Here is a 57,671-nt window from a genome sequence, read left to right as displayed (position 1 = left end):
AGCGGCAGCGAAGCGATCAGGGCTCCCAGGCCCGGAGCACGGCGGGCGACCTCGCTGACGATCGCGATGATAATGCCCGACAGGGCAGCCTTGAGCAGGAAGTATCCCATCGCGCCTTCTCCTCAGCTGGCCGGTTCTGGCTTGGTAACGGTGCTATCATCGCCACGCTGTATCCTGTCGCGCAATCGGCCTACACCCCATCCATCCCGCGTCACCTTGAGGTAGATGGCGGGAAGCACCAGCATGTTGAGGACAGTCGAACTCGTCAGGCCGCACAGGATCACGATGGCCATAGGCGCCTGAATCTCGCTCCCCGGTTCGCCCATGGCGATGGCAAGCGGGACGAGCGCCAGCCCGGCGGAGATAGCCGTCATCAGTATCGGCACGAGCCTTTCCTCCGCGCCCCGCCGAACGGCCTCCGCCAGATCGCTGACGCCTTCGACCTCCTGAAGGTGCTTGATATGCGTCACCATCATCACGCCATTGCGCGTGGCGATACCGAACAGCGTGATGAAGCCGACGATTGTCGCCACGGACAGAACCCCGCCGGTCAGCCACAATCCGACAACGCCGCCTACCAGCGCTAAGGGGAGGTTGATCATCACCAGCGCCGCATCGTTGGAGGATCGGAACGCCTGGCGCAGCAGCAGGAACATGCCGACGAGCACGATCAGGCCAAGCGCCAGCAATGTTCGCGTGGCACTCGCAGCGCTCTCGAACTGCCCACCGAGTTCGATGTGCGAACCTTGCGGGAGATCGATACCTTCGAGCGCGCTTTCAACGTCTTCGACCACGGCTCCCAGATCGCGGCCGGAGACGTTGGCCATCACCAGCTGCATCCGCTCGACGCTCTCGCGCGTGATGGCGTTGGGCCCCTGATCGCGCACGACATCTGCCACCGCGGCAAGTGGCAGCAATTGTCCGTCGGGCGCGGCGAGCAGCATGTTCTCCATCTGTCCGGCATCGTTGTATTGCGCCGGATCGTAGCGCACCACGACATCGGTGATGACCGGGCGCTCGACAAGCTGGCCGACTTCGGCCCCGGCAATGGCGGCCTGTATCGCGCCCGTCACGTCTTCCACGGCAAGCCCGTAATTGGCCAGATCAGCGCGACGCAGGCGCACGCGGAGGTAAGGCACGCGGCTTTGGGTGTCCTTCTGCACGTCGACGGCGCCGGGAATGGAGGAAACTGCGCTTTCCACCTGCGTCGTGATCGTCTGCAGCGTGTCGGTATCGGGCGCGAAGACCTTGATCGCGATGTTGGCACGCGCGCCGGAGAGGATGTGATCGATCCGGTGACCGATGGGCTGGCCGAATATCGCCTGAACACCGGGCACCGCACCCACGGCCCCCCGTAGGGCGGAAACAAGCTCTTCGCGATCGCGGCCGTCCTCGGCAAGCGTCGCCTCGATCTCAGACGCGAAGACTTCCTGCGCGTGCGGATCGCCCGGCGCTCGGCCGGTCCGGCGCGCCGTGGTCAGCACTTCGGGCTGCGACAACAGCGCAGCCTCGACCTCACTTGCAGCCCGGTCGCTGTCTTCCAGACTGGTGCCGGGCAGCGTGGTGACGTTGACCGTCAGTGAGCCCTCGTTGAACTCGGGCAGGAAGGACCGGCCCGCCAAAGCGATGCCGATTCCGGCGGCACCGACCATCACCAGCGAGGCGATGGCAAGCACTTTCCAGCGGTCCAGCCAGCGCGACAGCACGCCATCATACCAGCTCTTCATGCGGATGACCCATTTCGGCTCGTTGCCGATATCTTCCGGCTTGCGGCTGAGCAGGTCGTAGCTGAGCGCCGGGGTCAGCGTGAGCGCCACGGCGAGACTGGCCAGCAGCGATACGCCATAGGCCAGCGCAAGAGGTTGCAGCAGCCTGCCTTCGATGCCCGTCAGGCCGAAGATCGGCAGGAAGACGAGAAGAATGATCAGCGTCGCGAAGATGATCGCGCCCTGCACCTCGCTGGTGGCGGCAGCGACTACCTTAATGTCGCTCTCCCGCTCTCCCTCCGGCTTCTCGCGCTCCAGTCGCAATCGCCGGACCACGTTCTCGACCACGATGATGGCATCGTCGACCAGCATGCCGAGCGCAATGGCAAGCCCGCCCAGCGTCATCGTGTTGATCGTGCCGCCGCCTGAATTGATGACGATGATCGCGCTCACCACCGAAACCGGGATCGCCGCGAGCGCCACCGCAGTCGCGCGCCAGCTGACAAGGAAGATGAAGACGATGATCGCCACGAGGACCAGTCCCTCGATCAGCGCGGTCGTCACGTTGTCTACCGAGCGCTGGATGAAGTCCGACTGGCGGAAGACCTGCGTCTCCAGCACCATGCCTTCAGGAAGGGTGCGCTGGATCTCGGCAAATACGGTATCGAGCCGGTCGGTCAGCTCGAGCGTATTGGCACCGGGCTGCTTCTGGATGGCAAGGATCACGGCAGGTTCGCCGTTGAATGCCCCGGTGCCGCGCTTTAGCCCTTCGCCGATGCGGATTTCGCCCACTTCGCGCGCCAGCACGGGAAGGCCACCTGTCTCACCGACCACGACATTGCCGAATTCTTCCGCGGTGGCAGCACGACCTACGCCTTCGATCAGCAATTCCTGGCCGTTCTCGACGACGACGCCCGCGCTCTGGTTGGCGCTGGCACTGCTCATCGCCTCCACCACCTGATTGAGGCCGATGCCCCGCGCCGACAGCCGCGCCGGATCGACCAGCAACTGCACCTGCCGCTCGTCTCCGCCGATGGTCATCACCTCGGCAATGCCGGGAACCGACATCACGCGGCGGCGCACGATCCAGTCGGCGGTGGATTTGAGTTCCATCGGGCTTGCCGTGTCGGACCGCATGGCCACGAACATGATCTCGCCCATCACGGAACTCGCCGGGGTCATGTGCGGCGGCGGAACATCGTCGGGCAGTTCATCGGTCGCAGTCTGGAGCCGTTCGGCGGTCACACGGCGCGCCTGCTCCGGCTCGGTGGACCAGTCGTATTCCATCGTCACGACCGCAAGGCCGGTCGCGCTGTTTGAACGGATACGCCGCAAGCCGGGTGCGCCGTTAAGCGCGGTTTCCAGAGGGATGGTGATGCGCTGCTCGACCTCGGTCGGCGTATAGCCGCCCGCATCGACCACCACGGTGACGGTCGGCGCGGTAAGGTCGGGCAGCACGTCGACCGGCGTGCGCATGGCGGTCCACGCGCCGAACGCCGTCAATAGCAGCGCGATGGCGTAGACCGCGACGCGGTTTTCGAGGCTCCAGCGGACGAGACGTTCAAGCATTGTCCGGCCCCTCAGTGTGCATGGCCGTGGCCGAATGCGCCGGGCGTTGCCGCCGCCGCACGCACGGCCGAGGCACCTTGCGATACCACGCGTTCGCCGGCCTCGATCTGGCCTTCCACGGCGACGCGGTCACCGCTGCGCGAGAGGACAGTCACCGCGCGGCGCTGGAAGGTCTCGCCACCCAGCATCACGTAGACGACGTCCTGCCCGCCTTCGTTCAGGATTGCGCCTGCCGGGATGGTCAACCGCTTGGTCGCGGTTCCGGTGCGCAGGCTGCCCTGCAACCGCTGCCCGGGACGAACCGCGCGGCTGTTCCATGCGAAGATGACGGGCAGTGTGCGGGTGGCTGGATCGATAGCCGCCCCGCGCTGGACCAGCGATACATCGCTGCGTCCGAGCGAGATGGTCTCGCCCGGCAGGGTGAGGTCGATGCCCTGCGGACTGCCAACCTGCGCGGCAAGGCTTTCGGGAACACGCGCCACCAGCCACAATGCAGCGGGATTGCCGATGCGCATAAGCTGTTCGCCGCCTTGCACACCCTTGCCCTGGACGAGCGAGCTTTCGAGGATCTCTCCGGAAATCGGCGCGACGACGGGCACACCGGATCCGCCCCCAGCAACGGCATTGCGCCGCTGCCGCGCCGAACGCAGCTGCGCTTCGGCGAGCCGCAGATCGGTCCGTGCTTCGTCGAGACGTCGGGATGGAACCGCTTCCGCCTCTACCAGGCTGTTCATTCGCGCAACCTCGCGCGCCGCGGCGTCGCGCGCGATGGACGCCTCGTTGACCGCAAACTCGAGCGTCGCGACATCTTCGCCCCCGCCAAGGGTCGAGGAAATGCTCGCCAGCGTCTGCCCGCGGCGGACAAAGCTGCCCGAAGAATAGACCCGCGGCGCGCGCACGATGCCATCGACAGGCGCGGAAACGATGGCTTCGGCCTGGGGCTGCATCTGCACGTCCACCGTCACCGGCACGGTTTCGGCAAGCTCCTCCATCGTCGCGGGTGCGGTCATGAAGGGAATGCGCCACTGCACTTCCTTGGTGAAGGCGATAGCGCCCTCGATCTCGGTTTCGGGTGGGGCCGCCTCTGCCCCTTCCTCGCTGGTGGCGTAGACGGTGACATCGCCAAGATCGTGTGAGGACACACCGCGCGGGTTGTCGAGCACGAGCCGCAGCCGTGCCGTGCCGCTCTTGGAAGCGGTCAGCAGCGGGCGGAAGATTCCTTTGACATCGCTAGGCCCGGCCTCCGCCGTATCGGTCGATCCGTCGGGCCATGTCAGTTCGGCAGTCAGGGTGCCGTCGGTCACCGGATCGTAGCTGTCGAGCCAGGTCAGGTGCGCGTCGAACCGGCGGTTCTTGCCCATGACCAAAGGCCTGTATTCGACGAACAATTCGGTCGTCTCGGTAAAGTCGGTGACCACGATCCCGCCGCCTCCGTGCCCATGCGCCTCTTCGGCGGGCGCATCGGCACCGTTGCCGCAGGCGACCAGCGACAAGGGAAGGAGGGCAGCGAGGCAAGCTGCGAGCAGGCGGGATCGGGTCATGGTCAGGATACTCGAAAGGTCAGGCTATCAATGTTCGTGCGGCACGGATTCGTCGTGCGGCTCTTCCTCGGCGACGGGTTCGGCCACCGGCTCAGGAGCATCGTTGTCGTCGTCCAGCACCGCCGTTTCGGTTTCAGCGGTGTCCTCGCTCGCGGTCTCGCCGCACGCGGTCAGGGCAAACATTGCCGGAACGGCGGCAAGCATCATCGTTTTTTTCATCAGTAAGTCCTTCCAATGGCTAGGTCGTATTCGACGGCCGCAAGGGCCGCATCGGTTGCGAGCGCGATCACCGACAGGTCGGCCTCGCGCGCGGCTTCATAGGCGTCGAGGAGTTCCACGACGCCGATCTCTCCCGCCTGGTAGGCGGTTTCGGCAATAGTCCCGAGGCGTCCGGCATCTTCGCGCGCACCGGCGGCAGTCACGGCCGCGTCGCGCGCGGCAGCAAGCCGCGCTGCCGCGGCATTCTGCTCCGCTTCAACCCGGCGGCGGGCAAGGAGAAGCTCGGATTCCAGCGCGGCGGCACGGGCCTCTTCACGCCGCACGGCAGCCGAGCCCGCGTTCCATAAGGGAACGGTGACGCCAACGGAAACGACGGGCCCATAGGCGGTGTCGATCCCATCATCCCGGCGCAGCACGCCAGCGCCCACGACAAGCTGCGGTAGCCGCGCCTGGTCGGCAGCGCGAACGCGGTATTCCGCCGCCTCGATCCGGCGCTCGTCGGCGATAAGATCGGCGCGCTCGCCGGGCTCCGCTGCGCTTGCAACACGCGTGATGGCCTCGCGTTCGACCTGCGGGTCTGCGATTCCGGTGAGCGATGCCAGCGCGGCGCAATCGGCAGCGACATCGCCGCGCGCCCGAGCCAGCTGCGCCTCGGCGGCCCGACGTTCGACCCGCACCCGGCGCACGTCGTAAACGGCGGTATCGCCTGCCTCGGCGCGCGCTGTGGAGACCCGCTCTGCCTCGGCCAATTCATCGGTATAGCGCTGCCAGACGTCGAGCTGGGCGCTCGCAGCGGCGCATTGCACATAGGCTTGGCGCACTTCGGCCACAAACACTTGGCGACGTCGCGCAATCTCGGCTTCCGTCGCGAGACCATCGGCGCGTGCAGCATCGCGGAGCGATCCGCGCCGCCCATTCAGGTCGATGGGCTGGACGATGCCCAGCTGGTATTCGTTCTCACCGCCTGCGCCCTCGCGCGACAGCTCGACAATCGGATTGTCACGCGGGCCGATGGCGTCGATCTCAGCCGCCGAAGCCGCGCGTTCGGCATCGTCACGAGCGGAAATGCCTTCGCGCGCTAGGGCACGCCCGATCGCCGCATCTTCGTCAACAACGTTCTGCGTTTGCGCCGCAACGGGCATGGCGCACAACAGAATAGCAATGGGAATGGATGCATCGTGCATCCGCAATTTGGGCATGGATTCCTCCGCGTGAACTGACAGCCGGGCAGCCGCCCGGCAGGAACGTCAGATCGCGCGGGGCGGTCGCAAGAGGGAATCCAGGCGTGAAAGCACCCTCAGGCGAAGTTCCGTCGGGCCTATTGCCGACCGTTCACCGATCACGGCTCTGACCGGCGAAATCTCCGGCAGTGGTATGTCTCCACCAACGGCGAAGGCCGGCTTGTGATCGTGCGTCAGATCGCCCGCCGCATCATCCTGTTCGGCATCAGCTTCGCCAGTCGCCGAATGTTCATGATCGTGATCGTCGTGGTGCGAGTGCACGGCACCAACCGAGCTCAGATTCTCATGCCCGCTCAAATGCGCACCCCAAGCCGCACGCGGCACGACTAGCGCGCTTACAAGCAGGACGAGGGTGAGAAGTCGGAACACACTGCTGCGATAACCGGCAGGAGCCCGCAACGCAATGCCGGTGATTTTCTTCGGTGCGCTGATCGTCCGCTTTTGGCGTCTCAACTGCAATCCGCGAATGACCGGGATTGAGGCGCATTGCAGACCGGCAGAAAGTGGGCCGGTTGCTGACAGTCCGGATCTGACAAGGAAATGAGCGAAGCGGACGTTCGGCTTTGGCGCCTAATTACGGACATCGAACCTTTTTCGATTTCCGCCTGAAAGCAGCCCTTCGAGGCGCCCGTTTACTTCGATCGGGTCATGCGGCCCTCAAAATGGGATGCCGTCCTTGGCAACGGTGAACCTCGATGGTGATGTGAGCATATTCTTCATGAATGGACAGGCGATCCGCATAGGCTTCGGACGACAAAGGCTCCGCTGCTACAAGAGCAGCGATGACACCGAACTGCCCGGGGCCCACGCGCCAGACGTGCAGGTCGGTGACGGACGCGTCTCCATCTTCGAGGGCTTCGCGAATTTCGTCGTATTGCTCGGGTGAAGCGGTGGCATCCACGAGGACCGCAGATGTGTCCCGCATAAGCGACCACGACCAACGCGCGATCACGATCGCACCAACGAGCCCCATAGCGGCGTCCATCCAGCGCCATCCAAGATACTGGCCCGCGAGCAGCGCGATGATGGCGAGCACTGAGGTCAAGGCATCGGCAAGAACATGCAGATAAGCCGACCGCAGATTGTTGTCCGAATGCGCATGCTCATGCCCGTGCGTATGGCCGTGGCCGTGGCCGTGGCCGTGCGCATGTTCATGATCGTGATGATGGTCCGCACCAAGAAGCCAAGCACTAGCCAGGTTCACCGCCAATCCCAGCACGGCGATCCAGATCGCTTCCGCATAGGCCACACCGACCGGAGCAATGAGACGCTGGAACGATTCCACCGCGATGCCGATAGCGAACATCGCCAGAACCAGCGCGCTTGCGAACCCGGCCAGATCGCCGACCTTCCCGGTGCCGAAGGTAAAACGCGGATTTCCGACATGGCGTTTGGCATACCAATAGGCGAATGCGGCGACACCAAGCGCGCCCGCATGCGTCGCCATATGAATTCCGTCCGCCAAAAGCGCCATCGATCCTGTCCAGAGTCCGGCAGCGATCTCAATGACCATCATGGCTGCCGTCAGGGCGACCACCCAATGCGTCCGCCGCGCGTGCTTATCATGCGAAGAGCCGAGAAAATTGTGGGAATGGGCTGAAGCGTGCTTATGGTCGTGATGCATAAGGCGATTTGTAGCGAAGAACGCCTTCTTCGCAACGTCCCATTATTCGTCGAGCATGCCCGAAACCCGTCATTCCGCTTCGCACCCACATTCCGCTTCGCACCCAGTAGTCGCCATCGGCAACAAGATCTGGCGACCTAAATTCGGCCGTTACAAGAAGACCTGAGGATCGGCAGAATACGGGCCGACTGCGGACTGGCGGGTATTGAGCATTGCGCGGGGAAAGCGGATATTCGTCCAGCTGGCTGCTGTGCCACAAAGATCCAATTTTGCATGGTGTGACAGACCCATCGAGTCCCGGAAAACAGTCGTCCGTTCATTGCGGCCGAAGACAAAAGCCACGCTGTCGCTTCGATGATCAAGAACACCCTCGATTTCGGCTCAAATCAATTCGGTCCCAACAGGCTCATTGACGCAGCTAACAATTCCGTCGATCCCTTTCCATAGTCGGTTGAAGGGGAGGCCGCGTGAGCGGTGCTGGCTATTGGAGATCGAGCGCGAAAGCCTGGATGCGGTCCTGCATCAGCTCTATCAGGACATCGACAAGCACGGGCGGCAGCACGGTGGCGGAACCCGTGGGGACAAGCTCGGTGGCACTGTCGAATTGCTAGGCGTCGCGCTGCGGATCACCAATCCACGAGCGAGGATCAGTCGATCTGAAAACCGGGGGAAGCCGTTCAGCGCGTTGGGGGAGCTGCTGTGGTATCTCTCTGGCTCCGACAAACTGGCTTTCATCAAGCCCTACGTCTCCGAATACGAAAACGACGCTGTCGATGGCGTCCTGGAAGGGGCCTACGGTCCGCGGCTCATGGCGATGCGCGGCGAGATCAACCAGTTCGACAGCATCGAACAACTTTTGCAGCGAAAACCCGGATCCAGACGCGCGGTCGTCCAGCTCTTCAACGCCGAGGATATCGTGACCGATCACAAGGAGATTCCCTGCACGACCACGTTGCAGTTCCACCTACGCGACGACCGGCTGCACCTGTCCGTCACGCTGAGATCGAACGACGCCTATTGGGGCCTGCCCCATGATGTGTTCTGCTTTACAATGATCCAGGAGATGATGGCGCGGCGGCTCGAGGCTGAACTCGGCGAATACTATCAATATGTCGGCAGTATGCATGTCTATGAGAAATATCTGCCGGACATGCGCGCCTATCTCGAAGAGGGGGTCCAGCAAGTCCATGCCATGCCCCCGATGCCCACCGGCAACCCCTTCGATCTGATTCCGCAACTGCTGGAGATCGAGGGCCGACTGCGCGAGGGGCAACGGGTCAAACCTGCCAGCGAAATGTCCGACCCTTACTGGGGTGACATCGTCCGCCTGCTGCAAGTATTCTGGTCGCGACGCCAATCCGGCAGCAAGGAGGAGCATGTTCGCCGGCTCGAAGAGATCCGCGGTGAACTGGCGTCGGCATCCTATAAGCCGTATGTCGATGGGAGAAAGGATCTACCGATCCGCGCCGCCGCCAAAAAGGCCGTCGGCGATTCAGAATCAGGAACCGCGGGCGATGTGGCCAAGTAGAGATGTGGAGCGCAAGCGTCTAGAAACGGAGCTGACGATCGCGAAGACCGCCCTTGGGCTGGCAGGCCTCGTGAATCAGGCGACGATCGAAACCCTCGCACTGCAGTTCGTCGCCAGCCAGCGTCGGGAAGACTACTACGAGCAAGTTCAGGCGAAGCCTGTCTCGGCCGCGCGAGCTGATCCCAACAGCTCGGCTTTTGACGCGGAACGCGCCGTCGCCCACCATATGCAGCAAGGCAACATCGACGAGGCTGGCTGGCTGATCTTTCTGATGACCCACTTCGCGCGCCCGGTCGGATCCAAGTGGCTGCGTCTCCAAGACGTCTATGGCAAGCTGGGGACCGGCACATGGAACTGGGCCAATGTCACGGCCAACCCCGCCGCGTTCTATGACTGGCTCGACGCCAACTGGCAGCAGATACGGGGTAAGTTCGGCAACCACCGGAAATACACGAGCCTACGACCGAATGCTCAGATCCCCATGCGCAAGACGGTTGCCGACTATCTTGCTTGGATTGGTCCAGCCGGACATGCGGGGTTCTTCGCGAACGCCGTCCACGCCGCTGGCAATGACCCGCACGTCATATTCGACCATCTATACAAAGAGATGAAGATCGGCACCTTCGCGCGGCTCGGCAAGTTCGACTATCTGTCGCTCGTGGGACGCTACGGTTTGGCCCCGATCGAAGCTGGGTCGGCCTATTTAAAGGGCGCTACGGGACCGGAGGCCGGCGCGCGGCTACTAGTGAATGGAGCCCGCAAGTCCGCGACGCCCCTCGGCTCGATACAGGGCAAGCTCGATGCCCTTGACCTTCGGCTTAAGGTCGGCATGGCGATTATGGAGGACGCACTTTGCAACTGGCAGAAGAGCCCCGCCAAGTTCGTCCATTATCTCGGCTGATCGAATAGCGCCGCGAGGTCGTCCCAGCGCCAGTGGCGCTTGAGGAAGTTCATCTGATCGGGACGGATCATCCGCCGGTGCTGCATCTGCCCGACGGTCAGACCTGGCGCGACGCCGGTCGACACGCTGAACCGAACGACCGCATCCTTCGCCGCGTATAACCTCTCGAACTCGTCCTCACGACGTTCGGGTATGATACAGCGCGACGCGAAGTCGTTGGCTTCGCGTTCGGTGTCATCCTGCGCCTCGGCGTCGATGTCGCTATCCACGAACGTCTGCGCGCGATGAAGGACGACGTGGCCGAGCTCATGGAACACGGTGAACCAGAAGCGATCGTCAGACAGGCCGCGAAAGCTCAGCAGGATCATCGCCTTGTCCGAGGCGACCATTCGGCTCGCGCCCGACGCGCGGCAGCCCTGCGGCGCGCGCTGCAGCACGACGGCGACGCCCACCTCGGCGCATAGCGACTTGAGCTTTGGCAGGAAGAGTTCGGGCCGGCGGATGAGCGACAATTTCCTGATCGCCTCCATCCTATCCAGCAGATTATCGACATGCAGCGGACGCGTCGAAACCATGTCTGCGCTCAATTCTCCCTCACGAAGCCACATCAGAACGGCGTGGTCATCCGAGCTGAATGCCTGAGACGTGCGAAACAGGGTTTCCGATCGGATCCGGCCGTAGCGCGTCTCCCACGCCGCGATCGTGCCGACGTTGAAGAACGCCAGGCGGCGGCGCACCTCGGACCTGCGGGTGTCTTCCGACATCCGCCCCCGCGGCTTCGCTCCCGGCACAGGAATCAGGAGCCAGTCGTCGGCGTCTGTCGCGAACGCGCGATCGACCGCCCGTTCCAGCGCGCCGTCGTAGTTCTCCTGCCGCTTGAGCCAAAACGTCGCAGTGCCGCCCAGCGATGCGGCTAGAGCGCTAGCGTCATCAGCTTGGATCGGTTGCGACCCGTCGAGCAACCCGCGGAGCGAGGCCATTCCACCTGAGAGACGAACGGCGACGTCTTCAGGACCGACACCGCGCCGCTGCATGAGGGCCCGTATCGAATCGCCGGGCTTCGAAAACCAGTCGGGTATGAACTCGTGCGCTTCCCTCAAGGCACCCTCGACACTTCCACCAGCTTCAACCTCATCACACTGTCCCACCGAATCCGGCCATCGTCAGCTCTCCTAAAGCGTGTTCCGACCACTACAAGGGCTGCGCGATAGTCTGCACTAAGGTCGACACGAAGGGAATCGTCGTCCAGCACAATGATCTCGCCGGCATGCAGGTCGATCAACTGCTCAGCGTGATCGAGCGCGTGCGCATCGGAAATGAAAGTGACGAGCGCCTGCGCCTCCACTCGACCATATTGCCGCTCCGCACGATCAAGGTCAGTGCAGATGTCGTGGAGCAGCTGGTCGTGGAACGAAACTGTGATCAAGAAGCGCACGCTCCGTTCGTCTTCGCGCCGCAGACGGGCATCGCTATGCCGCCGCCCCTCATTGCGGCAACGGCGACCCGTGGGGCTTGGCTTGCTGCTTCGCGCGGATCGTCTCGATGCGATCCCAATTTCGCTCAAGCTCCCGGTGGCCGGCGTCGTCCATGTTGATGCCCGATGCGCTGCACAACCCCGCCAAGGTCACCATCACGCCTCCGACTTCCTCATCAGGCCGCCCGACCGGCCTGCCGAACACGTATTCAACCAGCGCCAGCGCGTCATCACGCGAGCACCCATTAGCCTGCGCGAGCTCGAGCGCCTCTTCCAGGAAGCGATGGGTTCTCTCCGCCCGATTGGAACGGACTGCCGGCGGGAAGCAAGCGTCGAGCCACTGCTCCACCCGCCGCTGATAGGAACTCAACTCCGACGACATTCCTGCCGATCCCCCGGTGAGAAACCGAGGACTGGTCTCTCAATGCATTGATACGACCGGCCCCGGCGATGTCAAAGAGCAATGTCGGTCCGTTGCAGACTGGCGGTCGGCGACAATCATCATTCGTTTGAGTGGCGCCTCTGAGCGAAAGGCGGCTTTGTGGATAGGCTGTCGAACCCGCGGATGACCGAATTTAGGGCGCATAGCAGCCATAATGCCATGAAAGAGTTTAGAGGCCGCCACCGCTAGACCGTCGCGGCCTCTCCCCTTTTGTCTCGCGATCGCCTAGCTGACGTTCGAGGTTTGCCCGGCACTACGTAGCAACGCCTGCAACCGCTCATCCGCACGCTGGATCCCTTGATCTCTGTCCGAAGGCACTCGCCGTAAATGCACAATTTCATTAGCTTTTGCCCGGAAGCTCCCTTTTTGGCCAATCGGCGGAAGGACCAAAGCGCGACCATTCCCCGCACCAATATAAAGGCGGCAGCCTGAGATGATGTGAGTCGCGCCGTCGCGAGGCGCATAAAGTGTCAGTTCGACGAACCGATATTCGCCATTGATCCTTTCGAACCCAAGGTGAACGATATCTTCGTCGCTGTCTTTTGCAGCCATTGCCACCTGCAGTGGATTGTCCGGAGTGCGTCTATCTCCCGCGATCAGCGAAAGTCCTGGCTTCAGCGCTTTGCCTCGCAGCAGCATCTGATGAATGGCACCGAGATAGCGGGCCATGATCTGGTTTTCGGCTTCGACGTTCATCGTAATCTTCCTTGAATTTTCATCCCCCGATCCGGGGACATTTCCACCTCCAAAAAATTTTGTGTCTTCCAGACGATATCCCGCAGGACGGACTTCCCGCGGGATATCTGATCAGTTGTGCCCTCCGCTGCACCATCGGGTTTCAGAATAACTGGTGTCTGGTGCGACGGCCTGCGAACGAACGTCGTCACATGCTTTTTTTCAGAGCCTGCACCGCATCTCTGCCGCCCCTGTTCAGGAGTTCGAGCTCTACGCACGCCGAGGTTCAGCGCTGGATTTTCCAGGGCAATCCGCTTACGACGCCGACGGGCGTTTTCAGCGATACTCTCTTCGCGCTCGTTTGCCTTGCGCGTCTTCAAGTTCTGCGCGCTGCGAGCTGCCGCAGCTGCGGCCCGCAACTCGGGCGACCCACTCCTGATTTGACGCATCGACAGCTGCACAACGAGCCTCGTCTTTCTGTTTTTTTTGGGGGGGGGTGGGCGCGTTTGGGTTTCTCGACAGAAAAACCCTTTGTTGCGCACCACCCCCCCTTCCTTCCTCCTCCTACTCGCTGTTTCGTCAGGGGGCGGTGATTCCTACCCCCCCCCGGGGACGTCTCCCCAGTTGTCACACTTTTCAAACTGGAATGGTCGTGAGCTAGCTCCGCGGGGACATACCAGTGCGGGTTCCCCGCGATTGCTACCAAGCAGCTGCGAGCAATTCTGCTTGTTGAATCACGGTCTGCACGGCTGCGTCCTGCAGGTCCGGCGGATAACCATATTTGCGCAGGATGCGTTTCACCAGCACGCGCATCCTCGCACGAGCAGATTCGCGATGCGCCCAATCGACGCTGGCGTTTGCCTTGAGATTCTCGACCAGTTCAGCAGCGATGATCTTGAGACTGTCGTTGCCCATGATGTCGACAGCGCTCTCATTATCCGCCAGCGCTTCGTAAAAGGCGATCTCTTCGTCGGATAGCCCTCCCTCTTCGCCGCGCGCCAGCTTCTCGCGTATTTCTTTGGCGAGTTCGATCAGCGTCTGAAGCACCTCGACGGTACTGATCGCATTCGTGTGATAGCGCGCGATCGCGGCCGTCAACCTTTCGGAGTATTTCCGGCTTTCGACAGCGTGCGTTTGTAACCTGGACCGGATCTTATCGGCGAGCAATTTCTTAAGGGCTTCAAGCGCCAGATTGGGCCGCTCGCTATCGCGCATTTCGGCAAGGAACTCGTCGGACAGGATCGAGATGTCTGGCGAGGCCATACCCGCCGCCTGCAGTATATCGACAATTTCCGTCGAGACGACCGATCTGTCGATAAGCTGTTGAACCGCGAGTTCGCGATCCTTCCGAGATTTGGTCGCGCCGCTACTTTTGACCAGAGCGGCCCGCACAGTCTGATAGAAAGCGACCACGTCGCGGATGGCCTTCGCCTCATCGCTCGCAGACGCCAAGGCAAAAGCCTTGCTTAAGGCTAAAACCGCGTCTTGGAAGCGTCGATGTGCGGCCTTCCTTGCTTCGTCGGTTGCTTCCTTCTGCGCTGCATCTTGCTGACGAGCCAAAATCCACTCGAGCGCTTCGGCGAGACACTTCAATCGCTGGCTCGGTGTTCCATGCATTCCAGGCCCGCAATCGAAACCATGGAACATGGCGCTGACGATTTCGAACCGCTCGAGCATGACCCGGATCGCCAGCTTCTCGTCGATACCAGTCTTTTCACGGTCAGATGGGGAGTAGATGCCGAGCGCTGCTTTTAGGTTTTGGGCAATACCGATGTAGTCGACGACAAGCCCTGCTTCCTTATCGCGGAAAACGCGGTTTACGCGTGCGATTGCCTGCATCAGACCATGGCCGCGCATCGGCTTATCGATATACATCGTGTGCATCGACGGAGCATCAAAGCCGGTTAGCCACATATCGCGCACCAAGACGAGCTTGAGAGGGTCAGTCGGATCTTTGGCACGTTTAGCCAGCTCATCTCGGCGCGCCTTCCCGCCGATGTGCGGTTGCCATTCCTGCGGGTCCGATGCGCTGCCGGTCATCACAACTTTCACCGCGCCCTGCGACACATCGTCGGAATGCCACTCCGGACGAAGAGCAACAATCTCGTCGTAGAGCGCCACGCAGATACGGCGGCTCATGCAAACGGCCATTGCTTTGCCGTCCAACGCCTCCAGCCTTCGTTCGAGATGCTCAATCAGATCGTTTGCGACGAGCTTCAACCGGGCCTTTGAGCCCACTAAACGCTCGACTTCGGCCCATCGAGCCTTCAGCTTTTCCTGATCCGTGGCAGCCTCGTCCTCGGTGAGTTCCTCCACTTCAGCATCGATAAGTGGCACCTGATCTTCCGGCAATTCGATGCGCGCCAATCGACTTTCGTAGTAGATCGGCACGGTGGCCCCGTCTTCGACCGCGCGGCTGATATCGTAGATATCGACATAGTCGCCGAATACCGCTGGGGTGTTCACATCGTCCTTTTCGATCGGGGTTCCGGTAAAGCCGATGAAGGAAGCGTTGGGCAGCGCGTCACGCAGATATTTCGCATGGCCGTAAGCCCGCTTGCCGGTTCGCGGATCGATACGCGCGCGAAAGCCGTATTGCGAACGGTGCGCCTCATCCGCCATCACGATGATGTTCTGGCGTTCGCTTACAGGCGCGAAATCGTCCGCGCCCTCGGTCGCCGCGAATTTCTGGATCGTGGTAAAGATCACCCCGCCCGCTGCTCGGTCAAGCTGCACGCGCAGATCATCGCGGCTGTCGGCCTGAACCGGCTTCTGACGGATGAGATCGCTGCACATGGAGAAGGTGCCGAACAGCTGGTCGTCGAGGTCATTGCGGTCCGTGATGACTACAATGGTGGGATTTTCCAATGCAGGATCGCGAACGAGCAGACCTGCGTAGAACGCCATCAGCAGGCTCTTGCCCGAACCCTGCGTATGCCAGATGACCCCGATCTTCTTGTCGCCCGGCGCCTGCTCCGTCTGACTTGCCAGACCAAAGTTGAGCGGATTTTCGCGTAACGAGCCATCGGCTCTAGCAGTCGCATAGGGCAAGGCACGAAGCGTTGCTGACAAGGCGTTCTGAGCAGCGAAGAACTGGTGATACGCCGCGACAATTTTGACAATCCCCTTGCCGGTATCGCCAAACACTGTGAAATCGCGCAGCAGGCGAAGCAGGTTGCCCCGCTCAAACACCCCTTTAATGAGGGTTTCGAGCTGGGGATCGCTTGTAGGCGGGATGGTTTCGCCATCGACCGAACGCCAGGGCATGAAGCGCTCTTCATCTGCAGTCAGAGAACCGGCTCGCGCCTTGATGCCGTCAGACGTGACCAGGACAGCATTGGTTCGAAACAGCGAAGGGATTTGCGCCTTGTAGGTTTGGAGTTGGTTGAAGGCGCCGGACAAGGTTGCGTTCTCATCGCCTGGGTTTTTCAGTTCGAGAACACCCAGAGGCAGGCCATTGACGAACAGCACCACGTCCGGGCGGCGATTGTGTCCCTGCTCAATGACCGTGACTTGATTCACTGCCAGCCAGTCATTGTGATCGAACCCGTCGCTACCGCCGAAATCGATCAGGCGAACCCGGTCTCCGCGCATATTGCCGTCGTCGTAGAATTCGACGGGCACGCCCTCGACCAAGTATTGATGAAGCCGCCGGTTCTCTTCTACCAGCGATGGCGTTTCGCTTGCTAGAACGCGACGCATGGCCTCTTCGCGCGATTCAGCAGGGACTGATGGGTTCAGCCGCGCGACTGCATCGCGAAAACGGTCGAGCAAGACCACATCTTGGTAGGCAGCGCGCAGAGGCTGTGGGCTGTCCGGACACACATCAGGCCCGTGCGCGATCGTCCAACCCAGCTCGCCGAGCCATTCGAGCGCCGCTTCCTCGACGTGGTCTTCGACGAACTTGCCCACTAGGCGAGCTTCTCGAAGCCGCGACGCACCACTCCCGCCATAAGATCACGTCGTTGCCCAAGGAACTGGTCGTAAGGCATCGCCTCCCATCCAATGGGCAGGCCGTGGAACCTATGCATCTCGGCCCAATCCTCATCGGAGAAGCGAAGCCTGATCTGCGGCACATAGTCCTGTGGCGCCTTGGCGCTGATATCGATATTGTCCGGCCATTCCACCAGAGCGTAATTCGCCATTTGGTTGCGCATCCGCTGGTCGCTTACGCCATGCGCTTCAAGCCAGGCTTTGGGGAACAGATGGTGCCGCTCCAGCGCCTTCTTTGTCGTCTTGATGGTAGGGTCCAGCATATCGGAAACGGTCTTGTGCGAGAACAGCACTGGTGCGCCCAGCCGATTCTGCGCTGCAAAAAATGCGAACAGCTGCGGATTGCGGGCAGACGAACTGTCGAACTGCGATGGGAGGGTGATCTGCCAGAAATCGTTGGTCAGCTCGCTGGTGATCTCTCCGTCGAGCCACGAAAGGAAGGCTTCGCCGGTATCGATTTCGCGTATGCGGGCGAGATCGCCATCCATCACGGTTTCGGGCGAACTGGTGTAGCGACCGGTTAGAGAGGCGAAGAAGAACCAGCGACCGATTGCGCGTTGCAATTGATGTTCGGCCAGACCGAAGCGAACCTTACCGATCAGGTAGAAGGCATAGCCAAACAGCAGCGCATTGGTGGACGAAACGAGTTCGCCACTCCGGAAGCCCGCGCCCACCAGCGCTTTGAAATATTGGTGCCAGTTGTTGAGGTTGAGGACGTGCTCCTGCGCCTCCGCCAAGATGTCGAATTGATCCTGCCGCCGCTGTGGATCGTATTCGCCGGTGTCCGGATCCTTGCCCCGCAGAACCTGATACACGCTTTTCAGACGGCCACGGTTGAAGGCCAACGCGACCGCCACGCGCAGCAACTGGTCAGGGTCCGGCTCGAGAAAATGGTTGAACGGGGACGTGTCCGAACCCTTCGCCGGGATCCGTGCCGCCCGGCAGAACTGTTCGAGATCGGTTCGGCCCTTTTCCCAAAACACCGACAGCAGGGTAAGGATGAAGTCAGCCTGGTTGAGCTTCACCCCCTCGCTGTTGATCCGGACGAAGATGTCGGCAACCTGCTCTTCCTCGACCGATTGCGCGATTTCCAGCGCCGTGAACGGGTATTTCTGCAGGTCGAACAGGCGATCGAGATTGTGCGCGATGTGCTCTTCCTCGGCCTCGCTCAATTCCACCTTCTGACCCAGCTTTTCGATGAATCCATTCACCAGCTTGCGGCTGGAAGCACCCGATGACCACAACTGCGAGATGTTGGGGATCCACTCCGGATCGCGCCGAATGGCAGCATCCGCCACCTCGAATTTCCCATCGCTAGGGCGAAAGGCAATTTCGATCTGGCGGTAAGCGTAATTCTCGTCGAGCACCTTTTGGCCCCGAAACACAGCATAGAGCGAGGTGAGCCGCTGCTGCCCGTCCACGATCAGACGGGCGGGCACATCCCGCTGCTTTTCATCAAGCCCGATCTGCTTCGCACCGCTTTCGACGGCATTCTCCCAAAACAACAGGTATCCCACCGGGAAGCCGCGATACATGGAATCGAACAGGTCGCGGACCTTGGCATTCTTCCAGACGAAGGGACGCTGGATATCCGGCAGACCGATATCGCCAACGTCGATAAAATGTAGCAGGCTGGAAAGGTCATAATCGACGCGCTTGAAACAGGTCTTCAATTCACTCACGCGCACCCCCTGCTACGTAACCAGTAGTTTGCAAACTTGCGCAAATCCCGATCCCTCGCAATGCCTTACCAGCTCGCTGGTTTTTGAAATTGCCCAACTGCATCGGTCAGACCGGCAGCAAATTGCGCATTTGCGAGTGCGCCAGGGCGGATCGGCTTTATAAAATGCGCCAGCGGTCTCAGCGCTTGGCTCACATTCCTCTGCGGGTTTAAGAGGCCAATGGTCTTTCCAAATCTGTTGCGGACCTGTTCAATCGGTCCTTTGAGATCGCTATCGTTGCTGATGATGACTGCGCAGTCGAAAAGATCGTCGAAGGCATCCACGAGTAGCATGGTAGCCAGATTGACATCCGAGCCCTTCTCTTCCGTCTTGATCACCGTCCGCGCGAGATAGTTGCCGGCCCGCCATGCGGCTGCATCCGGCATTTTCACTTCATGCGTGAGGAAATGGCCGAGATGGATACTTATTTCAGGAACGGTCGCAAGTGCCCGAAAATAGGTCTGCTGCCGTGTTGCCTGATCAGGATCGTTGGGCCTGGAGCTGACTTGCGCGGTGAAGTAGCGCGTCCGGTCAATCTGGTTTCTTGGCAGCAAATTGCAGCACAGCGCGTGGACGTTCAGCCATTTATTCGGCTGCCCCTTCAGGCATCCATAATAAAGATTGAAGCCGTCGATATAGACCCTTGTCCGCATGGAGATGGTAGTAGGGTGCTGCGATTAAACAAGAAAGGAATTATCTGGCGCGATACACAAGCGAAATTTTTTAGAGGCCTGATAAAGCAGCGGCGACCCCGAAGGATCGCCGCGCACCTTGGCCCCGAAGCGCCAAGGGAGATATCTGCCGCCATATAATCGCCAATCGTTGCCGGTCAATGAATTTGCGATAATCGGAAGGTCGGCCTTAGAGCGCCTCCTCAATTTGACGCTCCGCTTCCCTAACGCGGATTTCGCCGGACATCAGCTTGGGCAGCAGCAGGTCGCGGGTTCGCGTCAGAGTTCGGCACTCAGTTTCATTGGTTCGAACTTTCTGATCGATTGGGCCTGCTAGCTCGTCGAAGGCCTTGAGCACGGCCGCGTCAGGCTCGACAGTTTCTAGTGCTTCAAACTGCTTCTTATTAATCGCGCCGAATACCGTTCCTGTATGCTGATAGATTTCCAATTTCGAACGAAGGGCTGCGGCGGAATAATACGTGAAGCTTAGCGATCCCGACTTATGCCGCAGTGCGGCGACCCCTCTCCCCACGCAGCTTTTCTCCCATGCCAAATTGATATCGCCGACTGGCGCACGCACGCTTACCAAGGTGTCCTCTGCCTCAGCAACGCGCTTCGGCGCATCGCAATACTTCCGATTTTCAGGGTAACGGAAGCCGAAGTCGGTTCGACCTTGAAAGAACGGCAAGCCCTCACCGTCGTCGTTGTAAGTATCGCCTGGTGGGGATTGACCCATCGTTAGGTTGAAACTGGAACCGATAGTGCTGCGTTTCCACCCCTTCGGCGCGCCCTCTTCGTCAAAGCGGTTGGGGAAGATGGACCAGAGGTCCGGCGCGAGATAGGGGGTGCCGCCCGCCATCTTGGCCTTCACCGGGCCAAAGTCGACGAACCAGTCGCGGAACAGCGCCCGCGCCTGCGCCTCCAGCGTCTCGTTCATCCGCCGATTCAGCTCGATCTTGTCGTCGAGGGCGGAGAGCAGCCCAGAGATTGCTTCTTGGTCGGCAATTGGCGGCACCGGCAACTCAAAATTTGGAACGTCTGCACAGCGCAAGCTATCGAATACTGCGCCCACATTGATGAACTTGGAAATTTGATCCCACCAGAGGGGACTTGATGCCAGCCAGCGAAGAAAACCGGGAGAGACACGTTCACCGCTTGCGCGCAGGAGCACCAGATTCTGACCGAGAGCGAAAGACGTGTCATCACGGACAGGCGCAATAACGCCGGGATTCGTTCTGCGAGAAAGCACGATATCGTGCATCTGCGGCCTTGCTTTGACCGTCCATTTTATGAAGTCAGCGTCAGATATTTTTCGAGCGTCGTCGAAGTCTAATCGACCATCCTTCATCTGTGGAATGCCAATATAAGGATAGCCGTTTTCGACAGCAGCGGGGGTAGCATGGACACAATCTATCAGTGTGACACCCGCTTCGCGCAGGGTCATAATTACCCACCCAGCCATCATATCAAAACCGACCCAAGCTTGCTCCTGATCAGCTTCGTTAGCCGTTCGCCTTCATCGAATTCCTGGTCCAAGGTCATTTGCAACGCTGCAAACTTCTCGGTGAATGGCACACCGTCATCTTCGGCTTCTTCGGCGCCGACATAGCGTCCTGGCGTCAGGACATAGCCGTGCTTCGCAACCTCTTCGTGGCTCGCCGAATAAGCGAAGCCGGGCACGTCTTCGTAATTCTTGCCTTCGCGCCAAGCATGGTAGGTGTCGGTAATCCGCGCGATATCCTCATCCGAGAACTCGCGCCGGGTGCGGTCGACCATATGGCCAAGCTTGCGAGCATCGATAAACAGGATTTCACCGCGCCGGTCGCGCAGCTTGGCATCGCCGACCAGCCCGTTCGACTTGTCCTTGGCAAGGAACCACAGGCACACCGGGATCTGCGTCGAATAGAACAGCTGTCCGGGCATGGCGATCATGCAATCGATGACGTCGCCTTCGACCATCGCCTGCCGGATCTCGCCTTCGCCGCTCTGCGTGGAGGACATGGAGCCGTTGGCCAGCACCACGCCTGCCGTCCCTGCTGGCGCAAGATGATGCAGGATGTGCTGCAGCCAGGCGAAGTTCGCATTGCCCGCAGGCGGAATACCGAACTTCCAGCGTGCGTCCTCACGCAGCCGGTTGCCGCCCCAGTCCGACACATTGAACGGCGGATTGGCGAGCACGTAATCGGCGCGCAGGTCCGGCAATTCGTCGCGGTGGAAGCTGCCATCGCTGTTCCAGCGGATGTCGGCATCGATCCCGCGCACCGCCAGGTTCATCATGCACAGGCGCCAGGTCGTATGGTTCGACTCCTGGCCATAGACGGCGATGTTGCCAATGCGCCCGCCATGGTTCTCGACGAACTTTTCCGACTGCACGAACATGCCGCCCGATCCGCAGCACGGATCGTATACGCGGCCATCATGCGGCTGCAGCATCTCGACCATTGTGCGAACGACCGAGCGCGGCGTGTAGAACTCGCCTCCACGCTTCCCTTCAGCCCCGGCGAACTGACCGAGGAAGTATTCGTAGACGCGGCCGAGCACATCGCGGCTTTGCCCCTCGTCGGACTTGAAGCCGATGCCGGAGATAAGGTCGATCAACTCGCCCAGCATGACAGGGTTGAGCGCAGGGCGGGCGTAATCCTTCGGGAGCACGCCTTTGAGCGTAGGGTTCACCTTCTCGATCTCGAGCATCGCCTCGTCGATCAGCTTGCCGATTCCGGGCTGCTTGGCGCTGGCCTGCAGGTGCGCCCACCGCGCGGGCTTGGGCACCCAGAACACGTTGTCGGCCCGGTATTCGTCCTCGTCCTCGACGCCCTCCGGATACTCTTTTTCGAGTTCGGCGCGCTTGGCCATGAAGCCATCGGAAATATGCTTGAGGAAGATCAGGCCTAGGACGACATGCTTGTAATCGGACGGCTCCATATTGGCGCGAATCTTGTCCGCCGCCTTGAAGAGCTCGGCCTCAAACCCGAGGTCGCCACCCTTCCCCGCTTTCGTCGATGGTCTGCCCAATCTCGCCCCCTCCATGCCTATCGATTTTGAGATTGCGGTAGGTGCGTGCATGATTTTGGTCCAGCGCCGAATGCTGCAGGATCAGTTCTGTTGCAGGAGAAGTGCCGCAGGTTATGACAGATCAATTCGCTTTGGGCTGCGCCCGGGGAACGCTGCACACGGTTGGATTTTTTGTGATAAGCTATTGATCTTATTAGCGGAGAAGTTGCTCCAGTTGGGAAAATTATCCAACGAAAACAATGGCGAACAGCTGACTCTTAATCAGCGGGTCCTAGGTTCGAGCCCTAGTGCGTCCACCACCTTCCTCCATTTTTCTGATCGTTCAACCGAGCTGTGCGCAACGGTTTGTCGCGCTCGAACGCCTTTGACACATCACTATGTGCCCCATTCGGTTTACAATCACATCGTGATGTGATCTAACGCTCGTATGAGCGACATTATCTCCCAGGTCCGCCGCCTCGTGCAGGATGGCGGCATGAGCAAGGCCGGCCTCGCGCGGGCGGCGGGGCTTCATGCGAACACGCTTCGCGATTGCACCGAGGAAGGCTGGAATCCGACCTCCGAAACCTTGCGAAAGCTTGCCGCCTTCCTGTCCGACAATGACGAGACGCCGGTCCTCGTCAGTGCCGAGGAGATTATCGAGGAAGCGCGCAACGGGCGCATGTATATCCTTGTCGATGACGAGGATCGGGAGAATGAGGGCGATCTCATCATTCCCGCCCAGATGGCAACGCCGGTCGCGATCAATTTCATGGCGACTCACGGCCGCGGGCTGATCTGCCTCGCGCTCGACCGCAAGCGGGTCGACGCATTGGGGCTCGAGCCCATGGCGCGCGACAATCGCGAGAGTATGCAGACCGCCTTCACCACTTCGATCGAGGCGAAGGATGGGGTCACCACCGGGATCAGCGCCGCCGATCGTGCACGCACCGTTTCGGTCGCCATCGATGCGAGCAAGGGCCCTGAAGATATCGTCACGCCCGGCCACGTCTTCCCCCTCACTGCGCGCGATGGCGGCGTGCTGGTGCGCGCCGGCCATACCGAAGCGGCGGTCGATATCTCGCGCCTCGCCGGGCTCAATCCCTCGGGCGTGATTTGCGAGATCATGAACGAGGACGGGACCATGGCCCGGCTCGACGATCTCGTATCCTTCGCGCGGCGGCACGATTTGAAGATCGGCACCATCCGCGACCTCATCGAATATCGGATGCGCAAGGACCACCTTGTCGAGCGGACGGGCGAGCGCAGCTTCACGTCCGATTATGGCGGCCAGTGGCGCCTCATCACCTATCGCAATACGGTCGACGGCACAGAAAGCTATGTGCTTCAGAAGGGCCATGTGATCGATGGCGAGCCGACGCTGGCCCGCGTCCATCCGATCTCGCTGTTCGACGATCTTCTGGGCCAGCCCGGCCCCCGCAAGCGCACCTTGCAGCGCGCGATGGAAGCGGTCGGCGAGCATGGCTCGGGGATCATCGTGATCATCACCCAGCCCGGCCCGCCCGTCCCTTCCGGCGCGGAGGAGGAGTATCGCAATGTCGGGATCGGATCGCAGATCCTGGCCGATCTCAATGTCAACGAGATGATCCTGCTCACCAATTCCACCCCCAACCTCGTCGCGATCGAAGGCTATGGCCTCGATATCGTCGGCCACCACAAGATCCCGGAGTAAGCGAATGGCACGGTTCCTGATCGTCGAAGCACGTTTCTACGACCACCTCAACGACAAGCTGATCGCGGGCGCGCGCGCCGCGCTGGAAGCGGACGGGCATGAGGTCGAGGTGCTGACCGTGCCCGGCGCGCTCGAAATTCCCGGTGCCATCGCGATGGCGGCGGAGATGGGGCGCTACGACGGTTTCGTCGCCATCGGAGTCGTGATCCGGGGCGAGACCTATCATTTCGAGATCGTGGCGGGCGAGAGCGCGCGCGGGATCATGGCGCTGACGATGGACGGGATCGCCATCGGCAACGGCATCCTGACGGTCGAGAACGAGGACCAGGCTCTGGTCCGCGCCGACCCGGCACAGAAGGACAAGGGCGGCGAGGCGGCCAAGGCCGCGCTCGCCCTCCTCGCTTTGTCGGAGCGTTTCGCCGCCTAGAGCGCGAAATCAGCCGCGCAGGCGCCCGAAACAGGCGGCCCCTGCGTAAACCGCGCTGTCGCCCAGCTCTTCCTCGATACGGATCAGCTGGTTGTATTTCGCGAGCCGGTCTGAACGGGCGAGCGATCCGGTCTTGATCTGCCCGCAATTGGTGGCGACCGCGAGATCGGCGATGGTCGCATCCTCGGTTTCGCCCGAGCGGTGGCTCATCACGGCGGTGTAGCCCGCGCGATGCGCGATATCGACGGCTTCGAGCGTTTCGGTCAGCGTGCCGATCTGGTTGACCTTCACCAGCAGCGAATTGGCGAGACCCTGTCCGATCCCGTCGCGCAGGCGATCGGGATTGGTCACGAACAGATCGTCGCCCACCAGCTGGATGGTATCGCCGATCCGGTCGGTCAGCGCCTTCCACCCGGTGAAGTCGTCTTCCGCCATGCCGTCCTCGATCGAACGGATCGGATAGTCGCGGCACAATTTGTCGAGATATTCGGCCATGCCTTCACCATCGAGCGACAGGCCTTCGCCCGATATCTCGTATTTCCCATCGCGGAAGAACTCGGTCGATGCGCAATCGAGCGCTAGGACGACATCCTCGCCCGCCGTGAAGCCTGCCTGGCCGATCGACTCCATGATGAAATCGAGCGCGGCGCGCGTGCTCGCCAGATCGGGGGCGAACCCGCCCTCGTCGCCGACTGCCGTCGCCAGACCCTTTTGCGAAAGGCCCTTCTTGAGGGTGTGGAAGATTTCCGCGCCCCAGCGCACCGCTTCCGCGAGACTGTCCGCACCCACAGGCATGACCATGAATTCCTGGATGTCGATCGGATTGTCGGCATGTTCGCCGCCATTGATGATGTTCATCATCGGCACTGGCAGGACATGGGCAGACACCCCGCCGATATAGGAATAGAGCGGCAGGCCGCGCGCATTCGCCGCCGCTTTCGCGACCGCCATGCTGACGCCGAGAATGCCGTTGGCGCCGATACGGCCCTTGTTCGCCGTACCGTCGAGGTCGATCATCGCCTGGTCGATATCGCGCTGATCCTCGGCATCGAAGGCGCCGATCAGGAGATCGCGCAGTTCGGTGTTGACCGCCTCGACCGATTTCAGGACGCCCTTTCCGAGATAGCGATCCTTGTCGCCATCGCGCAATTCCACCGCCTCGTGCGCGCCGGTCGATGCGCCCGAAGGGACGGCGGCGCGTCCGAAGCTGCCATCTTCCAGCAGGACGTCGACCTCCACAGTAGGATTGCCGCGGCTGTCGAGGATTTCGCGAGCGTGCAGGTCGATGATGGCTGTCATGGTTGGAGGCTCCGTTCAGAGGAAAGATCGATCGCGGACCCTCTATGCATCGGAACATTGCCGCGCAAGTTGCGTTGCAACATCATAGACCGGGCATGAACGTGCCCCGGTTTCGATTCAAAAAGAGACCACAGACAAGAGGGCAAGGACGAAACCGATGGCCGATTCCACCACTCCCGAAACCAAATCCAAGAAATCGAAGACCGACAAACCGAAATCCGCTCCCAAGCCCCGCAAGACGGTGGCGAAGAAGGGCGTTGCAAAGGAGACCGTTCCCGTGACCAACACTGCCACAACTTCCAGCGTCGCCGACACCACCGCGACCGCTGCCTCGACCAATCCGCATCGGGAAGAAGCCAAGTCACGCTTCAGCGCCGCGGTCCAGGAAGCCAAGGCCGGGGCCGCTGCCCTGCGCGCCGAAGCAGGGGAACGCGCCAGTGCCTACAAGGCGCAGGCCGATGGCAAGCGTTCCGACCTGAAGAGCGATGCGAAAGCCTATGGCGAAGAGGCGAAGGTGAAGGGTCACGAGCTCGCCACGCAGGGCAAGGCCAAGCTTTCCGAAGGGATCGCCACGCTCGGCCAGATGGTCAACGACAACGCGCATTACGTCGACGAGAAGGTCGGCGCGAAATATGGCGATTATGCCCGCAGTGCCTCGCGCTCCTTGAGCGATACGGCCGCCAAGCTCGATGCGAAGACTGTCGACGAGCTGGCCGATGATGGCCGGGCGATGGTCCGCCGCAGCCCGGCGACCGCCGTCGGCATCGCGGCTGTCGCGGGCTTCATGCTCTCGCGGCTTTTCAGCCGTCGCTGAGCGTCGAACCGGGGTGCGCACCACACATACGGCACAAGAGCCTGACGGGCTCGGCAAGATCGAAGGGGAGCGGACGGCGTTCGCTCCCTCTTCTTCGCATAGCGCGCGGGAGGCGGCCGAAGTCTTCGAGGAGCAGGCTGAACAGGACGAGTTGGCGGAGCCTCGGCATTCGCTGACCGATGATCTGTTCGCTCTTCTCGATGATGGGAAAACCTATTTCGAAGCCGAACTCGCTTTCCAGAAGAGCCGGACATCCTTCGTCGCCAATCGGGCAAAGATGGCGGTCACTTATGGGGCGGCGGCTTTCGGTATTCTCCATCTGGCGCTGATCGCGGTGACCGTAGGCATCGTGATCGCACTTGCGCCTTTGGTTGGCCCCTGGATCGCCACTCTTATCGTCGGCGGCGTGCTTATCGCTCTCGGTATCATCTGCGTTCGTATGCTGAAGGGCAAGATCGACGATATTCGCGCTGCCTTCAAAGGGGACGAATAATGGGCACTCGTCGCGCCAAGATGCTCGAAGACAAGCGTTTGCGTGATGCGGCGCGCGCGCTCGTCACGGCTGATATCGAAAATTTGAAATCCGACCTCGCCGTGAAGAGTCCGGGTGCGCGCCTCGCGGACCGCCTCGCGGAAGGGGCCAGCGACGTTTACGACGAAGCGCTCGACGTGGCCCGCGACCACAAGGGGGCGCTCGCCGCGATCGCTGCGGCCATGATCCTCTGGTTCGCCCGCAATCCCGTTCTGGCTACTTTGTTCGGTGACGACTGGGCGGAGGATCCTGATGCCGAATACGATGCCGAAGAGGATTACGACGAAGACTGGCCTCATTCGGAACAAGTCGGGCGATGAACCCGTTGCTTGACCAGAAACCAAATCTCGGAGATTTTCATGAGCAACGTCGCCACTCTCAACACCGAAACCAAGCCCCAGACTGATGAAGAGCGCCGCGAGGTTCTCCGTCAGCGCATCGAAGCCAGCGAACAGCGCAATGCGGAGCGCAGCTTTACCGATCAGGCGAAGGAAGTGCTCGATACCGCCACCGATTTTGCCAAGAAGCACCCCCTGACTGTGGTAGGCGGTGCGATCGGCGTCGGCCTGCTTATCGGTGCAATGACCCGTCCGGGCCGCCGTCTTGGCCGTCGCACCGGGGCGATGGCTGCGATGGCGGGCGATACGGTGCTCGGGTATGCCCTTGGCCTCGTGGATCGGGCGGAAACGGCCGGTGCCGCAGCCCTGCGATCCAGTTCGGACGCGTTCGAAGATCTGGGCGAAAGCGTCGGCTCGACTGCGCGCAGGCTTCGCCGCGATGCGGCGTATCGCGCCGATGCGACCAGCGATGCTCTCGCAAGTTCGCGCCGCCGCGCAAGCCGCAAGGCAAGCCGCGGACTGCGCGGTCTTAAATCGCGCCTCACCAACTGAGATACGCGATAGATCGGCCTCACAAGGCGATCCTTTCAGCGGCGCGTCAGACTTGTCTGGCGCGCCGCTTGCGTTATGGCGCAGGCGAAATCCGCAACTTCGATCGAAGGGCCATCCCATGGAAGAAACGACCGCCAAGCAGACCCTCTACCTCGTGATGGGTGGCCGCGTGAAAGATCCGCGCAGCACCGAATTCCAGGACCCCGAAAGCATCCATGTCGCGGGCGTCTATTCCGATTACGACAGTGCAGAAGAAGCCTGGCGCGCCAATGCGCAGCGCACGGTCGATGATGCGGAGATGAAATACGTGGTCGTCCATCTCCACAAACTGCTCGAACCGAAGGGCTGAGTCCGTCACGTACGCGATCCGCCTCTTTCGTGACGCGGATGCGAAGGCCTTGAGTGACATCCTGCTCCGGGCCATCGCCGAGATCGGGCCCCGCGCCTACTCGCCCGAACAGGTCGGCGCATGGCGCTCTCGCCATCCCGGCGCCGCGAGTTATCGCGAGCGCGTCGCCGCTGCCGACGCGATTATGGTGGCAGTCGATAATCGGGACCGTCCGGTGGGGTACGTGCTGGTGCAGACCGACGGTCATGTCGACCACCTCTATCTGCACCCTCACCACACGAGGCGCGGTCTTGCCGAGCGTCTTCTCGATGCCGCCGAGACTTTCGCGCGCAGCCAGAGCGCCGAGCGCCTGTTTTCCGAGGCGAGCGACTTGGCGCGCCCCGTATTCGAGCGCGCCGGATACAAAATGACGCACCGCCGCGACCTGTCGATCGACGGAGTGGCGATCCACAATTGGGCGATGGAAAAGCCGTTGGGATGAACAGCTGGCCTGACCAGCGCCTCGCGCCGACCAGTTGCCTTTACCGCGTCAGATGAACTCGATCTTCTCCACGAGATAGAACTTGTCCCCGCTCGGCACGGTGACTTCGATCTCGTCTTCGACCTGCTTGCCGATCAGGGCGCGCGCGATCGGCGAATTATAGCTGATACGCCCCTTGTTCGCATCCGCTTCGGTCTGGCCGACGATTTGATATTTGATCGGCTTGTCGTTCTCGTCGAGCAGGGTGACGGTAGCGCCGAACACTACTTTGTCGCCCGAAAGCGTCGACGGATCGATGATCTGCGCGCGCGAGACCTTGTCCTCGATCTCGGCGATCTGCGCCTCGATCTGGCCCTGGCGTTCCTTGGCGGCGTGATATTCGGCGTTTTCCGAAAGGTCGCCATGGGCGCGCGCTTCTTCGATCGCATCCACCACCAGCGGACGTTCCGCGCGCAGAACCTTGAGGTCGGCCGTCAGCTTTTCATAGCCTTCGGCAAGCATCGGTACCTTTTCCATGGACTTGGGCCCCATCTCGTTTTGGCCCCCGCACAGGCAATTCGATCGACCGTCCGCACCATCGCGGATCATGGCAGTACCGAATGTGTGGGGGGCAATCGCTGAATATTCGTCAGCTATAATAGTCCTGAAGCGACCTGACTTCAAGTTCACCGGGCGAAACTTCGGCGATGGCCCGTGCCGTGGCGAGCGCCGCGCTCGCCGTGGTGTAATACGGCACCTTGCGATCGAGCGCGCCGTGGCGGATCGATTGCGAGTCCAGCAAGGACTGCCAGCCTTCGGTGGTGTTGAAGATCAGGTCCACCTCGCCATCCACGATCGCATCGACGATGTGGGGGCGTCCCTCGGCCACCTTGTTGACCGGTTCGACCGCAAGGCCCTGTTCGGCCAGATAGCGTTGGGTGCCGCCCGTCGCGATCACGCGGAAACCCTGGTCCAGCAGGGTCTTAACCGCAGGCAGGATCACCGGCTTGTCGCTATCCTTGACCGAAACGAACAGCGTGCCCGTCCGCGGCAGCTTCATTCCTGCGCCGATCTGCGATTTGAGGAAGGCGGCAGGGAAGCCGGTGTCGATCCCCATCACCTCGCCGGTGCTCTTCATTTCGGGCGAGAGGACCGGGTCGGCGCCGGGGAAGCGCGCGAAGGGGAACACCGCCTCCTTCACCGCCATGTGCTTGGGCCGGATATCGAAAGGTTCGAAATTGGAGAGCGGTTCGCCCGCCATCACCCGCGCAGCGATCTTGGCGACCGGACGCCCAATCGCCTTGGCGACGAAGGGCACAGTGCGGCTGGCGCGCGGATTGACCTCGATCAGATAGACCTCACCGTCCTTGATCGCGAACTGGACGTTCATCAGGCCGCGCACTTGAAGGGCATGGGCGAGCGCCTCGGCCTGCCGCTCCATCTCGGCGACGATGTCGTCGGAGAGGCTGTAGGGCGGGATCGTACAGGCGCTGTCGCCGGAATGGACGCCGGCTTCCTCGATATGCTGCATGACGCCCGCGATGCGGACCTCGCTGCCGTCGCAGATCACGTCGACATCGCATTCGATCGCATCGCGCAGATACTGGTCGACCAGCACCGGGCTGTCGCCCGACACATTGACGGCAGTGGCGATGTAGTCGTCGAGCTGGGCTTCGCTGTCCACGACCTCCATCGCGCGCCCGCCGAGCACGTAGCTCGGGCGCAGCAGCACGGGATAGCCGATGCGGGCGGCCCAGGCGGCGGCCTCGTCGCGGTCCCGGGCGATGCCGTTCTGCGGCTGCTTGAGATCGAGCTTGTTGACGAGGCGCGCGAAGCGTTCGCGATCTTCGGCAAGGTCGATCGCATCGGGGCTGGTGCCGAGGATCGGCACCCCTTCCCGCTCCAGCGCGGCGGCGAGCTTCAGCGGAGTCTGCCCGCCGAACTGGACGATCACGCCGACAACCTCGCCGCGCGACATTTCGACGCGCAGGATTTCGAGCACGTCTTCCTCGGTCAGCGGCTCGAAATAGAGCCGGTCGGAGGTGTCGTAATCGGTGCTGACCGTTTCGGGATTGCAATTGACCATGATGGTCTCGAATCCGGCCCCGCCCTCGTCCGAACCTAGCGCGAAGCAGGCGTGGACGCAGCAATAGTCGAACTCGATCCCCTGCCCGATCCGGTTCGGCCCGCCGCCCAGGATCACGATCTTGCGGCGATCGCTGGGCTCCGCCTCGTCCTCGGGCTCGCCGAAGCTCGGCGCTTCGTAGGTCGAATACATATACGGCGTCGCGGCCTCGAATTCGGCCGCGCAGCTGTCGATGCGCTTGAACACCGGATAGACGCCCATCTTACGGCGCAGCTTGCGCACTTCTTCCTCGCTGGTCGCGCCCGCCATGGCGCGCAACGCATCGTGCAGCAGGCCCGACCGGCGCGCCTGCGTTTCCGCAAGGCCGCCCGCGACCCCGACCGAGCGCACCGCCAAAATGGCGAGCCGCTTGTCCGAAAAGCCCATCGCCTTCAGGCGCCGCATCTCGGCGGCATCGCGCGGCAGGCCGTTATGCGCGATCATGTTCTCTTCGTAGATGATCGCCTCGATCTGGCGCAGGAACCACGGATCGAACCCGGTGAGCGCCTGGATCTCGCCCATTTCGAAGCCCTCGCGGAAGGCCTGCGCGATTTTGAGGATGCGGTCGGGCGTGCGCTGGCTGATCGCGGCGGTGATGACCTCGCGGCTCTTGCCTTCGAGTTCGGAAACGCGGTTGAACCCGTCGAGCCCGGTTTCGAGGCCGCGCAGGGCCTTCTGCATCGATTCCGCGAAACAGCGGCCAATCGCCATGACTTCGCCCACCGACTTCATCGCGGTCGACAGTTCGGGCTTGGCGCCCTTGAATTTCTCGAAGGCGAAGCGCGGGATCTTGGTGACGACGTAATCGATCGTCGGTTCGAAACTGGCGGGCGTCGCGCCAGTGATTTCGTTGGTCAGCTCGTCCAGCGTGTATCCCACGGCGAGTTTCGCCGCGACGCGCGCGATCGGGAAGCCGGTGGCCTTGGAGGCGAGCGCGGATGAGCGCGAGACGCGCGGGTTCATCTCGATCACGATCAGGCGGCCGGACTTTGGATCGACTGCGAACTGCACGTTCGAACCGCCTGTTTCCACACCAATTTCACGCAGCACAGCGATGCTGGCGCTGCGCATGATCTGGTATTCCTTGTCGGTCAGCGTCAGCGCCGGGGCGACGGTGATCGAATCCCCGGTGTGGACGCCCATCGGATCGACATTCTCGATGGCGCAGATGATGATGCAATTGTCCGCCCGGTCGCGGACAACCTCCATCTCGTATTCCTTCCAGCCGAGCAGCGATTCCTCGATCAGGACTTCGGTGGTGGGCGAAGCGTCGAGGCCTTCGCGAACGATCCGCTCGAACTCGGTCTTGTTGTAGGCGATGCCGCCGCCGGTGCCGCCGAGCGTGAAGCTGGGCCGGATGATGGACGGCAGGCCGGTGCGTTCGAGCACGGCGAAAGCCTCATCCACCGTGTTGGCGACGCCGCTGCGCGCGCTCTCCAGGCCGATCGCATCCATCGCCTCGCGGAAGCGCTGGCGGTTTTCCGCCTTGTCGATGGCATCGGCATCCGCGCCGATCATCTGGACGCCGTATTTTGCCAGCGTGCCGTCATTGAACAAAGCCAGCGCGCAATTGAGCGCCGTCTGCCCGCCCATCGTGGGCAGGACGGCATCGGGCCGCTCCTTCTCGATGATCTTGGCGACGATTTCGGGCGTGATCGGCTCGATATAGGTCGCGTCGGCCATTTCCGGGTCGGTCATGATCGTGGCGGGGTTGGAGTTGACGAGGACCACGCGGTAGCCCTCCTCCTTCAACGCCTTGATCGCCTGCGTGCCGGAATAGTCGAACTCGCAGGCCTGGCCGATGATGATCGGCCCAGCGCCGATGACGAGGATCGAGGAGATGTCAGTGCGTTTGGGCATTAGAATCCTAAAGCTCCGCGAATCGTTGCTATGCAGACTGCCACCGAAGCGTACGCCTTAAACTTCGGGTGAGCGGTGAGTTTCTCAAGAAGATTGAGGTCCGGTTCGACCATCTGACAAAGCGCGACAAGTGCCTCGACCAATCTCTGAATGTCGATACGATCCGCTTCTGTTCGAAAGTTGATCGTCTGAACTTTCAGGTGCAGGTCTTGGACATAAGCGCGAAGTTCTCGCAGCTTCCTTGCGTCGCTCCATACGTAGCGAGGCCCAGTCCACGCTTCCGCATCATGTCTGTCATGCGTCTGATCAAGCCCTTCCAGCACCAGCTGACTGAATCCGGAAAGCTCGTATTGACCTTGGCTTGATAGGCGGAACGGAGTTTTCGCTATTGATTTAGCTTCGTACGTATCTACCAATCCATCCGAAACGAGATTTTCGACGGTTGCTTCAATATCAGCGACTAAGTCATTGGACGAAGCATACCCGGTGTCCCCTTCCCGCTTGGCAAGCTCCTGACCAAAGAGGAAGTTTAGCTGGCTTAGATTTACCCACGTCGGCTCACCACTTTCGTTCACAAGGTTTTGAAGTATCTCAAGCAGATGCGTTCGGAGACTACGTTCGGTGAAAGAGTAATCGTTCACTCCAACATCCCCACGAACTTCTCGAACAGGTAAAAACTATCCTGCGGACCCGGGCTCGCTTCGGGGTGATACTGCACCCCGAACGCCTTCTTGCCCCGGATCGAAATCCCACAATTCGTCCCGTCGAACAGGGACACATGGGTCTCGTCCACCCCCTCGGGCAGGCTCTCGCCATCGATGGCGAAGCCGTGGTTCATGCTGGTGATTTCGACCAGGCCCTCGCTCTCGCCCCACTCGCCCCCGACGCGCTGGACGGGGTGGTTGGCGCCGCGATGGCCCTGGAACATCTTGGCCGTCTTCGCCCCCGCTGCCAGGCCGAGCATCTGGTGGCCGAGGCAGATGCCGAACAGCGGCACGTCGCGCTCCAGCAACCCCTTGATGACCGGCACCGCATACTCGCCCGTCGCCGCCGGATCGCCGGGGCCGTTCGACAGGAACACGCCATCGGGTTCGAGCCGCATGATCTCGTCGAGCGAGGTGCGCGCGGGCACCACGGTCACCTTCGCACCCGCCTTGGCGAGGCTGCGGAAGATATTGTCCTTCGCCCCGTAATCGATCGCGACCACATGCGGCTTTTCATTGCCATGGTCGGTGTAGCCATGGCCCAATTGCCAGTGGCCGCCGCGCCAGTCTTCCAATACGCCGCGCGTCACGCCGGGGACGAGGTCCAGCCCTTCCAGCCCGCTCCATTCCGCCGCCTTCGCGCGCAGGGCCGCGAGATCGAACTCGCCGCGCGGGCTGTGGGCGATCACGGCGTTGGGCGCGCCATTCAAGCGGATACGGCGCGTCAGCGCGCGCGTATCCACGCCCGACAGGCCGATCTTGCCGTTCGCGCGGCACCAGTCGACGAATTCGTCGCGGGCGCGGAAATTGGAATGCGCGGTGACCTCCTGTCGCACGATGCAGCCCAGCGCGCCGAGGCCGCGGCTCTCGTGGTCTTCCTCGTTCGCGCCGACATTGCCGATATGGGGGAAGGTGAAGGTGACGATCTGGCTGTCATAGCTCGGATCGGTCAGGACCTCCTGATACCCGGTCATCGCGGTGTTGAAGCAGACCTCGCCCACCGCATTGCCCGTCGCGCCGAAGCCCTTGCCCCAGATCGCGGTTCCATCCGCCAGCACGAGGACGCCGGTCGCGCCTGATGGTTGCGCGTGCGAAGATGCGGACAGGGCCATGGGCGCTCCGTTTCAAGAAATTGCCGACGATGTGTGCTAAGTCCCAGCCGCTAGGGGCAGGTCGCGTGCCCGTCAAGCGGAACGCTTGGCTTTGCGACAGCTTGCTCTAAATGGACGCCAATTCATCCACAGATACCGATTACGAGGCACCATGCTGCGCGAGAACATCCAGGCCGAAACCGTCACCGCCATGAAGGCCAAGGACAAGGAGCGCACTGCCGCGCTCCGCCTGATCGGCGCCAAGATCAAGGATCGCGACATCGAGCTGCGCACCTCGGACAAGAAGCCCGAGGACGACGCTCTGGTGACCGACGTGCTGCTCAAGATGGCCAAGCAGCGTCGCGAATCGATCGAGATGTATGAAAGCGGCGGCCGCCAGGAACTGGCCGACAAGGAAAAGGCCGAACTCGCGGTGATCGAGGAATTTCTCCCCCGTCAGATGAGCGAGGAGGAAACCAAAGCCGCCATCGCCGACATCAAGGCGGAAACCGGCGCGGAAGGGATGAAGGATATGGGCAAGGTCATGGGCGAGCTGAAGGCGCGCCACGGCGCCACGCTCGACATGACGCGCGCGAGCGGCTGGGTGAAGGAGGCGCTTTCGTGACGTCGATGCGCCTGTTGCTTGTCTGCGCTCCGCTGGCTCTCGCCGCCTGCGGAGAGGCGCCTGAGCCCGAACCCGCGCCCACTGCGACGCCCACCGTGGCCGCCCCGCGCACGCTGGTTGCCGCCGATTTCGATCCCGCCACGCTCGGCGCGAAGATCGTCGGGCCGCAGGGGCCGGAACCCGAGGCCGCGATCATGGCGGACGGGCGCGAGATCGCGCGGATCAAGAGCTTCGTCGCCTGTCCCGAGGGCGTCACTGAATGCGTCCCCGCCGATATGCCCGAAGGGACAGTCTATACCTATGTCCACGAAGTCACGCTGGCCGACGATCTCGAACCGCAGGTGATCGAGACGCCCGAAGCTAGCGGCGCGGTGATGGAAGTCCCCGCCTCGCTGTTCCGCATGACCCAGGCGGCGCAGGGCTTCAACCGCTCGGTCGGCTATTCGCGCGCGCAGGCCGAGACCGCGCTTGGCGCGGGCGACGCGATCCAGGTCAGCAGCGATTCGGGGGAGATCATCTGGCGCGTGACTGCCGGTTCGGGCTGGAAGCCGGGTATGCCGGTGACCTTCTGGTGGCAATCGACCATTCCGCCTAAAGGCCCGGCGGACGCTTACAGCCTCGAAGTCAACGGTGTGACCGCAAGCGCGAAGGGACCGTTCCCACCCGCAGCGGAGTAGCATCGAGCCTGCTGGACTTGCCCTTGTCCGGCGAGGTAAGGCAGAACCATGCTGACCCCACAATGGCTCGACGAATTGCGCGCGCGGATCACGCTGTCCGCGATCGTCGGGCGCACGGTGCGGCTGACCAAAGCGGGGCGCGAATACAAGGCGTGCTGCCCCTTCCATAACGAGAAGACGCCCAGCTTCTACGTCAATGACGAGAAGGGGTTCTATCACTGTTTCGGGTGCGAGGCGCATGGCGATGCCATCCGCTGGATGACCGATCAGCAGGGCCTTCCCTTCATGGACGCGGTGAAGGAATTGGCGGCTGAAGCCGGGATGGAGGTCCCCGCCCCCGACCCGCGCGCGGCGCAGCAGGCGGAAAAGCGCGCCAGCCTGCATGACGTGACTGCGGCGGCGCAGGCGTTCTACGTTGACAGGCTGCGATCCGCGGATGGCGCCGCCGCGCGGGCTTATCTGGCGCGGCGGGGGTTTGCGCAAGGCGTGGTGGAGGCGTTCGGCTTCGGCTTCGCACCCGAGGACCGCCAGGCCATCCCGCGTGCCCTGTCGCAGTTCGACGAGCCGATGCTGCTCGAAACCGGGCTCAGGATCGATGTCGAGGGGAAGGAGCCCTACGACCGTTTTCGCGGACGGCTGATGCTGCCGATCCAGGATGCGCGCGGGCGGGTGATCGGTTTCGGCGGGCGCATCCTCGACGGGGATTCCAATCCCAACGCGCCCAAATATCTGAACTCGCCCGATACGCCTTTGTTCGACAAGGGCCGCACGCTCTACAATCTCCACCGAGCCGCTCCCGCCGCGCGCAAATCGGGGCGGATGATCGTAGTCGAAGGGTACATGGATGCGATCGCCCTCGCCCAGGCCGGGTTCGAGGAAGCAGTTGCTCCCCTCGGCACTGCCTTGACCGAGACGCAGATCGAGATGCTGTGGCGTCATGTCGAACGGCCGATCCTGTGTTTCGACGGGGACAAGGCTGGACAGAAGGCGGCCATGCGGGCCGTCTCGCGCGCTCTGCCGCTGCTGCGCCCGGCCCATTCGCTCGCCATTGTGCGCCTGCCCACCGGGCTCGACCCCGACGATCTTCTGCGCGAACAGGGTGCCAATGCGATGGAGCGTCTGCTGGCGCAGCCCGCCGGATTGCTCGACACCTTGTGGGATTTCGAGAAATCTGCAGCGCCGCTCGATTCCCCCGAGGACAAGGCGGGATTGAAAGCGCGGCTGCTCGATCATGTCGAGACGATCCAGCACCCCGATATCAAGGCGCTCTACAAGCGCGAATTGCTCGAACGGTTTTCCGCCTTCGCCTTTCCTCCCAAGCCCAGGCGCGAATGGACGCCGCAGTCCTTTTCGGGCGGACGCAAGGCACCCTGGCAGGGAAAAGCCGTTATCCCCGCCCTTTCGCAGGAAGCGAAAAGCCGTCTCGAACGCGCGATTTCCGGCGGCGCGCGCGATTCCTTCGTGGCGGCGATTATCGCCGGGCTCGCGCGCTTTCCCGACCAGATATTGCGTCATGAAGAGGCGCTTCTGGGGCTGGCTGCAAGTGATCGAAATGTCGGCCCTGCCATCGATTCCTTGATCGAAGCCGCCGAGACGCTTGATTTGCACGGCGAATCATCCATATCGCTGGACAACGGCCTTCCCGCCCCACCGGATAAAACCCGCTTCGCCTTCCTCGATGATGGCACCGACCCGGTAGATGCGCGCGAGGATCTGGCCGAAGCCGTGTCGCTCCTGGTCGAAAGGCCTGCGTTGGAAGCTGCCCTGATGGCGGCGACCGCGCGGTTCGATCAGGACCCGGAAGGCTCGATCGCCGAACAGGCCAGCCACCGCGAACGGTTGCTGGCACTGAACGACCGGTTGAAGCGGTTCGGGCGCAGGCGCGCCGCGGCGGCCGAAAGCAGGAATTGATCGATCGTGTGGGGCCCTCCCGCCCGGCACGCAGAAACGGACTGACCCACCTTCATGGCAACCAAGTCGAAGAAACCCGAAGCCGAAGACGCTCCCCTGATCGACCTCAACGAAGCGTCGATCAAGAAGCTCATCTCCAAGGCGAAGAAAAAGGGCTACGTCACCTATGACGAGCTCAACGCCGCCCTCCCCCAGGGAGAGATGAGCTCGGACCAGATCGAGGATATCCAGTCCGCCCTGTCGGACATGGGCGTGCAGATCGTCGAGAGCGACGAGGATGCCGAGGCCGAGGCCGAAAAGGATTCCGAAGTCGAGGAAATGCAGGTCGGCGAGGACGGGAAGAAGTCCAAGGCCGCCGGCACCAAACCGGTCGAAAAGAAGCTTGCCGCGGGCGAGCGGACGGACGATCCGGTCCGCATGTATCTGCGCGAAATGGGCGCGGTGGAATTGCTCAGCCGCGAGGGCGAGATCGCCATCGCCAAGCGGATCGAGGCGGGGCGCGACATGATGATCATGGGCCTGTGCCAGAGCCCGATCACCTTCCACGCAATCATCCATTGGTCGGAAGCGCTCAACAACGAGGAAATGCAGCTGCGCGAGATCCTCGATCTCGACGCCATGCTGTCCAAGGAACCGCCGCCTGAAAAGATGGAGGAAGGCGAGGACGAGGACGATGGCGAAATCTCGGAAGAGACCGCCGGTCCGACCATTCGCGACGACGACGAGTCCGACGATGACGATTCGGATGATGACGACGAGGATGGCGAGGAAGGTTCGTCCAAGAAGGACGATGACGAGGACGAGGACAACACCATGTCGCTCGCCCAGATGGAAGCGGCGCTCAAGCCCGATGCCATCGAACGCTTCGCCCGCATCACCGACCTCTTCCGCAAGTTCGAGAAATTGCAGGGCGAGCGGATGGATGTGCTCGCGCGTGGCGACGCTTTCCCGGCGGCGAAGGAGAAGAAATACGAGGCTTTGAGCGAACAGCTCACCGCCGAGGTCGAAAGCGTGCAGTTCCACGCGACCAAGATCGAATTCCTGGTCGACAATCTCTACGCCTTCAACCGCCGCCTGACCGCGCTGGGCGGCCAGATGCTGCGCCTGGCGGAACGCCACAAGGTCAAGCGGATCGACTTCCTCGATGCCTATATCGGCAACGAGCTGGACGACACCTGGCTGACCGACCGCGCCAAAAAGGACAAGAAATGGGCCGCCTTCGCCGAGAAGGAAGCCGACGCGATCGATCGCATCCGTACCGAGATTTCGGATATCGCCAGCCAGACCGGCATGGCGCTGCCCGAATTCCGCCGGATCGTGAACATGGTCCAGAAGGGCGAGCGCGAGGCGCGCATCGCCAAGAAGGAAATGGTCGAGGCCAATCTGCGCCTCGTGATCTCGATCGCCAAGAAATACACCAATCGCGGCCTGCAATTCCTCGACCTGATCCAGGAAGGGAATATCGGGCTGATGAAGGCGGTCGACAAATTCGAATATCGCCGCGGCTACAAGTTCAGCACCTACGCCACGTGGTGGATCAGGCAGGCGATCACCCGCTCGATCGCCGATCAGGCGCGCACGATCCGCATCCCCGTCCACATGATCGAGACGATCAACAAGCTGGTGCGCACCAGTCGCCAGTTCCTGCACGAGGAAGGCCGCGAACCGACGCCGGAAGAGATGGCCGCGCGCCTCTCCATGCCGCTTGAAAAGGTGCGCAAGGTGATGAAGATCGCCAAGGAGCCGATCAGCCTCGAAACCCCGATCGGGGACGAGGAAGATTCGCATCTCGGTGATTTCATCGAGGACAAGAACGCGATCATCCCCGTCGATGCCGCGATCCAGGCGAACCTCAAGGAAACGGTCACCCGCGTCCTCGCCAGCCTCACTCCGCGCGAGGAGCGCGTGCTGCGGATGCGCTTCGGGATCGGGATGAACACCGATCACACGCTGGAAGAGGTCGGCCAGCAGTTCTCGGTCACCCGCGAACGTATCCGCCAGATCGAGGCCAAGGCCTTGAGGAAGCTCAAGCACCCGAGCCGCAGCCGCAAGATGCGCAGCTTCCTCGACCAGTAATCCATTAAAAGCAAAGGACCGGGGATCGTGTGATCTCCGGTCCTTTTGCGTCCGGCCTGGACGGGCGGGCGCGTCTTTCGGAATCGCTTCAGAAGTGAATACCCACTGCCGCATTGTAGCTGGCCGTACCGTCGCCCAGATCGACGGCCACGCCTGCGCGGACGACCGGCATATTCGGGCTGTCGAAGGCCTTGCCGATACCCAGCGCGATCGCGGCCTGTTCCCGCCGTCCACCGATCCCCGCCACCATCATGCCCCTGCCCGGCATGATCGCCTGGGGAAGCCCCGCCAGCGCCGCCGTCCCCGCGCTCGCGCGGTCGATCTCTCGGCCAAGTTCCTCGCGCGTTCCATCGAGGCTCGCCCACATCCGGTCGAGATCGTCCATCACCGCCCCTATGGAACGGTCTGTATAGGCCCGCGCGCCTTGAAGCGTTGCAAGGTCCCCGCCGACCATCTGGCCCATGGTTGCCGCGTCGGTGGCGGCGATGCCGTTGGCGAGCCCAGTGAGGCGTCGCGCGCCCTCCGTGCCTTCGAAGGATACGGTCGCGCCGCCGCGATCGCTCGCCACCAGAACCGTTCCGTCCGCTGCGGCGCGGACCATCCCGATCCGGCCCTCGGCGACATCGGCCTGCAGCGCCGCATTGGCTTGGCTGTTGGCGAGGATCGCCGCCGTCTGGATGTCGTTGACCGCTACCGCATCGGCCAGCTCGCTGGTATTTGCCGCGATGCGAGCGGAGTGATCCTGGAGCTGGTCGTCCTGCCTCACATTGACGGCAGTGTTCGCGGCGATGTTGGTTTCGTTGTTCGCGATGCGGGTGGCGTGGACGGCTATGGCCTCGGAATTCGTCTCGATCCGCGCCGTATTGGCACTGATCGCGATGTCCTGCGCCTGATTGGTCGCCGCGTTCGCTGCGATGGCGACATCCTGCTGTATGTTCGTGGCCGTATTGGCAGCGATGGCCGCGGAATTCGTGTCGATCCGCGCCGTGTTGGCGCTGATCGCGATGTCCTGCGCCTGATTGGTCGCCGTGTTCGCTGCAATCGCGACATCCTGCTGTATGTTCGTGGCCGTATTGGCAGCGATGGCCTGCGCATTCACGTCGACATCGCCGCGCAATGTTTCGACCGCGCTGCTGTTGAAGGTGACCCTGCTGTCGATGGCGGCGAGAAGCGTGCCGGTCTGGGTGGCGGCGGATTCCAATCCACCCACACGCGTGTCGAGGGCAGCGAGCGCCTCGTCATGGTCGCCCACACGCACATCGAGCCCGGCCAATGCCGTGTCGTGACCGTCGACGCGCGCGTCGAGGACTGCGAGATCGACCTCGACCGTCGCGATCGCGGCCGTATTCGTATCCGTCTGCGAGGCTTGTACGGCGAGCGCACCGGTCAGATCGTCCACCCTGCCGGAAAGCCCCGTCAGGCTGGCATCGATTTCGGCAAGGTCGCCGAGAGACCCGGCAACCTGGCCTTCCAGGTCAAGCAATCGGGTGTCGTGTTCGGAAAGGAGCGCGGCGTTCGCATCGACGTCCGCACTCAGGCCATTGAGATCGGCGGTGACCATCGCGATGGCAGTCGTGTTCGTATCCGTCTGCGCGATCTGTGCGTCCAGTCGGGTGCCGAGCCCGCTCACCTCTCCCGACAAGCTTGTCAGGTCGGTCTGAAGAGTGACGACCGTTCCGTCCAGCGTCGTCAGGCGCGTCTCGTGGTCCGACAGCAACGCGGTATTGTCGGTAATGGCCGCTGTGTTGCTGCTGATATCGGTGCGCAGAACGGACAGATCGACATCGATCCGCCCGACATCGGCGAGCAGAGCGGCCCGCTCCTGCTCCGCCGCGTCCTGTTCGGCCTCGATACCCTCGACCCGTGTTGTGAGCACGTCCACCTTCAGATCGACATCGCCAAGCGTCAGCAATTGACCCATGGCAGGCGTGGTCGTCGCCAACGCCGCTGCCATGGCCGAAATCGCAATTCCGCGATTTTTCCGCATAGTCCTGCTCCCAAGTCTTCAGATCGTAGAATGCAGAAGACAGGTTTTAGCAGCCTTGACGTAGCGTTATGCGGATTTTCGCAAATTACGTCATTGGATTTGAAGAGAAATTTATGGCTTTTTTGCGTTCATCCCCTTTAAATCTACAAAAACGCTGGTATCGTTGCACAACTCTTAAGTGTCGTCCTCACGTAATTACGCAAGGTTGGTCATGAACCCAGAACCTCAGCAAAACGAAACGAGCGATTCGGAAGATACAACCACTTCTGTGGGCGCACCGCCGAGTTCGGCCACTTTGACGGAGGTCGTCCGCGATATGCCCCGCGTGCGCGCTTTGCTCGATCATGGCCCGGTGCAGATCACATCGCACAAGCGCAACGAATTCGTGATGGTGCCCCAGGCCGAATTCGAGCGGATGTCGTCGCTGTCCGGTGTCGACAAGAAAAATATCGATGAAAAATTGAGGCTGGTTATGGAGGCGGTAAGCTCCTGCATAATCATCATGGACAACACGCAGCGGGTTCGGCGCACGAATAAGGCGTTCCTCGATTATTTCGGATATCGGGAAAGCGATGTCATCGGGCGGCAGCTCGGCAGTCTGGCGAAGACCGCGACTGACAATTACATCCTGACCTGCATCAAACAGGTTCAGGAGAGCGGTCAGGAAAAGCGGTTCGAAATGGCTTCGTCTCACCGCGAGGGACGGTTCATTCGCTTTACGATACGCCCTTGGCCGGGCGGCGTGGCCGTCTTCGCTGACGACATCACCGAACAGACCCGCGCGACCGAACACGTCATGCAGGAACTGGCGCGGGATCAGGCCTCGAAGCATGTTGGCGGGGTAGGATCCGGCGTGATCGACGCCAATGGCGTCATTCGCAATGCGAGCCTGGGCCTGGGGGTCCTGCTCGGCGTCAGGCGTCGGCTGTTGATCGGCGCATCGATCTACCGCGTCCTTTCGCCCGATTGCCGTAACCAGGTGGAGCGATGCCTCCAGAGCCGCGGTCTTGAAACCGAGACGATCGATATCGAATATCTGGCGAGCGGATCGGAGTTTTCAGCCGCCCGGATGGTCTGCTCTCCTTTCGCGATCGGGCAGCTTCAGGATTGCGTCGCCTTCATCATCCAGGATTGCGCGCGGTGCGGAGAGACCACGCCCGGCCCTGAAATCGGATAAATTTAACAATTTTAATAGCTAGGCTGGAACCGGTTTCCTGCTTGCCGTTTTAGGCAGTAGGGGACCGGTCAGATCTGCCGGTGCATCCCCTGTGCTATGATATTAGGCCTGCCAGGACGGATGCCACGTGACTCTCGACTTCAAGAGCTTGCTGGACAATTCTCCGAATTCCTATGTGATGCTGGATCGCGACCTGACGATCGTCTGGGCGAACCGGGAATATCTCAAAGTCACCATGCGCCGTCTCGACGATATCGTCGGGCGCAATCTGTTCGAAGCCTATCCGAGCGAGGGCGAGAGCTATCGACAGTTACGCGCATCTTTCGATCGGGTGCTGGAAACCGGCAGACCGGACGAAATCGCCCATATCCGTTACGATATCCCCGACGAGCGCGGCAGCTTCGACACCCATTACTGGAGCGCCACCCACACCCCTCTCTTGAATGAGGCGGGCGGGGTCGAACTGATCCTCCAGCACACGGTCGACATCACCGAAGTCGAAGAGCTGCGCCGTATGCGCGAAGCGATGGGGGTCTTGCAGCGCGCACGGGCGGTCGAGGAACGCTATGCCGATGCGAACAAGGAATTGCTGCAATTGCGGGCTTTGCTGGAACAGGCGCCCGGCTTCGTCGCAGTTCTAGGGACCAGCGACCATCGCTTCGTCATGGCGAACGCCGCCTATCGCCACCTTGTCGGCGGACGCGACCTCATCGGTAAGACCGTCGGCGAGGCATTGCCGGAGATGATTGCGCAAGGTTATATCGATACGCTGGACAGGGTTTATACCAGCGGCGAGCCCTATTTCGGGGCCCGAGAAGAGGTGAAAATCCAACACGACCCCGACGAGGGGCTCCAGACCCTGTTCCTCGAATTCATCTTCCAACCGATCTTCAGCGATAGCGGTGAAGTGCAGGGCATTTTCATTCAGGGCCACGACGCGACCGAAGAGGTCCATGCCGAAGATCACCAGCGCCTGCTCATCAATGAACTCAATCACCGCGTGAAGAACACGCTGGCAATCGTGCAGGGGCTGGCGCAGCAATCGTTCCGCACGGTCGAATGCCAGCCTTCGATGGATACGTTCAGCGCGCGCCTCGCGGCCCTGGCGAGCGCGCACAATCTTCTGACCGAGCGTCATTGGGAATCGGCGGATATCGGGACCATCGTCAGGCGGGCCCTCGCCGCGACGGTCGGAACCGACGAGGACAGGGTCAGCTGTGCCGGCCCCAAGCTTGCCATCGACCCGCAGGCTGCCGTTGCCCTGGCCATGGTCGTCCACGAACTTTCGACCAATGCCATCAAATACGGGGCGCTTTCGCAAGAGGGGGGCAAGGTCGAGATCGAGTGGTCAGCGGCAATCGTCGACGAAGGGACTGACGTCACTTTTCTCTGTCGGGAAAGCGGTGGCCCCCCGGTCGAACAGCCCCAATCGAAAGGGTTCGGCTCGCGCCTTATCAAGCGCGGCTTCGGCGTGACGAATGGCAGCGCGAAGCTTGAATACCTGCCCGAAGGGTTCGAATGCCGAATCGAGGCTGTACTGTGACCTGGACGGGCAAGACGGTCCTGATCCTCGAAGACGAGCCGATCATCGCAATGTGCCTCGAGGATATGCTGCTCGATAACGGGGCACAGGTCATCGTTTCGGGAACGGTCACCCAGGCCCTCGCCGCGCTAGGCCGGGCCAGCCCAGATTGCGCAGTGCTCGACGTCAATCTGCATGGCGAAAAGAGCTACCCCGTCGCCGCGCGGCTGGACGAGCTAGGCGTGCCCTTCGTCTTCGCGACCGGCTATGGCGATGCCGAACATCCCCCCCGGTTCGCCAAATGCCCGACAATCACCAAGCCCTATCAGTTCTCGCAGATTCGGGAGCAGCTGGAATGCGGGGATTGATCGCGAACATGGTGGAAATGGAGGGCGATCGCTTCTATGCGAACGCACCATGCGTATCGCCATTGCCTCCGACCATGCCGCCATCGACCTCAAGGCCGAATTGCGCGACTGGATGATCGAACAGGGCCACGAGGTTGCCGACCTCGGGCCGGAGACGACCGACAGCGTCGACTATCCCGATTACGGCTACAAGCTCGCCAGCGTCGTCGCCGATGGCACGGCGGAACGCGGGGTTGCGCTCTGCGGCAGCGGGATCGGCATCTCGATCGCGGTCAACCGCAATCCGGCGTGCCGCAGCGCGCTCGTGTCCGAGCCCCTGAGCGCGGAGCTGGCACGCTCGCACAACGACGCGAACGTCATTGCCATGGGCGCCCGCCTCACCGGCTCCGACATGGCGAAAGCCTGCCTCGAGGCGTTCCTTTCGACCGATTTTCTCGGCGACCGGCATCAGCGCCGCGTCGACAAACTGTCCAATCCGGAGATGTGACTTGGCCACTCAGCCCGCCCCCGATCAAAGCCGCACCCCCACCGATCGCTTCTGGCATGACAGTCTCGCCGAAGCCGATCCCGAGATCTACGGTGCGATCCGCAACGAGCTGAAGCGGCAGCAGGACAAGATCGAGCTGATCGCGAGCGAGAACATCGCCTCCTCCGCCGTGCTGGAAGCCGCGGGCAGCGTCTTCACGAACAAATATGCCGAGGGCTATCCCGGCAAGCGCTACTATGGCGGCTGCGATTACGCGGATGTCGTCGAGACCCTGGCGATCGAGCGTGCGAAGCAGCTGTTCGGCTGCGAATTCGCCAATGTGCAGCCGAACAGCGGCAGCCAGATGAATCAGGCGGTCTTCCTCGCCCTGCTCCAGCCCGGCGACACCTTCATGGGCCTCGACTTGAACTCGGGCGGGCATCTGACTCACGGATCGCCGGTCAATATGAGCGGCAAGTGGTTCAACCCGGTCAGCTACGGCGTGCGCCGCGAGGACGAGCTGATCGACATGGACGCGGTCATGGCGACGGCCAAGGCGCACAAGCCCAAGCTGATCATCGCCGGCGGCACTGCCTATTCGCGCACCTGGGACTGGGAAGCCTTCCGCCGGATCGCGGACGAGGTCGGCGCCTATCTGATGGTCGATATGAGCCACATTTCCGGCCTCGTCGCGGGCGGTGCCCACCCCTCGCCCATCCCGCACGCCCATGTCGTGACGACCACGACGCACAAAAGCCTGCGCGGGCCCCGCTCGGGCGTGATCCTGTGGAACGATCCCGAGCTTTCGAAGCCGATCAACATGGCGGTTTTTCCGGGAATGCAGGGCGGCCCGCTGATGCATATCGTCGCTGCCAAGGCGGTCGCTTTCGCGGAGGCGCTGCGGCCCGATTTCAAGGACTATGCGGTGGCTGTGGTCGCCAATGCGCGCGCCCTTGCCGCCAGCCTTGAGGAGAACGGCCTTCGGGTCGTTTCGGGCGGGACGGACAATCACTCAATGCTTGTCGATCTCACTGCCAAGGACGTGACCGGCAAGGATGCCGAAAAGGGCCTCGATCGCGCCTGGCTGACCTGCAACAAGAACGGCATCCCCTACGACACGCGCAGCCCCTTCGTGACCAGTGGCGTGCGTCTCGGTACACCCGCAGGCACGACGCGCGGCTTCGGAACCGAGGAATTCCGCACCATCGGCAGGCTGATCGCCGAAGTCGTGGAAGGACTTTCGAGCAAGGGTGCGGAGGGTGACCCCGCCGTCGAGGAAAGCGTGCGCGATCGTGTCAGCGAATTGTGCGACAAATTCCCGGTCTATCCGGGCCGTTGAGGAGGACGACATGGACAATCGAGAACCGCGCCGCAACGACTGGGTCGAAGACGCGAAGGCGGAAGTCTCCGGCATGGCGAAGGGCGGCATGGACCATCCTTCGACCAAGCCTGTCCTTGCCGGGGCCGCGATCGGTGCCCTTGCCGGTGCTTTGTTGCCGGTGGTAACGCTCCCTGTAGGCGCCATCGTCGGGGCGGGCTTCGCATTCTACAACAGAATCAAGAAGTAAGCCTCTGAATGCGCTGCCCATTTTGCGCCAATGAAGACAGCCAGGTCAAGGACAGCCGCCCGACGGAAGACAATTCCGCGATCCGGCGGCGGCGGCAATGCGCCAGCTGCGGCGCGCGCTTCACCACCTTCGAACGCGTCCAATTGCGCGAGGTGACTGTGGTGAAGTCGGGTGGTGAGGGCAAGGAAGCACGCCGCCAGCCTTTCGATCGGGGCAAACTGGAACAGTCGATCGCCCTCGCCTGCCGCAAGCGCAGCGTCGATCAGGAACGGATCGACCAGCTCGTCTCCGGCATCCAGCGCCAGGTCGAAACCGCTGGAGAGGCCGAAATCCCGTCGAAACGCATCGGCGAGATGGTGATGGACGGCCTGCGCCAGCTGGACAGTGTCGCCTATATCCGCTTCGCCAGCGTCTATCGCGATTTCAGCGAGGCACGCGACTTCGAGGAATTCGCGAGCACGGTTCAGGAAGCCGCCGACGGACGCCGGGCTGAATAGAATGGCCGAAAAGCCCGTCATCGTCCTGGTCCGCCCGCAATTGGGCGAGAATATCGGCAAGGCCGCGCGCGCGATGCTCAATTTCGGGCTGGTCGAAATGCGCCTGGTCGCGCCGCGCGACGGGTGGCCGAACCCCTCCGCCGGGCCGGCCGCTGCGGGAGCGAATGTGGTTCTGGAGCGCGCCAGCGTCTTCGAAACCACGGCCGAGGCGGTGGCCGATTGCGCCCATGTCTATGCAACGACGGTGCGCAAACGCGGGGTGACCAAGCCGGTCGTCACGCCCGAGGAAGCGGCGCGCGAAATGGCAGGCGCCGCGGGCCGCAGCGCGATCCTGTTCGGCCCGGAACGCTCGGGCCTCGAAACCGAGGACGTCGCCCTCGCCCGCGCCATCCTCACCGTACCGATCAACCCCGACTTCGGATCGCTCAATCTGGCGCAGGCAGTGATCCTGTGCGCCTATGAATGGTCGAAGCATGAAGGCCTGGTGCAGCCGACGCAGGAGGATTTGCTACCCCCGGCTCCCCAAGAGGAACTGGACGGGCTGATCTCGCATCTCGAGACCATGCTGGAGCCCAGGGGCTATTTCCTGCCCGAATCCCGCACCGAAGCGACCCGCCGAACCTTGCGCGGCGTGCTGACCAAGCCGGGCTGGAACCATCTCGAAGTGCGCACCCTGCGCGGCGTGCTGTCGAGCCTCCAGCGCGGGCCGAAGCCGGACCTCAAGCCCTGATCCGGTCCCATTCGATGAGTTCATAGCCAATCGAGGTTTCGACCAGAAGCTCCCACATTTGTTCGATTTTGTCCGCTGGCAGTCCGCGTTTGCCGGCATCGCTCCGCGCATTTGCGATAACTTCGGCCTTGCGCGCCTCGTCACGCACCACGGTCCGATCGGTCTTGATCCGCGCGGCCGCGCGCATGTAGCCGAAGCGGCGATCGAGCAGCGCCATGAGTTCGCGATCGGTGGCGTCGACGCCGCGGCGCACCTCGGCCATGGTGGTGCAATCGTCGGGCAGGAGATAATCGGTGTCCATGGCTCAGCGCCCTGCCCGCCCGCGCCCGAATTGTCGAGCGCGGAACGCCTGCCTTGACGCGGATGCCATAACTGCTAAGGGCCGCGCTTCGCGAATTGGCTCCGCACCCCGGTGAAGCGGTGGCCGCGCATGGGAACAGCCCATGTGGTGCGATGCCGGGTTCAAGCGCCAGCCTTGATCCATGGTGGATTGGGGCGTGGTGACAGCAAATCGAAGGATACGACTTATGTCGAAGCGCAAGAGCGCCAAGTACAAACTCGACCGCCGGATGGGTGAAAACATCTGGGGTCGTCCGAATTCGCCGGTCAACAAGCGCTCCTACGGCCCCGGCCAGCACGGCCAGCGCCGCAAGAGCAAGATGTCGGACTTCGGCCTCCAGCTGCGCGCCAAGCAGAAGCTCAAGGGCTATTACGGCGACGTGACCGAGAAGCAGTTCAAGCGCACCTATCAGGAAGCTGCGCGTATCAAGGGCGATACCGGCCAGAACCTGATCGGCCTGCTCGAGCAGCGCCTCGATATGGTGGTCTATCGCGCCAAGTTCGCGCCGACCATCTTCGCCGCGCGCCAGATCGTCTCGCACGGCCACATCTATCTGAACGGCAAGAAGACCAACATCGCTTCGGCCCGCGTCAAGGTCGGCGACGTTGTCAGCCTCGGCAGCAAGGCCAAGGACATGGCGCTGGTCATCGAAGCGCAGAGCCTGCCCGAGCGTGAAATCCCCGATTACGTCGCGCCCGACGGCAACGACAAGGTGACCTTCACCCGCGTGCCCAAGCTCGACGAAGTGCCTTATCCGGTCACGATGGAACCGAATCTGGTCGTCGAATTCTATTCGCGCTGATCGGTTTTACCGGTTCCGCAAATACGAAAGGGCGGTCCTTCGGGGCCGCCCTTTTCGTTTGCGAGGACATCGTCGGACCGTCGCGTTTGGGATCGGAAGGTTTAAGTATATTTACCAAGTATCGCTACAGGGCGGGCGCAACCATGAGGGCGCTAGCCATGGCGGCATGACCCTCCCCACATCGATCCTTCCCTGCCTGCCCAATGCCAATGCCGTTCTCGAACTGCTGGGCGAGCGACGGCAGCCCCAGTTCGACGGACTGGCCAAGGCGACGGCGACGATGTTCGGCTGCCCGCTGAGCGCGATCACCGTGGTGGAATGCGATCGCCAGTGGTTCAAAGCGGCGACGGATCCGTCCTTGACTGAAATACCCGCCGAACAATCGATCTGCCGCCATGCCCTTGTCGGGACCGATCTGATGGTCGTGGAGGATCTGTCGAAGGACCCCAGGTTCGCCGGGAATCCGCTGGTCACCGAAGAGGGTATGCGTTTTTACGCCGGCCGCCCGATCTGGGTAAAGATCGCGCCGGACAGCGAGGCCGTGCCGGTCGGTGCCCTGTGCATGATCGATTTCGCCCCGCGCAGTTTCTCGGCCGAGGAGCGCGATACTCTGGAACAGCTCGGCACGGTCGCGCAGACGCTAGTGCAGGCCGCGATCGACGCGGCGGTGGCCGAACGCTCGGCGGAACAGCTCACCGAATTGCTGGCAGACCAGCAGCGTGCCCATCGTCAACTGCGACAGGGTGAAAAGATCGCAGGCTTCGGCACCTGGCGCCTGTGCCTCGCCGACAATCACTTGGAATGGTCCGACCAGGTCTATGCCATCCACGAAGTGCCCAAGGGACAGGAAGAGATGCTGGAGGACGCGCTCAGCTTCTATCCCCCGTCGGATCGCGCGATCCTCTCGGCGGCCATCGATCAGGCGATCTCGACCGGTCGGTCCTACGATCTCGAAGTCGATTTCATCACTGCGAAAGGCCGTCCGCGCCGAGTCCGCGCCATGGGCGAGGTCGAGCTGGACCACGGCAAGCCCGTCGCCCTGATCGGCGTGTTTCAGGACGTGACCGAACGCTATCGCCTCGAACAGGCGTTGATCCACAAGGCCAATACCGACGAATTGACCGGTATCGCGAGCCGGCGCCGATTCAACGAAAGCTTCGATGCGAAGACCTATGCGCCGCGCATCTCCGGTCAGGACGTGGCACTGATCCTCATCGACCTCGACCGCTTCAAGGAAGCCAATGACCGTTTCGGCCACGCGGTGGGCGACGAATTGCTGATGAAGACCGGTAAAGTCCTTACCGCGCCATGGCTGAAGGACAGCTTCGCCGCGCGTCTTGGCGGCGATGAATTCGTGCTGCTCATCACCGACACCCGGCTGGTCGCCAATCTCGAAGCGACGATCGATCGTCTACTGGTCAATTTGCGCCTGGCGCCCTCGACCGCACCGGATTTCGCAGTCAGCGGGACGATCGGCGCGGTGCGGATCGGCGATCCCACCATGGACCGCGAGCGAGCGACAGGCCTTGCGGATCGTGCCCTCTACAGGGCGAAGGAACGCCAGCGGGGAAGCGCCGTGCTTTCGCAGGGTGGGCGCGACATCACTGTTCCGCAGGCGCGTTCCGCCAAGGCGATCAATCGCGCCGCCTGATCGGGCGGGTCAGCACAGATAATCGCGCCGGAAATCGGCAGCGAAGGCAGCGAAGCGTCCTTCAGCGATGGCATCGCGCATCGTCTGCATCAGGTGCTGGTAGAAGGCGATGTTGTGCTCGGTCATCAGCATCGCGCCGAGGATTTCGCCCGCCTTGACGAGATGATGGAGATAGGCGCGGCTATAGGTCCCGCAGGTGTCGCATGGGCAGCGCGGATCGAGCGGCTCCTGATCCTCGGCGAAACGGGCATTGCGGAGATTGAGAGCGCCGTTCCAAGTAAAGGCCTGCCCGTTGCGGCCCGACCGGCTCGGCAGGACGCAGTCGAACATGTCGACCCCGCGCTCCACCGCGCCGACCAGATCGTCGGGCTTGCCGACGCCCATCAGATAGCGGGGGCGGTCCTGCGGCAATTGCCCCGGCGCGAAATCGAGCGTGGCGAACATGGCCTCCTGCCCCTCCCCCACGGCGAGGCCGCCGATCGCATAGCCGTCGAAGCCGATATCGGTCAGCGCGTCAGCCGAATAGCGGCGCAAATCCTCGTCGAGCGCGCCCTGCTGTATGCCGAACAGGGCGGCATTTTCGGCATGGTCGCCACCCGCATCGAAACCGTGGCGGCTGCGCCGTGCCCAGCGCATACTCATTTCCATGCTCTTCGCGATCGCGTCGCGCGGCTGGTCGGCACGCGGGCATTCGTCGAAGGCCATGACGATATCGCTGCCGAGCAGGCGCTGGATCTCCATCGAACGTTCGGGCGTCAGCATATGCTTCGACCCGTCGATATGGCTGCGGAATTCGACCCCCTGCTCGGTCAGCTTGCGCAGATCCGACAGGCTCATCACCTGATAGCCGCCGCTATCGGTCAGGATCGGGCGGTTCCAGTTCATGAATTTATGCAGGCCACCGAGCCGGGCAACCCGTTCCGCACCCGGACGCAGCATCAGGTGGTAGGTGTTGCCGAGGATGATGTCCGCACCCGTCCTGCGCACGGTTTCCGGCTTCATGGCCTTGACCGTGGCGGCGGTGCCCACCGGCATGAAGGCGGGGGTGCGGATGTCGCCGCGCCGCATTCGGATCGTGCCGGTGCGCGCCGCGCCATCGGTCGCGGCGATGGTGAATGCAAAACGGGGTGCGGTCATCTGGCGCGTCTCAGAAACCGTAGACCAGCGTGAAGCGGGTAAGCGTATCGGTGCTGACCGCGTTCAGCGGCGGATCGCTGTCGTAATCGACCGAATAGGAAAAGCGCGTGCTGATCCGGTCGCTGACCTTGGCGTCGAGACCGGTGATCAGCGACAGCGTGGTGCTCGGCCCGCCGATCAAGGCGACCGCCTGCCCGCCCGCCTCGGCAACCGCATTGGCGTCCTGCGTCAGCTTCAGCCCTTCGGCGAAGGTCCAGTCGAAATCCACGCCGAGCAGGGCCGCGAGGCTGCTTTCATTGTCGCCATTGACGAATTCGGTATGCCGCAAGGCAGGACCACCCTTGACCGATAATTGCAGGCTGTCGTTTTCCACGACCTTGTATCCAAGCCCGCCCGACACGGCATATCGCTGATCGAAGCCCTGGAAGACATTGCTTTCGAACTGGCCGAGCCCGTAGGCGAACAGGCGGTCCTCGATCTGGTAGCGCGGTTCGTAGGAGGCGAAATACTGCTCGCGGCTCGTGATCCCGCGCGAACGCTGGTAATCGGCGCGACCGCGCAGCTTGTGAGTCCAGTCGACCCCTTCGCGATCAAGCGAAAGCGCGGCGGTGAGCCCGAGATTGTCGCTGTTCCCGGTCGAGCGGAAAGCGCCGATCTCGCCGCGCCCGTTCCAATTGTCGAACAGGCCGGCCTCGCGAAGTTCGCGCTCTTTGACCGTCGCGGCGAGAGCCTCGCGCTCTCTCCTCGCTTCGTTGAAATCCTTTTCGAGCGCGGCGATCTCGGCGGCACTGTCTGGATTGGTTTTCTTCGCGGTCGCCGCAACTGCGCCGAAGGTGGCGGCATCGCCGGTTTCCGCTGCCGCTTCGAGCATGGCGCGCACCGGATCGGGCAAGGCCGATTTAACCGGTTCGGGCGCGCCCTCCTCCTGGGCCAGAACGGGCGCAGCCAGGCCCGAAGCCAGACACAGGGAAACGAGCGAAAGGGAGCGAAGACGTAACGGCATGGGTCTCATTTATATTCTTATGCGCGCAATCGCCACCCGGTCTTGAAGATGAAAGCGATCACCCCGACGCATAGGGCGAGGAACGCCAGCGTGATTCCGAAGCTGACCCAGATATTCACATCGCTGCTGCCGTAAAAGGTCCAGCGCAGTCCACTGACAAGATAGACGATCGGGTTGAACAGCGCGATCGTGTCCCACGGCTTGGGCAGCATATCGATCGAATAGAAGGTCCCGCCGAGAAAAGTCAGCGGAGTGAGGAACAGCATCGGGATAATGCCGAGCTTTTCGAAATTGTCCGCCCAGATGCCGAGGATGAAGCCGAACAGGCTGAAGGCGGCGGCAACCAGCATGATGTAGATCACGGCAAGGAAGGGGTGCGCGATCGAATAATCGACGAACAATCTCGCCGTGACGAGAATGATCGCCGCCAGGATCAGGCTCTTGGTCATCGCCGCGCCGACGAAGCCGATCAGCGTTTCCGCCACGCCGATCGGCGCGCTCAGCAATTCGTAGATCGTGCCGGTAAAGCGCGGCATGTAGATCCCGAAACTGGAATTGCTGGTCGTTTCGCCGAGCAGCGTCAGCATCAACAGGCCGGGAATGATGAAGGCGCCATACTGGACCCCGTCCAGATCGGGCATCCGGCCACCGATCGCCGCGCCGAAGACGATGAAATAGAGCGCGGTGGTCAGGACCGGCGCCAGCACGGACTGGAACGCAGTGCGCAGGAAACGCGACAATTCGCGCGTGTAGATCGACCAAGTCGAGCGCCAGGCGATCATGCGTCCTCTCCCAGCAGCGAGACGAAGATATCCTCGAGACTGCTCTCGCGCACGTCGATCCCGGTATAGTCGATATCGGCGGCGATCAGCGCCTTGGTGATCGCGGCGACCTCGGCCTTGCCCTTCCCCGTCCCGTCGCCGCCGCGATAGCAGAGCGATTTTCCGCCCTCTTCAAGCTCGACCGGATAGGCCGTCAGCGCGGGCGGGAGCGCGGCGAGCGGTTCGGCGAGCGAGATATGCGCTTCGGTGCGGCCCAATCGCGCCATCATCGCGTCCTTTTCGTCCACCATGATGATCTGGCCCTTGCGGATGATGCCGACCCGATCGGCCATTTCCTCGGCTTCCTCGATATAGTGGGTCGTGAGGATGATGGTGACGCCGCGCGCGCGCATCTCGTCGATGATCGCCCACATCCCCTTGCGCAGTTCGACATCGACCCCGGCGGTCGGCTCGTCGAGGAAGAGCAGATCCGGCTCGTGCGCCAGCGCCTTGGCGATCAGCACGCGGCGCTTCATGCCGCCCGACAGGGCCATGATCCGTTCGCCGCGCTTGTCCCACAGGCTGAGCGAGCGCAGGATTTCCTCGATCCTCTTGGGGTCCGGCGCGAGGCCGAACAGGCCGCGCGAATGCGCCACCGCGCGCTCCACGGGTTCGAACATATCGGTGGCGAGTTCCTGCGGCACCAGCCCGATCCGCGCGCGCGCCTTGCGCCAGTCACGCGCCAGATCGTAGCCGAAGGCGGTGATCGTGCCCCCGCTCGGCCGGACCAGACCGCATACCGCGCCGATCATCGTGGTTTTGCCCGCCCCGTTCGGCCCAAGCAGCGCGAAAATCTCCCCCCGCCGGATCGTCAGATCGACGCTGTCGAGCGCCTTAAGCCCGCTGGAATAGACCTTGGTCAGGCCGGAAATCTGAAGGATCGGGTCGGTCATCCGCTCCGATTACGGGAGCAGGAGGGAGGAGTCACCATAGGAATAGAAACGATAACCGCTGTCGATCGCGTGGGCGTAGGCGGCCTGCATCCGCTCGCGCCCCATCAAGGCGCTCACCAGCATGAACAAAGTCGATTTCGGCAGGTGGAAATTGGTCATCAGCCCATCCACCGCGCGGAATTGGTAGCCCGGCGTGATGAAGATGTCGGTATCGCCTTCCCAGCCCGCAATGCTCCCGTCGGGCGCAACCGCGCTTTCGAGCAGGCGCAGGCTGGTGGTGCCGACCGCAATCAGGCGCCCGCCCGCCGCGCGCGCGCCGTTCAGCCGCTCGGCGACCTCGGGCTCGATCCGGCCCCATTCGGAATGCATCCGGTGATCGGCGGTATCCTCCGCCTTTACGGGCAGAAACGTGCCTGCACCGACATGCAGCGTCAGGATTTCGCGGCCGATCCCGGCCTCGTCCAGCGCCGCGACCAGTTCGGGCGTGAAATGGAGCGAGGCGGTCGGTGCCGCCACCGCACCGTCGCGCGCGGCGAACATGGTCTGGTAATCTTCGCGATCCTGCGCGTCGGTCGAACGCTTGCCCGCGATATAGGGCGGCAGGGGCATGGTGCCCGCCCGCTCCAGCAGCAGTTCGACCGGTTCGGTGCCGGGGAAGGACAGGGTCCAGCTGCCATCGTCATGGCGGGCTTCGGCCACCGCCGTCACGCCGCCGCCGAAGGTGAGGATATTGCCTTCCTTCACGCGCTTGGCATTGCGGATGAAGGCCTGCCAGCGCCTGAGGTCGACCCGCTTGTGCAGCGTCACGCCGATCTTCGCCTCGCCGCGCCGCCCTTCGAGCTGGGCGGGAATCACGCGCGTATCGTTGAAGACGAGCACGTCGCCCTTTTTCAGCAAATCGGGCAGGTCGCGCACGCCGCGATCCTCGAACGCGCCGCCTCCCGCACTATCGGGGCGCACCACCAGCATCCGCGCGGCATCGCGCGGGCGCACGGGGCGCAGCGCGATCCGCTCGGGCGGCAGTTCGAAATCGAAAAGGTCGACCTTCATCGGATGCGAAATCGCTCCGTAGCGATCACTCGCCCAGTGGAGCGTTGAGATCGTCGGCGGTCATCTCGGCACCCGGAGTCTGCGGGCCGGGCGTCGGCATCGCCTGCATCGAGGGTTGCGGGCGATTGTCGCTGGCGATCGAGGCCTGCATGATGCGCGTGGGATTCTGCGGCGGCTCGCCACGCTGGATCGCGTCCACGGCAGCCATGTTCCCGATCACGCGACCGAAATTGGTATACCGCTTGTCGAGCGCGAAACGCGGATAGAAGACGATGAAGAACTGGCTGTTCGCGCTGTCCTCGCTCGCCGCGCGGGCCATCGCCACGGTGCCGCGAATATGCGGCATCGGATTGAACTCTTCCTTGAGATCGGGAAGCTCGGACCCGCCCTGCCCCGTGCCGGTCGGATCGCCGGTCTGCGCCATGAAACCGTCGATCACGCGGTGGAAGATCACGCCGTCGTAAAAGCCCTGCCGCGCCAGCGTCTTGATGCGCTCGACATGGTTGGGTGCCCAGCTGGGCATCAGGCGAATGGCGACGCGCTGCCCGTTCGACAGGTCGAGCAGGAGGATGTTCTCGCGGTCGTTCTCGATATTGTAGTCGATCTGCTCGTAGACCGGCCGGGCCGCGGGCGTTTCCGCCGCATCCTGCGCCTGTGCGTTGGCTGGGGCAGCGATCGGGCTCAGCGTCAGCGCTGCGAGCGCGCTCAGGGCGGTGGTGACCTTCAGCATCGGGAATCCGTCATAATTATCGGGGATAGGAGGCGGGCTCTAGCGAGCGCGCGCTTTCTTTTCAATGAATGGGACTTTTCAAGGGATGGGGTCTTCGGGGACGAAGGCTCGCGCCCGCGATACCCGCGGTACCCGCGATATCGGATCAGTAATCGCCGCGCCGCCCGATCGTCTCGACCCGCGCGATCACATCCTCGCACACCTCTCTGCTCACGAAAGGCTGGATATCGCCGCCGAACAGGGCGATTTCTTTGACCAGCTTGGATGCGATCGGTTGCAGCGAAACATCGGCCATCAGGAATACCGTCTCGATGTCGTCATCGATCTGCTGGTTCATGCCCGCCATCTGATATTCGTATTCGAAATCGGCGACCGCGCGCAGACCGCGGATAATTACGCTCGCGCCCTGCCGCTTCGCGAATTTCATCAAAAGCGCGTTGAACCCGACGATCTCGACATTGGCGAGCTTCATCGAATCGACCTCGCGTTCAACCATGGCGAGCCGCTCGTCGGTCGAGAACATCGGATCCTTGGATGGATTGGTGGTCACCCCGATGATGAGGTGATCGACCAGCTTGGCGCCGCGCCGGATAATGTCCGCATGGCCCAATGTGATAGGGTCGAAGGTCCCGGGATAGATGCCGATACGCTTGCTCATAGGCTTCCTCTCCGCGCCCGCGTCTAGCGGTCCCGCTCGATGACGAAGCGGGCCAGCGCTTCGAGCAGGCGCGCATCCGATCCGTGGCCCGCGACATGGCCGATCGCCTGATCGACCAGAGCGCGCGCCTGTTCGCGGGCTTTTTCGGCGCCCATCAACGTGACAAAGGTGGCCTTGCCCTGCTCGCCATCCTTGCGCAGCGCCTTGCCCGCCAGCGCCTCGTCACCCTCCACGTCGAGAAGGTCGTCGGCAATCTGGAAGGCGAGGCCGATATCGCGGGCATAGGCACGCAGATGCGCCCGCCCCTCGGGCGGGACGCGGCCCAGAATCGCGCCCATCTCGACACTGGCGCCCAGCAGAGCGCCGGTCTTCAATTGCTGGAGGCGCGTGACCTGGTGGAGATCGTAATCCTCCTCGTCCGCCGCCATGTCCATCATCTGGC

The 57,671-nt window shown here is 62.3% G+C and carries 56 protein-coding genes (2 of these 56 only partly in view); 25 read left to right on the top strand and 31 right to left on the bottom strand.

Annotation, left to right across the window (positions count from 1 at the left end; all coding sequences use genetic code 11):
* The 5 genes in view from GRI47_RS04670 to GRI47_RS04650 are tightly spaced (at most 27 nt apart) and all read right to left on the bottom strand, a layout consistent with a single transcriptional unit that may run on beyond the window.
* A protein-coding gene (locus GRI47_RS04670; RefSeq protein ID WP_160660179.1) for a DUF3147 family protein crosses the window boundary here: on the bottom strand, positions 1-110 show its start. 241 nt of this gene lie to the left of the window's left edge; only the first 110 of its 351 coding nucleotides appear in the window; its start codon is at positions 108-110; the stop codon falls past the left edge of the window.
* Positions 111-122: 12 nt separating this feature from the next.
* A complete protein-coding gene (locus GRI47_RS04665) occupies positions 123-3,275 on the bottom strand; it encodes an efflux RND transporter permease subunit (protein ID WP_160660178.1) in 3,153 nt (1,050 codons plus the stop codon).
* Between the two features lie 11 nt (positions 3,276-3,286).
* Positions 3,287-4,816, bottom strand: coding sequence for an efflux RND transporter periplasmic adaptor subunit (locus GRI47_RS04660; protein WP_160660177.1), 1,530 nt, complete (start codon positions 4,814-4,816; stop codon positions 3,287-3,289).
* Between the two features lie 27 nt (positions 4,817-4,843).
* The gene (locus tag GRI47_RS04655) at positions 4,844-5,035 is read right to left on the bottom strand and encodes a hypothetical protein (protein ID WP_160660176.1); all 192 of its coding nucleotides are present in this window, start codon (positions 5,033-5,035) and stop codon (positions 4,844-4,846) included.
* A complete protein-coding gene (locus tag GRI47_RS04650; protein WP_160660175.1) occupies positions 5,035-6,234 on the bottom strand; it encodes a TolC family protein in 1,200 nt (399 codons plus the stop codon). The genes GRI47_RS04655 and GRI47_RS04650 overlap by 1 nt, the downstream gene beginning before the upstream one ends.
* Positions 6,235-6,444: 210 nt before the next feature.
* On the opposite strand from GRI47_RS04650, the gene GRI47_RS04645 reads away from it, so the two are divergent.
* On the top strand, positions 6,445-6,606 hold the full coding sequence (locus GRI47_RS04645) for a hypothetical protein (protein WP_160660174.1): 162 nt from the start codon (positions 6,445-6,447) through the stop codon (positions 6,604-6,606).
* Between the two features lie 316 nt (positions 6,607-6,922).
* Here GRI47_RS04645 and dmeF read toward each other — a convergent pair whose 3' ends face one another.
* Entirely contained in the window at positions 6,923-7,900 is a 978-nt protein-coding gene (dmeF, locus tag GRI47_RS04640) for a CDF family Co(II)/Ni(II) efflux transporter DmeF (protein ID WP_160660173.1), read from the bottom strand.
* 484 nt (positions 7,901-8,384) lie between these two features.
* Between dmeF and GRI47_RS04635 the strand changes: the two genes are divergently transcribed.
* Complete coding sequence (locus tag GRI47_RS04635) at positions 8,385-9,428, top strand: thymidylate synthase (RefSeq protein ID WP_160660172.1); 1,044 nt, start codon at positions 8,385-8,387, stop codon at positions 9,426-9,428.
* Positions 9,429-9,432: 4 nt separating this feature from the next.
* Entirely contained in the window at positions 9,433-10,329 is an 897-nt protein-coding gene (locus GRI47_RS04630) for an alpha-glutamyl/putrescinyl thymine pyrophosphorylase clade 3 protein (RefSeq protein ID WP_202387180.1), read from the top strand.
* Here the strand turns inward: GRI47_RS04630 and GRI47_RS04625 are convergent.
* The 10 genes from GRI47_RS04625 to GRI47_RS04580 form a co-directional block, all read right to left on the bottom strand.
* Complete coding sequence (locus GRI47_RS04625; RefSeq protein ID WP_202387179.1) at positions 10,317-11,363, bottom strand: ImmA/IrrE family metallo-endopeptidase; 1,047 nt, start codon at positions 11,361-11,363, stop codon at positions 10,317-10,319. The two genes, GRI47_RS04630 and GRI47_RS04625, sit on opposite strands and share 13 nt — an antisense overlap.
* A gap of 62 nt (positions 11,364-11,425) precedes the next feature.
* Positions 11,426-11,764, bottom strand: a complete 339-nt coding sequence (locus GRI47_RS04620) for a hypothetical protein (RefSeq protein WP_160660169.1) — start codon at positions 11,762-11,764, stop codon at positions 11,426-11,428.
* A gap of 49 nt (positions 11,765-11,813) precedes the next feature.
* Positions 11,814-12,185 carry a hypothetical protein gene (locus GRI47_RS04615; RefSeq protein WP_160660168.1) on the bottom strand — a complete coding sequence of 124 codons (372 nt, stop codon included), beginning with the start codon at positions 12,183-12,185 and terminating at the stop codon, positions 11,814-11,816.
* A 285-nt stretch (positions 12,186-12,470) separates the two neighbouring features.
* Positions 12,471-12,941 (bottom strand): hypothetical protein, encoded by a 471-nt coding sequence (locus tag GRI47_RS04610; protein WP_160660167.1) that lies wholly within the window; start codon positions 12,939-12,941, stop codon positions 12,471-12,473.
* Positions 12,938-13,300, bottom strand: a complete 363-nt coding sequence (locus GRI47_RS04605; protein ID WP_160660166.1) for a hypothetical protein — start codon at positions 13,298-13,300, stop codon at positions 12,938-12,940. Before GRI47_RS04605 ends, GRI47_RS04610 begins: the two co-directional genes overlap by 4 nt.
* A 319-nt stretch (positions 13,301-13,619) precedes the next feature.
* Positions 13,620-16,832, bottom strand: coding sequence for an HsdR family type I site-specific deoxyribonuclease (locus GRI47_RS04600; protein ID WP_160660165.1), 3,213 nt, complete (start codon positions 16,830-16,832; stop codon positions 13,620-13,622).
* Positions 16,832-18,595 (bottom strand): GmrSD restriction endonuclease domain-containing protein, encoded by a 1,764-nt coding sequence (locus GRI47_RS04595; protein WP_160660164.1) that lies wholly within the window; start codon positions 18,593-18,595, stop codon positions 16,832-16,834. Before GRI47_RS04595 ends, GRI47_RS04600 begins: the two co-directional genes overlap by 1 nt.
* Positions 18,596-18,660: 65 nt before the next feature.
* On the bottom strand, positions 18,661-19,287 hold the full coding sequence (locus tag GRI47_RS04590; protein ID WP_160660163.1) for an NYN domain-containing protein: 627 nt from the start codon (positions 19,285-19,287) through the stop codon (positions 18,661-18,663).
* A 208-nt stretch (positions 19,288-19,495) separates the two neighbouring features.
* Positions 19,496-20,749 (bottom strand): restriction endonuclease subunit S, encoded by a 1,254-nt coding sequence (locus GRI47_RS04585; RefSeq protein WP_160660162.1) that lies wholly within the window; start codon positions 20,747-20,749, stop codon positions 19,496-19,498.
* Between the two features lie 17 nt (positions 20,750-20,766).
* Complete coding sequence (locus GRI47_RS04580) at positions 20,767-22,317, bottom strand: class I SAM-dependent DNA methyltransferase (protein WP_237452616.1); 1,551 nt, start codon at positions 22,315-22,317, stop codon at positions 20,767-20,769.
* A gap of 427 nt (positions 22,318-22,744) precedes the next feature.
* Here GRI47_RS04580 and ribB point away from each other — a divergent pair, with 427 nt between their 5' ends.
* Positions 22,745-23,989, top strand: coding sequence for a 3,4-dihydroxy-2-butanone-4-phosphate synthase (gene ribB, locus GRI47_RS04575; protein WP_160660160.1), 1,245 nt, complete (start codon positions 22,745-22,747; stop codon positions 23,987-23,989).
* A 4-nt stretch (positions 23,990-23,993) separates the two neighbouring features.
* Complete coding sequence (gene ribH / locus GRI47_RS04570; RefSeq protein ID WP_160660159.1) at positions 23,994-24,416, top strand: 6,7-dimethyl-8-ribityllumazine synthase; 423 nt, start codon at positions 23,994-23,996, stop codon at positions 24,414-24,416.
* A 9-nt stretch (positions 24,417-24,425) separates the two neighbouring features.
* On the opposite strand, the gene eno is transcribed toward ribH, so the two are convergent.
* Positions 24,426-25,715: a phosphopyruvate hydratase gene (eno, locus tag GRI47_RS04565; RefSeq protein WP_160660158.1), complete on the bottom strand. Its 1,290-nt coding sequence runs from the start codon at positions 25,713-25,715 to the stop codon at positions 24,426-24,428.
* A 157-nt stretch (positions 25,716-25,872) separates the two neighbouring features.
* Between eno and GRI47_RS04560 the strand changes: the two genes are divergently transcribed.
* From GRI47_RS04560 to GRI47_RS04535, 6 genes are all read left to right on the top strand, one after another.
* Positions 25,873-26,529: a hypothetical protein gene (locus tag GRI47_RS04560; RefSeq protein WP_202387178.1), complete on the top strand. Its 657-nt coding sequence runs from the start codon at positions 25,873-25,875 to the stop codon at positions 26,527-26,529.
* 13 nt (positions 26,530-26,542) lie between these two features.
* Entirely contained in the window at positions 26,543-27,022 is a 480-nt protein-coding gene (locus GRI47_RS04555; protein WP_160660157.1) for a phage holin family protein, read from the top strand.
* A complete protein-coding gene (locus tag GRI47_RS04550) occupies positions 27,022-27,381 on the top strand; it encodes a hypothetical protein (RefSeq protein ID WP_160660156.1) in 360 nt (119 codons plus the stop codon). Before GRI47_RS04555 ends, GRI47_RS04550 begins: the two co-directional genes overlap by 1 nt.
* Before the next feature lie 39 nt (positions 27,382-27,420).
* Positions 27,421-27,951, top strand: coding sequence for a hypothetical protein (locus GRI47_RS04545; protein WP_160660155.1), 531 nt, complete (start codon positions 27,421-27,423; stop codon positions 27,949-27,951).
* Between the two features lie 118 nt (positions 27,952-28,069).
* Positions 28,070-28,300, top strand: a complete 231-nt coding sequence (locus tag GRI47_RS04540; RefSeq protein ID WP_160660154.1) for a DUF4170 domain-containing protein — start codon at positions 28,070-28,072, stop codon at positions 28,298-28,300.
* Between the two features lie 49 nt (positions 28,301-28,349).
* On the top strand, positions 28,350-28,781 hold the full coding sequence (locus GRI47_RS04535; protein ID WP_202387177.1) for a GNAT family N-acetyltransferase: 432 nt from the start codon (positions 28,350-28,352) through the stop codon (positions 28,779-28,781).
* A 48-nt stretch (positions 28,782-28,829) separates the two neighbouring features.
* On the opposite strand, the gene greA is transcribed toward GRI47_RS04535, so the two are convergent.
* The 4 genes from greA to carA form a co-directional block, all read right to left on the bottom strand.
* Positions 28,830-29,312 carry a transcription elongation factor GreA gene (gene greA / locus GRI47_RS04530; protein ID WP_202387279.1) on the bottom strand — a complete coding sequence of 161 codons (483 nt, stop codon included), beginning with the start codon at positions 29,310-29,312 and terminating at the stop codon, positions 28,830-28,832.
* A gap of 97 nt (positions 29,313-29,409) precedes the next feature.
* Positions 29,410-32,745 (bottom strand): carbamoyl-phosphate synthase large subunit, encoded by a 3,336-nt coding sequence (carB, locus tag GRI47_RS04525; protein WP_160660152.1) that lies wholly within the window; start codon positions 32,743-32,745, stop codon positions 29,410-29,412.
* A complete protein-coding gene (locus GRI47_RS04520; protein ID WP_160660151.1) occupies positions 32,745-33,386 on the bottom strand; it encodes a hypothetical protein in 642 nt (213 codons plus the stop codon). The genes carB and GRI47_RS04520 overlap by 1 nt, the downstream gene beginning before the upstream one ends.
* A complete protein-coding gene (carA, locus tag GRI47_RS04515; protein ID WP_160660150.1) occupies positions 33,383-34,561 on the bottom strand; it encodes a glutamine-hydrolyzing carbamoyl-phosphate synthase small subunit in 1,179 nt (392 codons plus the stop codon). Before carA ends, GRI47_RS04520 begins: the two co-directional genes overlap by 4 nt.
* Positions 34,562-34,712: 151 nt before the next feature.
* On the opposite strand from carA, the gene GRI47_RS04510 reads away from it, so the two are divergent.
* Genes GRI47_RS04510 through rpoD form a run of 4 tightly spaced genes read left to right on the top strand, consistent with a single transcriptional unit; the run spans position 34,713 to position 39,829 of the window.
* A complete protein-coding gene (locus GRI47_RS04510; RefSeq protein ID WP_160660149.1) occupies positions 34,713-35,165 on the top strand; it encodes a GatB/YqeY domain-containing protein in 453 nt (150 codons plus the stop codon).
* 5 nt (positions 35,166-35,170) lie between these two features.
* Positions 35,171-35,842: a hypothetical protein gene (locus GRI47_RS04505; RefSeq protein ID WP_160661300.1), complete on the top strand. Its 672-nt coding sequence runs from the start codon at positions 35,171-35,173 to the stop codon at positions 35,840-35,842.
* A 48-nt stretch (positions 35,843-35,890) separates the two neighbouring features.
* Positions 35,891-37,753 (top strand): DNA primase, encoded by a 1,863-nt coding sequence (dnaG, locus tag GRI47_RS04500; protein WP_160660148.1) that lies wholly within the window; start codon positions 35,891-35,893, stop codon positions 37,751-37,753.
* Between the two features lie 54 nt (positions 37,754-37,807).
* A complete protein-coding gene (gene rpoD, locus GRI47_RS04495) occupies positions 37,808-39,829 on the top strand; it encodes an RNA polymerase sigma factor RpoD (RefSeq protein WP_160660147.1) in 2,022 nt (673 codons plus the stop codon).
* Positions 39,830-39,917: 88 nt separating this feature from the next.
* Here the strand turns inward: rpoD and GRI47_RS04490 are convergent, their stop codons facing one another.
* Entirely contained in the window at positions 39,918-41,783 is a 1,866-nt protein-coding gene (locus tag GRI47_RS04490) for a YadA C-terminal domain-containing protein (RefSeq protein WP_160660146.1), read from the bottom strand.
* Positions 41,784-42,132: 349 nt separating this feature from the next.
* Between GRI47_RS04490 and GRI47_RS04485 the strand changes: the two genes are divergently transcribed.
* The 8 genes from GRI47_RS04485 to GRI47_RS04450 all read left to right on the top strand — a co-directional run bounded on the left by GRI47_RS04485 (position 42,133) and on the right by GRI47_RS04450 (position 48,144).
* A complete protein-coding gene (locus tag GRI47_RS04485; RefSeq protein WP_160660145.1) occupies positions 42,133-42,993 on the top strand; it encodes a PAS domain-containing protein in 861 nt (286 codons plus the stop codon).
* 127 nt (positions 42,994-43,120) lie between these two features.
* Positions 43,121-44,536 (top strand): sensor histidine kinase, encoded by a 1,416-nt coding sequence (locus GRI47_RS04480; RefSeq protein WP_337190637.1) that lies wholly within the window; start codon positions 43,121-43,123, stop codon positions 44,534-44,536.
* On the top strand, positions 44,533-44,883 hold the full coding sequence (locus tag GRI47_RS04475; protein WP_337190636.1) for a response regulator: 351 nt from the start codon (positions 44,533-44,535) through the stop codon (positions 44,881-44,883). The genes GRI47_RS04480 and GRI47_RS04475 overlap by 4 nt, the downstream gene beginning before the upstream one ends.
* A gap of 49 nt (positions 44,884-44,932) precedes the next feature.
* A complete protein-coding gene (gene rpiB / locus GRI47_RS04470; protein ID WP_160660143.1) occupies positions 44,933-45,370 on the top strand; it encodes a ribose 5-phosphate isomerase B in 438 nt (145 codons plus the stop codon).
* Between the two features lies 1 nt (position 45,371).
* On the top strand, positions 45,372-46,688 hold the full coding sequence (gene glyA / locus GRI47_RS04465) for a serine hydroxymethyltransferase (RefSeq protein ID WP_160660142.1): 1,317 nt from the start codon (positions 45,372-45,374) through the stop codon (positions 46,686-46,688).
* Between the two features lie 10 nt (positions 46,689-46,698).
* Positions 46,699-46,917, top strand: a complete 219-nt coding sequence (locus tag GRI47_RS04460) for a hypothetical protein (protein WP_160660141.1) — start codon at positions 46,699-46,701, stop codon at positions 46,915-46,917.
* A gap of 8 nt (positions 46,918-46,925) precedes the next feature.
* Complete coding sequence (gene nrdR / locus GRI47_RS04455) at positions 46,926-47,414, top strand: transcriptional regulator NrdR (RefSeq protein WP_160660140.1); 489 nt, start codon at positions 46,926-46,928, stop codon at positions 47,412-47,414.
* A 1-nt stretch (position 47,415) separates the two neighbouring features.
* Complete coding sequence (locus tag GRI47_RS04450; protein ID WP_160660139.1) at positions 47,416-48,144, top strand: RNA methyltransferase; 729 nt, start codon at positions 47,416-47,418, stop codon at positions 48,142-48,144.
* Here the strand turns inward: GRI47_RS04450 and GRI47_RS04445 are convergent.
* Complete coding sequence (locus GRI47_RS04445) at positions 48,134-48,445, bottom strand: chorismate mutase (RefSeq protein ID WP_160660138.1); 312 nt, start codon at positions 48,443-48,445, stop codon at positions 48,134-48,136. The two genes, GRI47_RS04450 and GRI47_RS04445, sit on opposite strands and share 11 nt — an antisense overlap.
* A gap of 226 nt (positions 48,446-48,671) precedes the next feature.
* Here GRI47_RS04445 and rpsD point away from each other — a divergent pair, with 226 nt between their 5' ends.
* Both rpsD and GRI47_RS04435 read left to right on the top strand, forming a co-directional pair.
* Positions 48,672-49,286 (top strand): 30S ribosomal protein S4, encoded by a 615-nt coding sequence (gene rpsD / locus GRI47_RS04440; RefSeq protein WP_067682337.1) that lies wholly within the window; start codon positions 48,672-48,674, stop codon positions 49,284-49,286.
* A gap of 166 nt (positions 49,287-49,452) precedes the next feature.
* On the top strand, positions 49,453-50,937 hold the full coding sequence (locus tag GRI47_RS04435) for a sensor domain-containing diguanylate cyclase (RefSeq protein ID WP_160660137.1): 1,485 nt from the start codon (positions 49,453-49,455) through the stop codon (positions 50,935-50,937).
* Between the two features lie 9 nt (positions 50,938-50,946).
* On the opposite strand, the gene tgt is transcribed toward GRI47_RS04435, so the two are convergent.
* The 8 genes from tgt to GRI47_RS04395 form a co-directional block, all read right to left on the bottom strand.
* Entirely contained in the window at positions 50,947-52,074 is a 1,128-nt protein-coding gene (gene tgt, locus GRI47_RS04430; RefSeq protein ID WP_160660136.1) for a tRNA guanosine(34) transglycosylase Tgt, read from the bottom strand.
* 10 nt (positions 52,075-52,084) lie between these two features.
* Positions 52,085-53,077 (bottom strand): DUF481 domain-containing protein, encoded by a 993-nt coding sequence (locus tag GRI47_RS04425; protein ID WP_160660135.1) that lies wholly within the window; start codon positions 53,075-53,077, stop codon positions 52,085-52,087.
* 17 nt (positions 53,078-53,094) lie between these two features.
* Entirely contained in the window at positions 53,095-53,859 is a 765-nt protein-coding gene (locus GRI47_RS04420; protein ID WP_160660134.1) for an ABC transporter permease, read from the bottom strand.
* Entirely contained in the window at positions 53,856-54,791 is a 936-nt protein-coding gene (locus GRI47_RS04415; protein ID WP_160660133.1) for an ABC transporter ATP-binding protein, read from the bottom strand. Before GRI47_RS04415 ends, GRI47_RS04420 begins: the two co-directional genes overlap by 4 nt.
* Before the next feature lie 9 nt (positions 54,792-54,800).
* Complete coding sequence (gene queA, locus GRI47_RS04410) at positions 54,801-55,841, bottom strand: tRNA preQ1(34) S-adenosylmethionine ribosyltransferase-isomerase QueA (RefSeq protein ID WP_160660132.1); 1,041 nt, start codon at positions 55,839-55,841, stop codon at positions 54,801-54,803.
* A 25-nt stretch (positions 55,842-55,866) separates the two neighbouring features.
* Positions 55,867-56,571 (bottom strand): peptidylprolyl isomerase, encoded by a 705-nt coding sequence (locus GRI47_RS04405; protein ID WP_160660131.1) that lies wholly within the window; start codon positions 56,569-56,571, stop codon positions 55,867-55,869.
* Between the two features lie 145 nt (positions 56,572-56,716).
* Entirely contained in the window at positions 56,717-57,229 is a 513-nt protein-coding gene (gene coaD, locus GRI47_RS04400; protein WP_160660130.1) for a pantetheine-phosphate adenylyltransferase, read from the bottom strand.
* A 23-nt stretch (positions 57,230-57,252) separates the two neighbouring features.
* Positions 57,253-57,671, bottom strand: the end of a protein-coding gene (locus tag GRI47_RS04395; RefSeq protein ID WP_160661298.1) for a polyprenyl synthetase family protein. It continues 487 nt past the right edge of the window; the window shows 419 of its 906 coding nt (coding positions 488-906); its start codon lies off the right edge, out of view; the stop codon is at positions 57,253-57,255.

The sequence above is a fragment of the Qipengyuania pelagi genome (assembly GCF_009827295.1).
Classification (GTDB): domain Bacteria; phylum Pseudomonadota; class Alphaproteobacteria; order Sphingomonadales; family Sphingomonadaceae; genus Qipengyuania; species Qipengyuania pelagi.
This window is presented reverse-complemented; position numbering and strand designations above follow the sequence as displayed.

Coding starts and splice junctions, on each gene's coding strand:
- GRI47_RS04450 (WP_160660139.1), top strand. CDS start 47,416: ATGGCCGAAAAGCCCGTCATCGTCCTGGTCCGCCCGCAATTGGGCGAG.
- GRI47_RS04435 (WP_160660137.1), top strand. CDS start 49,453: ATGACCCTCCCCACATCGATCCTTCCCTGCCTGCCCAATGCCAATGCC.
- GRI47_RS04655 (WP_160660176.1), bottom strand. CDS start 5,035: ATGAAAAAAACGATGATGCTTGCCGCCGTTCCGGCAATGTTTGCCCTG.
- GRI47_RS04590 (WP_160660163.1), bottom strand. CDS start 19,287: ATGCGGACAAGGGTCTATATCGACGGCTTCAATCTTTATTATGGATGC.
- GRI47_RS04490 (WP_160660146.1), bottom strand. CDS start 41,783: ATGGCAGCGGCGTTGGCGACGACCACGCCTGCCATGGGTCAATTGCTG.
- GRI47_RS04505 (WP_160661300.1), top strand. CDS start 35,171: ATGCGCCTGTTGCTTGTCTGCGCTCCGCTGGCTCTCGCCGCCTGCGGA.
- GRI47_RS04540 (WP_160660154.1), top strand. CDS start 28,070: ATGGAAGAAACGACCGCCAAGCAGACCCTCTACCTCGTGATGGGTGGC.
- carB (WP_160660152.1), bottom strand. CDS start 32,745: ATGCCCAAACGCACTGACATCTCCTCGATCCTCGTCATCGGCGCTGGG.
- GRI47_RS04650 (WP_160660175.1), bottom strand. CDS start 6,234: ATGCCCAAATTGCGGATGCACGATGCATCCATTCCCATTGCTATTCTG.
- rpiB (WP_160660143.1), top strand. CDS start 44,933: ATGCGTATCGCCATTGCCTCCGACCATGCCGCCATCGACCTCAAGGCC.
- GRI47_RS04420 (WP_160660134.1), bottom strand. CDS start 53,859: ATGATCGCCTGGCGCTCGACTTGGTCGATCTACACGCGCGAATTGTCG.
- GRI47_RS04610 (WP_160660167.1), bottom strand. CDS start 12,941: ATGAACGTCGAAGCCGAAAACCAGATCATGGCCCGCTATCTCGGTGCC.
- queA (WP_160660132.1), bottom strand. CDS start 55,841: ATGAAGGTCGACCTTTTCGATTTCGAACTGCCGCCCGAGCGGATCGCG.
- GRI47_RS04665 (WP_160660178.1), bottom strand. CDS start 3,275: ATGCTTGAACGTCTCGTCCGCTGGAGCCTCGAAAACCGCGTCGCGGTC.
- GRI47_RS04560 (WP_202387178.1), top strand. CDS start 25,873: ATGGCCGATTCCACCACTCCCGAAACCAAATCCAAGAAATCGAAGACC.
- GRI47_RS04625 (WP_202387179.1), bottom strand. CDS start 11,363: ATGCAGCGGCGCGGTGTCGGTCCTGAAGACGTCGCCGTTCGTCTCTCA.
- tgt (WP_160660136.1), bottom strand. CDS start 52,074: ATGACCGCACCCCGTTTTGCATTCACCATCGCCGCGACCGATGGCGCG.
- GRI47_RS04550 (WP_160660156.1), top strand. CDS start 27,022: ATGGGCACTCGTCGCGCCAAGATGCTCGAAGACAAGCGTTTGCGTGAT.
- coaD (WP_160660130.1), bottom strand. CDS start 57,229: ATGAGCAAGCGTATCGGCATCTATCCCGGGACCTTCGACCCTATCACA.
- greA (WP_202387279.1), bottom strand. CDS start 29,312: ATGGGGCCCAAGTCCATGGAAAAGGTACCGATGCTTGCCGAAGGCTAT.
- GRI47_RS04485 (WP_160660145.1), top strand. CDS start 42,133: ATGCCCCGCGTGCGCGCTTTGCTCGATCATGGCCCGGTGCAGATCACA.
- dnaG (WP_160660148.1), top strand. CDS start 35,891: ATGCTGACCCCACAATGGCTCGACGAATTGCGCGCGCGGATCACGCTG.
- eno (WP_160660158.1), bottom strand. CDS start 25,715: ATGACAGCCATCATCGACCTGCACGCTCGCGAAATCCTCGACAGCCGC.
- ribH (WP_160660159.1), top strand. CDS start 23,994: ATGGCACGGTTCCTGATCGTCGAAGCACGTTTCTACGACCACCTCAAC.
- GRI47_RS04460 (WP_160660141.1), top strand. CDS start 46,699: ATGGACAATCGAGAACCGCGCCGCAACGACTGGGTCGAAGACGCGAAG.
- ribB (WP_160660160.1), top strand. CDS start 22,745: ATGAGCGACATTATCTCCCAGGTCCGCCGCCTCGTGCAGGATGGCGGC.
- GRI47_RS04585 (WP_160660162.1), bottom strand. CDS start 20,749: ATGACCCTGCGCGAAGCGGGTGTCACACTGATAGATTGTGTCCATGCT.
- GRI47_RS04510 (WP_160660149.1), top strand. CDS start 34,713: ATGCTGCGCGAGAACATCCAGGCCGAAACCGTCACCGCCATGAAGGCC.
- GRI47_RS04660 (WP_160660177.1), bottom strand. CDS start 4,816: ATGACCCGATCCCGCCTGCTCGCAGCTTGCCTCGCTGCCCTCCTTCCC.
- dmeF (WP_160660173.1), bottom strand. CDS start 7,900: ATGCATCACGACCATAAGCACGCTTCAGCCCATTCCCACAATTTTCTC.
- rpsD (WP_067682337.1), top strand. CDS start 48,672: ATGTCGAAGCGCAAGAGCGCCAAGTACAAACTCGACCGCCGGATGGGT.
- nrdR (WP_160660140.1), top strand. CDS start 46,926: ATGCGCTGCCCATTTTGCGCCAATGAAGACAGCCAGGTCAAGGACAGC.
- GRI47_RS04545 (WP_160660155.1), top strand. CDS start 27,421: ATGAGCAACGTCGCCACTCTCAACACCGAAACCAAGCCCCAGACTGAT.
- rpoD (WP_160660147.1), top strand. CDS start 37,808: ATGGCAACCAAGTCGAAGAAACCCGAAGCCGAAGACGCTCCCCTGATC.
- GRI47_RS04615 (WP_160660168.1), bottom strand. CDS start 12,185: ATGTCGTCGGAGTTGAGTTCCTATCAGCGGCGGGTGGAGCAGTGGCTC.
- GRI47_RS04415 (WP_160660133.1), bottom strand. CDS start 54,791: ATGACCGACCCGATCCTTCAGATTTCCGGCCTGACCAAGGTCTATTCC.
- carA (WP_160660150.1), bottom strand. CDS start 34,561: ATGGCCCTGTCCGCATCTTCGCACGCGCAACCATCAGGCGCGACCGGC.
- GRI47_RS04405 (WP_160660131.1), bottom strand. CDS start 56,571: ATGCTGAAGGTCACCACCGCCCTGAGCGCGCTCGCAGCGCTGACGCTG.
- GRI47_RS04425 (WP_160660135.1), bottom strand. CDS start 53,077: ATGCCGTTACGTCTTCGCTCCCTTTCGCTCGTTTCCCTGTGTCTGGCT.
- GRI47_RS04445 (WP_160660138.1), bottom strand. CDS start 48,445: ATGGACACCGATTATCTCCTGCCCGACGATTGCACCACCATGGCCGAG.